The 56,110-nt window shown below is 62.6% G+C and carries 52 protein-coding genes and 1 pseudogene; 24 read left to right on the forward strand and 29 right to left on the reverse strand.

Going from position 1 to position 56,110, the window contains the following annotated elements; genetic code table 11:
- Positions 1-65 precede the first annotated feature (65 nt).
- Positions 66-1,868 carry a DNA mismatch repair endonuclease MutL gene (mutL, locus tag G9X68_RS04800; RefSeq protein WP_171601476.1) on the forward strand — a complete coding sequence of 601 codons (1,803 nt, stop codon included), beginning with the start codon at positions 66-68 and terminating at the stop codon, positions 1,866-1,868.
- A 67-nt stretch (positions 1,869-1,935) separates the two neighbouring features.
- Complete coding sequence (locus tag G9X68_RS04805; protein ID WP_003545832.1) at positions 1,936-2,166, forward strand: DUF2093 domain-containing protein; 231 nt, start codon at positions 1,936-1,938, stop codon at positions 2,164-2,166.
- Between the two features lie 5 nt (positions 2,167-2,171).
- On the opposite strand, the gene lpxK is transcribed toward G9X68_RS04805, so the two are convergent.
- From lpxK to G9X68_RS04835, 6 genes are all read right to left on the reverse strand, one after another.
- Entirely contained in the window at positions 2,172-3,215 is a 1,044-nt protein-coding gene (gene lpxK, locus G9X68_RS04810) for a tetraacyldisaccharide 4'-kinase (protein WP_171601477.1), read from the reverse strand.
- Between the two features lie 77 nt (positions 3,216-3,292).
- On the reverse strand, positions 3,293-4,015 hold the full coding sequence (locus tag G9X68_RS04815; protein WP_171601478.1) for an HAD family hydrolase: 723 nt from the start codon (positions 4,013-4,015) through the stop codon (positions 3,293-3,295).
- 9 nt (positions 4,016-4,024) lie between these two features.
- Positions 4,025-5,344: a lipid IV(A) 3-deoxy-D-manno-octulosonic acid transferase gene (gene waaA, locus G9X68_RS04820; protein WP_129418081.1), complete on the reverse strand. Its 1,320-nt coding sequence runs from the start codon at positions 5,342-5,344 to the stop codon at positions 4,025-4,027.
- 172 nt (positions 5,345-5,516) lie between these two features.
- Positions 5,517-5,765 carry a DUF4170 domain-containing protein gene (locus tag G9X68_RS04825; protein WP_017962996.1) on the reverse strand — a complete coding sequence of 83 codons (249 nt, stop codon included), beginning with the start codon at positions 5,763-5,765 and terminating at the stop codon, positions 5,517-5,519.
- Between the two features lie 61 nt (positions 5,766-5,826).
- A complete protein-coding gene (locus tag G9X68_RS04830) occupies positions 5,827-6,636 on the reverse strand; it encodes a 3'(2'),5'-bisphosphate nucleotidase CysQ (protein ID WP_171601479.1) in 810 nt (269 codons plus the stop codon).
- A gap of 16 nt (positions 6,637-6,652) precedes the next feature.
- The gene (locus G9X68_RS04835) at positions 6,653-7,999 is read right to left on the reverse strand and encodes a TldD/PmbA family protein (protein WP_171601480.1); all 1,347 of its coding nucleotides are present in this window, start codon (positions 7,997-7,999) and stop codon (positions 6,653-6,655) included.
- Positions 8,000-8,118: 119 nt separating this feature from the next.
- Between G9X68_RS04835 and G9X68_RS04840 the strand changes: the two genes are divergently transcribed.
- The 4 genes from G9X68_RS04840 (at position 8,119) to G9X68_RS04855 (ending at position 12,359) form a co-directional block, all read left to right on the forward strand.
- Entirely contained in the window at positions 8,119-9,933 is a 1,815-nt protein-coding gene (locus G9X68_RS04840) for a monovalent cation:proton antiporter-2 (CPA2) family protein (RefSeq protein WP_171601481.1), read from the forward strand.
- A 90-nt stretch (positions 9,934-10,023) separates the two neighbouring features.
- The gene (locus G9X68_RS04845) at positions 10,024-10,431 is read left to right on the forward strand and encodes a hypothetical protein (protein ID WP_171602158.1); all 408 of its coding nucleotides are present in this window, start codon (positions 10,024-10,026) and stop codon (positions 10,429-10,431) included.
- Between the two features lie 89 nt (positions 10,432-10,520).
- Positions 10,521-11,894 (forward strand): PepSY-associated TM helix domain-containing protein, encoded by a 1,374-nt coding sequence (locus G9X68_RS04850; protein ID WP_171601482.1) that lies wholly within the window; start codon positions 10,521-10,523, stop codon positions 11,892-11,894.
- 12 nt (positions 11,895-11,906) lie between these two features.
- Positions 11,907-12,359 (forward strand): copper uptake system-associated protein, encoded by a 453-nt coding sequence (locus tag G9X68_RS04855; protein ID WP_171601483.1) that lies wholly within the window; start codon positions 11,907-11,909, stop codon positions 12,357-12,359.
- 13 nt (positions 12,360-12,372) lie between these two features.
- Here G9X68_RS04855 and G9X68_RS04860 read toward each other — a convergent pair whose 3' ends face one another.
- From G9X68_RS04860 to G9X68_RS04870, 3 genes are read right to left on the reverse strand one after another with little or no spacing between them, the layout of a single operon-like run.
- Positions 12,373-13,254, reverse strand: a complete 882-nt coding sequence (locus G9X68_RS04860) for a patatin-like phospholipase family protein (protein WP_018244977.1) — start codon at positions 13,252-13,254, stop codon at positions 12,373-12,375.
- Positions 13,255-13,266: 12 nt separating this feature from the next.
- Entirely contained in the window at positions 13,267-13,827 is a 561-nt protein-coding gene (gene rsmD / locus G9X68_RS04865) for a 16S rRNA (guanine(966)-N(2))-methyltransferase RsmD (protein WP_171601484.1), read from the reverse strand.
- Complete coding sequence (locus tag G9X68_RS04870) at positions 13,808-15,751, reverse strand: pseudouridine synthase (protein ID WP_171601485.1); 1,944 nt, start codon at positions 15,749-15,751, stop codon at positions 13,808-13,810. The genes rsmD and G9X68_RS04870 overlap by 20 nt, the downstream gene beginning before the upstream one ends.
- Before the next feature lie 90 nt (positions 15,752-15,841).
- Here G9X68_RS04870 and G9X68_RS04875 point away from each other — a divergent pair, with 90 nt between their 5' ends.
- A complete protein-coding gene (locus G9X68_RS04875) occupies positions 15,842-16,279 on the forward strand; it encodes a nucleoside deaminase (RefSeq protein ID WP_041936180.1) in 438 nt (145 codons plus the stop codon).
- Between the two features lie 269 nt (positions 16,280-16,548).
- Here the strand turns inward: G9X68_RS04875 and G9X68_RS04880 are convergent, their stop codons facing one another.
- Entirely contained in the window at positions 16,549-17,178 is a 630-nt protein-coding gene (locus tag G9X68_RS04880; protein ID WP_171601486.1) for a hypothetical protein, read from the reverse strand.
- Between the two features lie 133 nt (positions 17,179-17,311).
- Positions 17,312-20,203, reverse strand: a complete 2,892-nt coding sequence (gene ileS / locus G9X68_RS04885; RefSeq protein WP_171601487.1) for an isoleucine--tRNA ligase — start codon at positions 20,201-20,203, stop codon at positions 17,312-17,314.
- A gap of 354 nt (positions 20,204-20,557) precedes the next feature.
- Between ileS and G9X68_RS04890 the strand changes: the two genes are divergently transcribed.
- Together G9X68_RS04890 and G9X68_RS04895 are read left to right on the forward strand one after the other, a co-directional pair.
- Positions 20,558-20,821 (forward strand): type II toxin-antitoxin system Phd/YefM family antitoxin, encoded by a 264-nt coding sequence (locus tag G9X68_RS04890; protein ID WP_171601488.1) that lies wholly within the window; start codon positions 20,558-20,560, stop codon positions 20,819-20,821.
- On the forward strand, positions 20,818-21,276 hold the full coding sequence (locus G9X68_RS04895; RefSeq protein ID WP_171601489.1) for a PIN domain-containing protein: 459 nt from the start codon (positions 20,818-20,820) through the stop codon (positions 21,274-21,276). The genes G9X68_RS04890 and G9X68_RS04895 overlap by 4 nt, the downstream gene beginning before the upstream one ends.
- 12 nt (positions 21,277-21,288) lie before the next feature.
- On the opposite strand, the gene G9X68_RS04900 is transcribed toward G9X68_RS04895, so the two are convergent.
- Both G9X68_RS04900 and G9X68_RS04905 read right to left on the reverse strand, forming a co-directional pair.
- Positions 21,289-22,272 carry a bifunctional riboflavin kinase/FAD synthetase gene (locus tag G9X68_RS04900; RefSeq protein WP_171602159.1) on the reverse strand — a complete coding sequence of 328 codons (984 nt, stop codon included), beginning with the start codon at positions 22,270-22,272 and terminating at the stop codon, positions 21,289-21,291.
- 31 nt (positions 22,273-22,303) lie between these two features.
- Complete coding sequence (locus G9X68_RS04905; protein WP_171601490.1) at positions 22,304-23,152, reverse strand: TIGR01459 family HAD-type hydrolase; 849 nt, start codon at positions 23,150-23,152, stop codon at positions 22,304-22,306.
- A 395-nt stretch (positions 23,153-23,547) separates the two neighbouring features.
- On the opposite strand from G9X68_RS04905, the gene groES reads away from it, so the two are divergent.
- The 3 genes from groES to G9X68_RS04920 all read left to right on the forward strand — a co-directional run bounded on the left by groES (position 23,548) and on the right by G9X68_RS04920 (position 26,616).
- On the forward strand, positions 23,548-23,844 hold the full coding sequence (gene groES, locus G9X68_RS04910; protein WP_003545797.1) for a co-chaperone GroES: 297 nt from the start codon (positions 23,548-23,550) through the stop codon (positions 23,842-23,844).
- Positions 23,845-23,916: 72 nt separating this feature from the next.
- Complete coding sequence (groL, locus tag G9X68_RS04915) at positions 23,917-25,557, forward strand: chaperonin GroEL (protein WP_018244970.1); 1,641 nt, start codon at positions 23,917-23,919, stop codon at positions 25,555-25,557.
- A 585-nt stretch (positions 25,558-26,142) separates the two neighbouring features.
- Positions 26,143-26,616 (forward strand): hypothetical protein, encoded by a 474-nt coding sequence (locus tag G9X68_RS04920; RefSeq protein ID WP_171601491.1) that lies wholly within the window; start codon positions 26,143-26,145, stop codon positions 26,614-26,616.
- Between the two features lie 351 nt (positions 26,617-26,967).
- Here the strand turns inward: G9X68_RS04920 and G9X68_RS04925 are convergent, their stop codons facing one another.
- Positions 26,968-27,678, reverse strand: a complete 711-nt coding sequence (locus G9X68_RS04925) for a glutathione binding-like protein (RefSeq protein WP_171601492.1) — start codon at positions 27,676-27,678, stop codon at positions 26,968-26,970.
- Positions 27,679-27,889: 211 nt separating this feature from the next.
- On the opposite strand from G9X68_RS04925, the gene G9X68_RS04930 reads away from it, so the two are divergent.
- The gene (locus G9X68_RS04930; protein ID WP_171601493.1) at positions 27,890-28,303 is read left to right on the forward strand and encodes a DoxX family protein; all 414 of its coding nucleotides are present in this window, start codon (positions 27,890-27,892) and stop codon (positions 28,301-28,303) included.
- A gap of 79 nt (positions 28,304-28,382) precedes the next feature.
- Here G9X68_RS04930 and hisG read toward each other — a convergent pair whose 3' ends face one another.
- The 3 genes from hisG to hisS all read right to left on the reverse strand — a co-directional run bounded on the left by hisG (position 28,383) and on the right by hisS (position 31,951).
- A complete protein-coding gene (hisG, locus tag G9X68_RS04935) occupies positions 28,383-29,078 on the reverse strand; it encodes an ATP phosphoribosyltransferase (protein WP_171601494.1) in 696 nt (231 codons plus the stop codon).
- On the reverse strand, positions 29,075-30,196 hold the full coding sequence (locus tag G9X68_RS04940) for an ATP phosphoribosyltransferase regulatory subunit (RefSeq protein WP_171601495.1): 1,122 nt from the start codon (positions 30,194-30,196) through the stop codon (positions 29,075-29,077). The genes hisG and G9X68_RS04940 overlap by 4 nt, the downstream gene beginning before the upstream one ends.
- Positions 30,197-30,427: 231 nt before the next feature.
- Positions 30,428-31,951, reverse strand: coding sequence for a histidine--tRNA ligase (gene hisS, locus G9X68_RS04945; RefSeq protein ID WP_171601496.1), 1,524 nt, complete (start codon positions 31,949-31,951; stop codon positions 30,428-30,430).
- A gap of 129 nt (positions 31,952-32,080) precedes the next feature.
- Here hisS and G9X68_RS04950 point away from each other — a divergent pair, with 129 nt between their 5' ends.
- The gene (locus G9X68_RS04950) at positions 32,081-32,842 is read left to right on the forward strand and encodes a hypothetical protein (RefSeq protein WP_171601497.1); all 762 of its coding nucleotides are present in this window, start codon (positions 32,081-32,083) and stop codon (positions 32,840-32,842) included.
- 157 nt (positions 32,843-32,999) lie between these two features.
- Here the strand turns inward: G9X68_RS04950 and G9X68_RS04955 are convergent, their stop codons facing one another.
- Positions 33,000-34,049, reverse strand: coding sequence for an aldo/keto reductase (locus G9X68_RS04955; protein ID WP_171601498.1), 1,050 nt, complete (start codon positions 34,047-34,049; stop codon positions 33,000-33,002).
- Positions 34,050-34,392: 343 nt separating this feature from the next.
- Between G9X68_RS04955 and G9X68_RS04960 the strand changes: the two genes are divergently transcribed.
- The gene (locus G9X68_RS04960; protein WP_171601499.1) at positions 34,393-35,097 is read left to right on the forward strand and encodes an HAD family hydrolase; all 705 of its coding nucleotides are present in this window, start codon (positions 34,393-34,395) and stop codon (positions 35,095-35,097) included.
- A gap of 121 nt (positions 35,098-35,218) precedes the next feature.
- Here G9X68_RS04960 and G9X68_RS04965 read toward each other — a convergent pair whose 3' ends face one another.
- On the reverse strand, positions 35,219-35,725 hold the full coding sequence (locus tag G9X68_RS04965) for a hypothetical protein (protein ID WP_171601500.1): 507 nt from the start codon (positions 35,723-35,725) through the stop codon (positions 35,219-35,221).
- Complete coding sequence (locus tag G9X68_RS04970) at positions 35,722-36,351, reverse strand: DNA-3-methyladenine glycosylase I (protein ID WP_171601501.1); 630 nt, start codon at positions 36,349-36,351, stop codon at positions 35,722-35,724. The genes G9X68_RS04965 and G9X68_RS04970 overlap by 4 nt, the downstream gene beginning before the upstream one ends.
- Positions 36,352-36,599: 248 nt before the next feature.
- On the opposite strand from G9X68_RS04970, the gene G9X68_RS04975 reads away from it, so the two are divergent.
- From G9X68_RS04975 to G9X68_RS04985, 3 genes are all read left to right on the forward strand, one after another.
- On the forward strand, positions 36,600-37,349 hold the full coding sequence (locus tag G9X68_RS04975; protein WP_171601502.1) for a L,D-transpeptidase: 750 nt from the start codon (positions 36,600-36,602) through the stop codon (positions 37,347-37,349).
- Positions 37,350-37,484: 135 nt separating this feature from the next.
- Positions 37,485-38,177 carry a L,D-transpeptidase gene (locus tag G9X68_RS04980; protein WP_072639547.1) on the forward strand — a complete coding sequence of 231 codons (693 nt, stop codon included), beginning with the start codon at positions 37,485-37,487 and terminating at the stop codon, positions 38,175-38,177.
- 120 nt (positions 38,178-38,297) lie between these two features.
- Positions 38,298-38,972, forward strand: coding sequence for an outer membrane protein (locus tag G9X68_RS04985; RefSeq protein ID WP_017959134.1), 675 nt, complete (start codon positions 38,298-38,300; stop codon positions 38,970-38,972).
- A gap of 121 nt (positions 38,973-39,093) precedes the next feature.
- Here G9X68_RS04985 and G9X68_RS04990 read toward each other — a convergent pair whose 3' ends face one another.
- The 4 genes from G9X68_RS04990 to G9X68_RS05005 all read right to left on the reverse strand — a co-directional run bounded on the left by G9X68_RS04990 (position 39,094) and on the right by G9X68_RS05005 (position 43,796).
- A complete protein-coding gene (locus tag G9X68_RS04990; protein WP_171601503.1) occupies positions 39,094-39,534 on the reverse strand; it encodes a hypothetical protein in 441 nt (146 codons plus the stop codon).
- Between the two features lie 64 nt (positions 39,535-39,598).
- Positions 39,599-40,909: a glycolate oxidase subunit GlcF gene (gene glcF / locus G9X68_RS04995; protein ID WP_171601504.1), complete on the reverse strand. Its 1,311-nt coding sequence runs from the start codon at positions 40,907-40,909 to the stop codon at positions 39,599-39,601.
- 251 nt (positions 40,910-41,160) lie between these two features.
- Positions 41,161-42,360, reverse strand: a complete 1,200-nt coding sequence (locus G9X68_RS05000; protein WP_171601505.1) for an FAD-binding protein — start codon at positions 42,358-42,360, stop codon at positions 41,161-41,163.
- On the reverse strand, positions 42,357-43,796 hold the full coding sequence (locus G9X68_RS05005; RefSeq protein WP_171601506.1) for an FAD-linked oxidase C-terminal domain-containing protein: 1,440 nt from the start codon (positions 43,794-43,796) through the stop codon (positions 42,357-42,359). The genes G9X68_RS05000 and G9X68_RS05005 overlap by 4 nt, the downstream gene beginning before the upstream one ends.
- A gap of 263 nt (positions 43,797-44,059) precedes the next feature.
- Here G9X68_RS05005 and G9X68_RS05010 point away from each other — a divergent pair, with 263 nt between their 5' ends.
- Positions 44,060-44,956, forward strand: coding sequence for a LysR family transcriptional regulator (locus G9X68_RS05010; RefSeq protein ID WP_171601507.1), 897 nt, complete (start codon positions 44,060-44,062; stop codon positions 44,954-44,956).
- A gap of 18 nt (positions 44,957-44,974) precedes the next feature.
- On the opposite strand, the gene G9X68_RS05015 is transcribed toward G9X68_RS05010, so the two are convergent.
- Positions 44,975-46,135: an adenosylhomocysteinase gene (locus G9X68_RS05015; protein ID WP_280526504.1), complete on the reverse strand. Its 1,161-nt coding sequence runs from the start codon at positions 46,133-46,135 to the stop codon at positions 44,975-44,977.
- A 284-nt stretch (positions 46,136-46,419) separates the two neighbouring features.
- Here G9X68_RS05015 and G9X68_RS05020 point away from each other — a divergent pair.
- Positions 46,420-47,391, forward strand: a pseudogene (locus tag G9X68_RS05020) (IS110 family transposase).
- 184 nt (positions 47,392-47,575) lie between these two features.
- Here the strand turns inward: G9X68_RS05020 and G9X68_RS05025 are convergent.
- A complete protein-coding gene (locus G9X68_RS05025; protein ID WP_171601509.1) occupies positions 47,576-48,487 on the reverse strand; it encodes a LysR substrate-binding domain-containing protein in 912 nt (303 codons plus the stop codon).
- A gap of 232 nt (positions 48,488-48,719) precedes the next feature.
- Here G9X68_RS05025 and G9X68_RS05030 point away from each other — a divergent pair, with 232 nt between their 5' ends.
- The 4 genes from G9X68_RS05030 to G9X68_RS05045 all read left to right on the forward strand — a co-directional run bounded on the left by G9X68_RS05030 (position 48,720) and on the right by G9X68_RS05045 (position 53,088).
- On the forward strand, positions 48,720-49,250 hold the full coding sequence (locus tag G9X68_RS05030) for an NUDIX hydrolase (RefSeq protein WP_171601510.1): 531 nt from the start codon (positions 48,720-48,722) through the stop codon (positions 49,248-49,250).
- A 62-nt stretch (positions 49,251-49,312) separates the two neighbouring features.
- Positions 49,313-50,809 carry an inorganic phosphate transporter gene (locus G9X68_RS05035; RefSeq protein WP_171601511.1) on the forward strand — a complete coding sequence of 499 codons (1,497 nt, stop codon included), beginning with the start codon at positions 49,313-49,315 and terminating at the stop codon, positions 50,807-50,809.
- Between the two features lie 20 nt (positions 50,810-50,829).
- Complete coding sequence (locus G9X68_RS05040) at positions 50,830-51,567, forward strand: 16S rRNA (uracil(1498)-N(3))-methyltransferase (protein ID WP_171601512.1); 738 nt, start codon at positions 50,830-50,832, stop codon at positions 51,565-51,567.
- A 147-nt stretch (positions 51,568-51,714) separates the two neighbouring features.
- Entirely contained in the window at positions 51,715-53,088 is a 1,374-nt protein-coding gene (locus G9X68_RS05045; protein ID WP_171601513.1) for a glutamate--cysteine ligase, read from the forward strand.
- A 66-nt stretch (positions 53,089-53,154) separates the two neighbouring features.
- On the opposite strand, the gene G9X68_RS05050 is transcribed toward G9X68_RS05045, so the two are convergent.
- The 3 genes from G9X68_RS05050 to G9X68_RS05060 form a co-directional block, all read right to left on the reverse strand.
- On the reverse strand, positions 53,155-54,039 hold the full coding sequence (locus G9X68_RS05050; RefSeq protein WP_171601514.1) for a hypothetical protein: 885 nt from the start codon (positions 54,037-54,039) through the stop codon (positions 53,155-53,157).
- Positions 54,040-54,106: 67 nt separating this feature from the next.
- Entirely contained in the window at positions 54,107-55,018 is a 912-nt protein-coding gene (gene iolE / locus G9X68_RS05055; RefSeq protein ID WP_129418040.1) for a myo-inosose-2 dehydratase, read from the reverse strand.
- 75 nt (positions 55,019-55,093) lie between these two features.
- Positions 55,094-56,089: a LacI family DNA-binding transcriptional regulator gene (locus G9X68_RS05060; RefSeq protein ID WP_171601515.1), complete on the reverse strand. Its 996-nt coding sequence runs from the start codon at positions 56,087-56,089 to the stop codon at positions 55,094-55,096.
- Positions 56,090-56,110: the final 21 nt, after the last annotated feature.

The following is a 56,110-nucleotide window of genomic DNA, read 5'->3' on the forward strand; positions in this document are numbered from 1 at the left end:
ATCACGTTTCGGGAAAGCCCGTCGAAACCCCTTCCCTCCGGCCCGCGAATCCCCGAAAATAGCCCATGGCCATCAGACAGCTTTCCGAAACGCTCATCAACCAGATCGCCGCCGGCGAAGTCATCGAACGGCCGGCGAGCGCTGCCAAGGAATTGATCGAAAACGCGCTCGACGCGGGCGCGACGCGCATCGAAATCGCCACATCAGGCGGCGGCAAGGCGCTGCTGCGCGTCAGCGACAACGGCTCGGGCATGAATGCGGCCGATCTGGAACTGGCGGTCAGGCGCCACTGCACCTCGAAGATCTCGGAGACGCTCGAGGATATCCGCACGCTCGGCTTCCGCGGAGAGGCACTGCCCTCGATCGGCTCGGTCGCGAGGCTCAGCATCGCAAGCCGCAGGCGCGACAGTGCCGGCGGCCACGAGATTGCCGTTGCCGGCGGCAAGATCACGCATCTGCGCCCGGCCGCCGCCAATCCCGGGACGATCGTCGAAGTGCGCGACCTGTTCTTCGCCACACCGGCCCGGCTCAAATTCCTGAAGACGGAAAAAGCCGAGGCCGGCGCCATCACCGAAATCGTCAAGCGCATGGCGATCGCCTTTCCCGCCGTGCGCTTCGTACTGTCGGGCTCGGACCGCACGACGCTGGAATTTCCGGCGACCGGCGACGACGATCTGGCCCGCATGGCGCAGGTGCTCGGCAAGGAGTTCCGCGACAACGCCATTGCGCTTGACGCCGTGCGCGAAGAGATCGCGCTTACCGGCTTTGCCGGCGTGCCGACCTTCAATCGCGGCAACTCCGCCCATCAATACGCCTTCGTCAACGGCCGGCCGGTGCAGGACAAGCTGATCCTCTCGGCGATCCGCGGCGCCTATGCCGAGACGATCCCCTCCGGACGCCATCCGGTGGCGGTACTGTCGATCACGCTCGATCCCGCTCTCGTCGACGTCAACGTGCATCCGGCAAAATCCGACGTGCGGTTCCGCGACCCGGGCCTGGTGCGCGGCCTGATCGTCGGCGCCATCCGCGAGGCCTTGGCGCGCGACGGCAGCCGGGCGGCGACGACCGGGGCGAGCGACATGCTGCGTTCCTTCCGCCCCGGCTTCCAGCCGTCCGCCCAGCGGCCGCAAACGGCATGGTCGGCCGAGACCTCGCCCTCCCGGCCCTATCAGCCGACAACGGGTCTCAGTGAGCGGCCACAGGCGTCCTTTGACGGACTTTCGATGCCGACGGCGCGGGCCGAGCCGCAGTTTTCGCCGCAGCCGGCAGCCCCTGAACCAACCGCACGGTATCCGCTCGGCGCGGCGCGGGCGCAGATCCACGCAAACTACATCGTCGCCCAGACCGAGGACGGGCTCGTCATCGTCGACCAGCATGCTGCGCATGAGCGGCTGGTCTTCGAGGCGATGCGCAAGGCGCTGCATTCGAAGCGGCTGGCCTCGCAGGTGCTGCTCATCCCCGAGATCATCGATATCCCGGAAGAGGATTGCGACCGGCTGATGCTTCATGCTGCCGAGCTTTCCGAACTCGGCCTTTCGATCGAGCGTTTCGGCCCCGGGGCAATCGCCGTGCGCGAGACGCCGGCCATGCTCGGCGAGGTCGATGCGCATGGGCTGATCCGCCAGCTTGCCGACGAGATCGCCGAATGGGACACGGCGTCCGGCCTGTCGGCTAAGCTCGAATATGTGGCGGCGACCATGGCCTGCCACGGATCGGTGCGCTCCGGACGGCGGCTGCGGCCGGAGGAAATGAACGCGCTGCTGCGGGAAATGGAAGTGACGCCCGGCTCCGGCCAGTGCAATCACGGCCGGCCGACCTACATCGAATTGAAACTCAGCGATATCGAGCGGCTTTTCGGCAGAAGCTAAAAAAGCTGGAAAAGCAGTCCTTTCGAGAGTATGGCAAGGGGATGACAGACTGCAGGGAACGGAGCGCATGAATTTGTTCGAAGGCCATGGAAACCGCGAAGCGAAGATCCGGTATCTCGATGGCGATTTCCAGATTCTCTCGCCCGGCTCCTATGTCGTCTGTGCGATGACGGGAAAACAGATCCCGCTTGACGAATTGCGCTACTGGAGCGTCGCCCGGCAGGAACCCTATGCCGACGTGATCTCGGCCATCGATGCCGACAAACGCGCCGGCGTGCTGCCGAACCAGCGGCGCTAGAGCAATTAGGCCCCAGCCTTCATCTCCCGCAGGCGCCGCTCGCGGCAGGCGGCGATCGCCCGGTCGATGATGAGGCTTGGTGCGCGGTGATCCTCGAAGACCATGTCGACCTCGATCACCCGGCTCTTTTCGGCGAGCCGCGCCGCCTTGCCGTTATGGCCGGAAAGGCGGACGAAATCCTTGGAGGTGGTGACGATCAGGAGACCTTGACGCTCGGCGGTCGTCAGGATGTCGTCGATCTCCTCTTCGGTCAGGTGCTCGTGGTCGCCGAAGCTCTTGGCGACGACGATCTCGGCGCCGCGCGCTTCAACCGTGCGGAAGAATTTGGCGGGATCGGCAATGCCGGCAAAGGCGAGCACCTTGGTGCCGGCCAGCGTGTTGTCGCCGCGGACTTTCAGCGATGCGGTGAAATAGGGCTTTGCCGCGCGCGCCGCCATGCGGACGATCCTGTCGGCCGCATTGCCGCCACCGACCTTCAGCAAAGCGGTCGCAGAACGCAGCTGCTGGCGGATCGGCGCGCGGACCGGACCACCCGGCACGATATGGCCGTTGCCGAGGCCGCGCGTCGCGTCGATGACGAGCAGGGCATAGTCGATCGCCAGCCGGGCACTCTGGAAACCGTCATCCATGATGATGAGATCGGCGCCCTCCGCCACCAGCCGCTGAGCCCCTTCGACGCGCCGGCGGGAAATCACCGTCAGCGCTTCCTGGGCAAGCAGCAAGGGCTCGTCGCCGACGGCAATCGCCCGGTGATGATCGGGGTCGACCACGGTGGTCACATCGAGCGAGCCGCCATAACCCCTGCTGAGAAAACCGGGCTTCAGCCCCTTCGCCTTGGCGGCGCGGGCAATCGTCAACGCCGTCGGCGTCTTGCCGGCGCCGCCGACGGTGAAATTGCCGACGCAGATGACGGGAATAGGAACGGAGGCGCGGCGCGCATGGGCCATGCGGTGGCCGGCGATACGGCCATAGAGAAAAGAAAGCGGCAGCAGCAGCCAGGCCCGCCAATCGGCTTTCCTCCACCAGAACGGTGGCGCTTCAGATATCATCTTGCCGTCCCGCTCCCCTGTCCCTCGACCGGCCGGATTGAGAAGCCAAAATCGATGAAAATGCAAGCCCTTACGGATTAGGCCGGCTGCAGATCCGGCAAGAGCGTCTCGATGGCGGTGATATCGTCGAGCACGTGGTCGGCCGCAGCGGCAAGCGTCTCCCGCGAACCGGTGCCGGTCAGCACCGCGATCCTCAGGCCCGTGCCGGCATTCAGACCCATGTGCAGATCGTGATTGTTGTCGCCGACCATGGCGACTTCCTCAGGCAAAAGACCGGTCGCGGCGCAGAAGCCGAGCACCATGCCCGGCTCCGGCTTGACACCGAAACCGCTGTCATAGCCGGCGATGTAATCGACATAACGGGCAAAACCGAAACGTTCCGCCGTCTGGCGGATCGACCGCTCATTGTCGCTAGAGGCGACACCGAGCTTGAAGCCGCGCCGATGCAGCCGAGCGAAGAAGCCGGCGAGATCGGTAACCGGCACGGAAAATTCGGCGGCGCTGGAAAAGAGATCGTCGAGGCGGATCGTCAGCTCGCCGACATCGACCATCGAGCCCGCGGCAACCAGACCCTCGGCGATCTGGCGGGTATTGCCGGCGGCAAGCAGGCTATCGGGAACGATATGGCCGGTCACCGGATCCATGCCGCAGGCCGACAGCAGCCGGTCGGCGAGAAGCGGATCGCCTTTGGCGGCGATACGGGCAAGCTCGCGGTTGACCGGCAGCCAGCTCTCGTCATAATCGAGCAGCGTGCCGTCCTTGTCGAAGAGGATGCCTTTGATAGTCGCCGCAGCCGACATCATATCTCCTTAGACCTGGGCCACGGCCTTGGGCAGCAGCCGCGCCTTCACCGTCAACGGATTGATATAGGGTTCCAACCCCTTCACCGTCGCCGTCAGTGCGCCGCGCATCTCGTGCACGGCGGTGATGCCGGCCTCGATCATGTTGCGGCGGGCGTCGTCGTTGATCAGCAGGTAATGCACGCCCTTGGCCAGCATTTCGGTATCGCGCACCATGCGGGCGCTGCCGCTGCGGGCAAGCTTCTGATAGGCATCGCGGAAATTCTGCACATGGCCGCCAGAGAGAATGGCGCAGCCGAGCATGGCAGGCTCCAGCGGGTTCTGGCCGCCTTCGGCAAAGAGCGAACGGCCGACGAAGGCGATTTCCGTCAGGCGCAGATAGAGGCCCATTTCGCCGATCGTATCGCCAAGGAAGATATCGACATCGGCGGACAAGACATCGTCGCGGGTGCGGCGAGCGACCTTCAGCCCCTGTTTGACGAGCGCCGCCTCGATCTCGTCGCTGCGCTCGGGATGGCGCGGCACGATGATCGTCAATTGATGGTCGCGCTCCCTGAGCGCCCGATGAACGATGGCGGCGGCATTCTCCTCGCCGTCGAAGGTCGAGATCGCCGCCCAGGTCTTGCGCTCGCCGATCTGCTTCTTGTAACGGGCAAGCACAGCGCTGTCATAAGGCGGCGCGTCGGTATCGACCTTCAGATTGCCGGAAGTGATGACGGGCACGGCGCCGAGATCGCGGAAGCGTTCGGCATCGACATCCGACTGGGCGATGACCAGGGCGAGATTTTCGAACAGGGCTTCGGCGATCGCCGGGCGGCGGCGCCAGCGGGCAAAGGAGCGGTCCGACATGCGGGCATTGATCAGGATCTGCGGAATGCGGCGGCGGCCGAGCTCCAGCACCGTTGCCGGCCAGATCTCGGATTCGGCGATGATGGCGCAATCGGGCTGCCAATAATCGAGGAAGCGGCTGACGGAGGGCTTCAGGTCGAGCGGCACATATTGATGGATCGCTTCCTGGCCGAGGCGCTCGGCGGCAAGCTTGGCCGACGTGATGGTTCCGGTCGTCAGGATGACATGGATGTCGCGGCGGCGGATTTCGCGGATCAGCGGAATGACGGCGTTGGTTTCACCGACGCTTGCGGCATGGAACCAGACGAGCGGCCCCTGCGGCCGGTTTGCGCTCGGATAACCGAAACGTTCCAGGCGGCGGGCTCGGTCTTCCTTGCCCTTGGCCGTGCGGTAGGTGATATAGAGGCCGACGACAGGAGAGGCCACGGTTCCCGCCAGACGGTATGCGTTCAGACCGAACCGCGCCATCCGGGAACTCATCGCGCCAGCCTCCGATCAAAACCGATCGACATCAAACCCATTCCCTAATTATCGTTGCGGCCGCAATGGCCGATTAGTTTGTTCAGAATGCGTCAAACAATCCGGATCGACGGCGCGCGCCATGCACCAAAGCCCGCTCGACGAGCGGCCGGCCGCCGGCACTTGGCTCGGGTCAGTTGCCCTTGGCCTTTTCCTGCGGATCGAGCAAACGATGCATGTGGACGATGAAGTAGCGCATATGCGCATTGTCGACCGTCTGCTGCGCCTTCGCCTTCCAGGCCGTCAGCGCCGTGGCATAATCCGGGAAAATGCCGACAATATCGAGACCCTGCAGGTCACGGAACTGGACGTCATCGAGGCTTTCCAGTTCGCCGCCAAAAACGAGATGCAAAAGTTGCTTCTTGTCACCGGATTCAGTCATTTTTTGTTCTCTTTCTGCCTATTCTCCTCCGCCACCCATCTGCGGGATTTTGACGGAAACGTCAACTGCCTCGTCGCCCCGCAAAGGCCGCGAGGAATTCACTGATGCGGGGCGTTGGCGCCGCACAGAGGACCTTGTGGGTGACTTCGGCGCGATTGTAGACGATCGGCTGGCCCTCGATGTCGACGAGGCCGCCGCCGGCGCAGACAAGGATCAGATCGGCAGCGGCAAGGTCCCAATCATGTGAATTACCCTTGACGAAGGTGCCTTCGAGACGACCGTCCGCCACCATGGCGATGCGATAGGCGAGCGAGGGAATGTATTTCTCGCGCGTCACCCGCTCTTGGAACTCCGGCGGAAAGGTCTTCAGCAGGTCGTCGCCGATCGCAAGGCGGCTCATCTCTTCCGGTCCGGCCGCCGAGACGGTGAAGGGAACGCCGTTCTTCAGCGCCACGCCGCCCTCGACCGCCTCATAGAGCTCCTCGAGCGCCGGGGCATAGAGCACGCCGGCGACCGGCCGGCCGCGATGAACGACCGCGACGCTGACGCACCAGACCTTCTGGCCGCCGAGGAAGGCGCGCGTCCCGTCGATCGGATCGATAATGAACAGCGTCTCGCGCGAGAGACGGTCGGCATCGTCGTCGGTTTCCTCCGACAGCCAGCCATAATCCGGCCGGGCCTTGCGCAGGATAGTCTCGAGCGTCTTGTTTGCGGCGAAATCGGCGGCGCTGACGGGAGAACGGTCCTCGTTCTTCCACCAGACCTCGGGAGACTGGTTGAAGAAGCCGAAAGCGACGGCGCCCGCCTCTTTCGCAGCATCGGCGATCAGCGCGAGATCGCTCTGCCAGCGGGCTTTTTCCCTATCGCTCATCCCGTCAATCCGTTTCTTACTGCCCTGCGAGCGTCATGCCTTCGATGGCGAAGGTGGGGGCCGCGACGCCGAACTTGCGATCGATGTCGTTTGCCGGCGTCAGGCGCATGAACATCTCCTTGAGGTTCGAGGCGATCGTCACCTCGGAAACGGGGAAGGTGAGTTCGCCGTTCTCGATCCAGAAGCCGGTGGCGCCGCGGCTGTATTCTCCGGTGATCATGTTCACGCCGTGGCCGATCAATTCGGTGACATAAAAGCCGTTGCCGACGCTGCGGATCAAATCCTCCGGCGAGATGTCGCCGGGTTCCAGGGCAAGATTGGTGGAGGAAGGCGAGACGGCGGTGCCGCCGCGCACGCCGCGGCCGTTGGTTTCGAGGCCGAGTTCGCGCGCGGTCGAGGTCGAGAGGAACCAGTGCTTCAGGACACCGTCCTCGATCATCACCAGCCGCTCGCCGGACACGCCCTCGCCATCGAAGGGCCGCGAGGAAGGGCCACGCACGATCAGCGGATCGTCGGTGATCGACAGGCCTGACTTCAGCACCTGCTGGCCCATCTTGTCGCGCAGGAAGCTGGATTTGCGGGCGACCGCAGCACCATTGATCGCACCGGCGATATGGCCGACGAAGCCGCGGGCGACACGCGGGTCGAAGATGACGGTGACGTCCTTGCCGGTCGGCACCTGGCGCGGATTGACGCGCTTGATCACCCGTTCGCCGGCGCGCCGGCCGATTTCAGAGGGATCGTCGAGCTCGGCATAATAGAGGCGGCTGTCGAAATCATAATCGCGCTCCATGCCGGTGCCTTCACCGGCGATGACGCTGACGGAATGACCGAAACGCGAGGCCATGTAACTGCCCTCAAAACCGTGCGAGGTGGCAAGCACGAGGCCGCCCATGCCGGCGGAAGCGCCGGCGCCGGAGGAATTGGTGACACCCTTGACCGCAAGCGCGGCGGCCTCAGCTACAAGAGCCGCCTCCCGCAGCATCTCGGAGGAGACCTCGGTGGTATCGAGCAATTGCAGGTCGGGATAGTATCTCGAAAGGCTCGCCTCATCCGCCAGGCAGGCGAAGGGGTCTTCCGGAGAAACCTTGGCCATGGCGACGGCGCGTTCGGCCAGCGCCTGAAGATCGAAACCCGGATTGGCCGAAACGCTGGCGACGCGCTTGCCGATGAAGACACGCAGCGAAAAATCGTCGCTTTCGGAAGACTCCGTGCCCTCGACCTTGCCGAGGCGGACGCTCACCGATTGCGAGCGCGACCGGACGACGACGGCGTCGGCGGCATCGGCCCCTGCCTTCCTTGCCAGATCGATCAATTGACTTGCGCGGGAAAGAAGTGTCGAGGAATCAATTTCAGAGGACATGATTTGGCCTTTCCTTCGGCTTCCATTTATTGTGCACTCTCCCAAGCATCAAGGCCGCCGCCGCCGATTCTTTATCGGGGCTGCCTGCGTGCTCCCTGCCGTTGAAAGAAATTGTCAGCATGTCAGCGTCCAATGCCTTTTTTTCCGAAACGATCCTGCTGCTTGGCGGGGCGGTGGTCGCCGCTCCGATCTTCAAGAAACTCGGGCTCGGCACGGTGCTCGGCTATCTCGCCGCCGGCATCGTCATCGGCCCGGTCTTCCACGGCATCACCGATGGTGAACAGATCCTCGCCGTCGCCGAACTCGGCGTCGTCTTCCTGCTCTTCATCATCGGACTGGAGCTGAAACCCACCCGCCTCTGGCAGATGCGGCGCGACATTTTCGGCCTTGGCACGGCGCAGGTGGTGCTGACGGGCCTGGCGCTGACCGCGCTTGCCTGGTTTTCCCAGGTTCTCGACTGGCGCGGCAGCATCGTTGCCGGATTTGGCCTGGCGCTGTCGTCGACCGCCTTCGCCATGCAGATCCTCGAGGGCGACGGCGACGTCAACACCAGATACGGGCAGCGCTCCTTTTCGATGCTGCTGTTCCAGGACCTGGCGATCGTGCCGCTGCTGGCGCTGATCACCATCCTCGACGGCGGCGACAAGGGCAGCAACGCGCCGCTGTTGGATTTCGCCATCGCCGTCGGCGCGGTTGCGGCGATGATCGTCATGGGGCGCTACCTGCTGACGCCGCTTTTCCAGATCATCGCCCGGACCGGCGCGCGCGAGGCAATGATCGCGGCCGCCCTCTTCGTCGTCATGGGATCGGCGAGCCTGATGCAGCTGGCCGGGCTTTCGATGGCGATGGGCGCCTTCCTATCCGGCGTGATGCTCGCCGAATCCTCCTACCGGCACGAGCTGGAGGCGGATATCGAGCCCTTCCGCGGCGTGCTGCTCGCTATCTTCTTCATCGCCGTCGGCCTGTCGCTGCAGCTCGACGTTCTCTTTGACAACGCGCTCTTCGTCATCGTCGCCGTGCCGATCGTCATGGCCGTCAAGGCGATCGTCATCTACGGGATCTGCCGGATTTCCGGCTCCCCGCACGACGATGCGATCCGCATCGCCTTCCTGCTGCCCCAAGGCGGCGAATTCGGCTTCGTGCTGTTCACCACGGCGGGGGCGGCCGGGCTGATGTCGACGAGCACGGCCTCGCTGCTGGTCGCGATCGTCACGCTGTCCATGGCGCTGACGCCGATCGGGTCGGCCCTTTCGAAGCGGCTGCTGCGCGGCGATGAGCAAGAGGAGCTGGACGAAGATTTCGAGGGAGCCGGCGCCGATGTGCTGATGGTCGGCTTTTCGCGTTTCGGCCAGATCGCCGCCCAGATCCTGCTTGCCGGTGGGCGCAGCGTCACCGTCATCGATTTTTCGGCCGACCGCATCCGCCAGGCCTCCTCCTTCGGCTTCCGCATCTATTTCGGCGACGGCGCCCGCAAGGACGTGCTGCGCTCGGCCGGCATCGACCGGGCGAAGATCGTGCTCGTCTGCACGCAGAAGAAGGAAATCACCGACAAGGTGGTGGAGCTGGTGCAGGCCGACTATCCGCATACACGGCTCTACGTGCGCTCCTACGACCGCATCCATTCGATCGAACTGCGCAACAAGGGCGTCGACTACGAGCTGCGCGAAACGCTGGAATCGGGCCTGCTCTTCGGACGGCGAACGCTGGAGGCGCTCGGCGTTTCCGAGGTCGACGCCTATGAAATCGGCGAGGATATCCGCAAACGCGACGAGGCACGCCTGGTGCTGCAGGTGTCCGAAGGGCTGCAGGCCGGGCGCGACATGCTGTTTTCCCACCCTGTCCGCCCCGAACCGCTGGTCAAGCCGAAGCGCGCCGCCGATCCTTTCGAGGACGATCCGCTGGCCGGAACCGCGGATGCAACGGCGGATGCCTGATCGCCCCGACCTGCTTGCGAAATTGACGCATTGAATATCAAGGGGGCGGCGTTTATCAAACCTCCGATCGGAGCGATCCAAGAGGGAATCTTGATCAGACGGACGAGACAGATCGAACAATGGGCGCTGCGCATCCTGTGCGCGGTCGCACTGGTGTTCGTCGGCTTCGCTCATCAGCTGCCCGCCGCAGCGGCTGGCGAATTTGATCCGGCTGAACTTAACCAATATGTGCTTCCGGACGGGACGCTGCCGACGCTTTGCGTCACCACGACGGACAAATCCGGTCAAGACCAGCACGACAAGGCGCATTCGCACGGTTGCGAAGCCTGCCGGATCAGCGCCTCCATCCTCCTGCCGGCGCCGACGGACATCGCCGGTGCTGCCATACCCTTTACGGCTGCAGTTGAACTGCCGATCCGGACCGAGGCCTTCCATCGCCAGCTTTTCCCGCCTAATACCGGTCCTCGGGCTCCTCCTTCCGATCCGATCCCTGCCTGAATTTCGCGTTGCGGCAGGCGCCGTGATGCGCCTTTCAACGCCGGCCGACCTGCATACGTGCCGTCGGTCGTGGATACGGATCCATTCTCATGTCGACTATTACTGCTGCCGAACCGGCAGAGGACGTCGCAAACGGCGTTTCCCTCTACCGTGCCATCTGGCGCTGGCATTTCTTTGCCGGGCTCCTCGTCATACCCTTTCTGCTCAATCTGGCCGTTACCGGATCGCTCTATCTCTTCAAGGACGAGATCAACAACGCCTTCTTCGGCTACCGCTACAGTGTCCAGCCGGCTGGCGAAACGCTGTCGGCGGAGCGGATCGCAGAGATCGCCGCCTCCGCCGTGCCGGGCTCAACCGTCACATCCTACAAAGACCCGGTCCTGCCCGAGCGATCAGCCATCGTCACTCTCTCCGGCGATGCCGGCTCGATGCTGGTCTTCGTCAACCCCTATGACGGCAAGGTGCTCGATGTGGTCGGATCGACCGACGAGTTCAATTATGTCGTCAAGCGCATCCACAGCCTCGCCTATTTCGGCACCCTGACGAACCGGCTGATCGAAATTGCCGGCGGCTTTGCCATGGTGCTCGTCGTCACCGGCATCTATCTCTGGTGGCCGCGACGCCAGACGGGCGGCGTCATCAGCGTGCGGGGAACGCCCGGCCGCCGCGTTTTCTGGCGCGACCTGCATGCGGTGACCGGAGCCTTGGCCGGTGTCCTGATCTTCTTCCTTGCGATGTCAGGCATGCCATGGTCGGGCTATTGGGGTGCGAACGCCAATGCCTGGTTGACCGAACATGGCCTCGGCTATCCGGTGCAGCTCTGGGACGACGTGCCGAAGTCGCGGAAAGTCACCGAGGATATCCTTCCGAACAGCGGCTGGATCGTCGAGAAGGCGCCCGTTCCGCTTTCCGATATCGCCGCAGCGCAATCAGCAAGGCCAATCGGCCTCGACAAAGCCGTGGAGATCGCCAAACGGCTGGGCATGGCGCCGGGCTTCGACGTGGCGATCCCCTCCGACGAGACGGGCGTCTACACCGCCTCGCTCTTTCCCGACGATCTTGCCGACGAACGCACGCTCCATATCGACCAGTATTCCGGCAAACCACTGGTCGATATCGGCTTCGATCAATATCCGTTCCTCGGCAAAGCGATCGAGTGGGGAATCAATGTCCACCAAGGACAGGAATGGGGGCGTTTCAACCAGCTGCTGATGCTCGCAACATGCCTCGCAATTGTGCTCAGTTGCATGACCGCCGTCGTCATGTGGTGGGAACGGCGCCCGATCGGCCGCCTCGGCGTGCCTCCCATGCCGCCAAAGCCTTCGATCTATTACGGCCTGTGGGTGATTGTCGGGATATTCGCCGTCACCTTCCCGATGAGCGGGCTGGCGATCCTCGTCATGATCGCCTTCGACCAGATCGTCGTGCGGTTCGTACCGTTGCTGAAACGCGTTCTCGCTTGAGGAGGCCATCAGATGAAAAAGATCATCGCTATTGTTGCCGGCGTGCTGCTTGCATCCATGGCATCTGCGGATGACGATCCGCAACAGGCGATCCCGGCAAGGCTGAAGGTGATGTTCGAGGGGCCAGACAAGCCGCTTGATATCGCGCCGGTCGTCGTTCAGGCCGATTGGGCGATCGTCGGTTGGCGGCAGGACGGACGCGGCGGACGGGCCCTGTTGAAGAAGACGTATCATGGCTGGAGCATCTATCTCTGCAGCGGCGACAGTCTGAAGGATACCGGGACGCTGGAGACGATCGGGCTCTCCGCACATGACGCCGCCGCGCTGGCTGCGAAACTGAAGGATGCCGAGGCCGGCCTCGATTCTTCCGCGCTTGCGCTCTTCTCAAGCTTCGAGGGCACGGTGATGATGATGAATGAGACATCGAACGGTGCGGGCAGCGGTCACGAGGGCCACGCCCAATGAGGGAAACGGACCGCTAGCGTTTCAGCCGCGCTTCGATTTCCCGGTCAAGGGCGAATTTCAAGTCGTCCTTGACGCCGACGGACATGGCGAGGACTTCGCGGGCCTTGAGGAAATCCATGACGCCGGTGCGGCCGACCGTCGGGCGCAGGAAGATATGCGGCGGGCGAAGCTTCAGCTTCAGCGAGATCGCCGTCTGCATCATCAGCTGGCCGGAACCGAAGATGCTCTCCATGCGGTTCGGGATATGGGTGCCGTCACCTTCCGGCGCGCCGACGACATCGATGCCGACGACGATGTCGGCAAGATCCATCAGGCATTCATAGGGCACCGGATTGCTGATGCCGCCGTCGATCATCACGCGGTCGCGCAGGCGCACCGGCATGAAGACGGCGGGGATGGCGGAAGAGGCGGCGAGTGCGGGAAACAGCTCGCCCTGTTCGATGATGACTTCGCACTGCCCGTAATAATCAGTGGTGATCACCTTCATCGGGACCAGCAGATCCTCGAAGCGGGCCGGCAGCTCGGAGGGCAGGAAGGCCTTGAGGATTCGCTCCAGATTGAACTGGCCGATGCGGATACCCTTGGCCACCGCGTCGCGCACCGTCGCCGGTCTCAGGCCCCAGATGCGGGCGACGACCGCCGTCTTGTTACCGACGGTCGTCAGCGCATGTTCGCGGATTTCGGCGCCGGACATGCCGGCAGCCATGCCGGCGCCCATGATCGCGCCCATCGACGAGCCCGATACCGCCACCGGGCGGATGCCGAGTTCATCCAGCGTCTCGATGATGTGGATATGGGAAAGCCCGCGCGCGCCGCCGCCGCCGAAAGCGACCGCAACCGTTGGCAGATCGCTGATCGCAGGCAATTTCGGGCTGATGATCTCTGCCTGCTGCACGCCCGCCCCCGCTTATTGCGGCTGATATCGGAAGAAATGCACCCTCGTATCGCCAAAGATGCGGCTTTCGAGGAAAACATAGGAAGGATGCACGGAAACGACAATATCGGCGCGTTCTTCGAGCACCGCGATTGCGCCAGGCTGCAGCCAGCCGCCCTTAGCCGCCGCCGCCATCGCCTTTTCGCCGAGACCCTTGCCATAGGGCGGGTCGGCAAACAGCACGTGGAAGGGTTCGAGATTGCCGACGCTGCCGAGATCGGTCGCATCCCGGCGCAGGATGCGCGTGCGGCCATGCAGGCCGAGCGCGTCGATGTTCTCCCAGAGCAGCGCCCTACCCTCGACGCTGTTTTCGACGAAGAGCGCATGGCGACAGCCGCGTGAAACCGCTTCGAGGCCGACGGCGCCTGTTCCGGCAAAAAGGTCGAGAATCCGGGTGCCATCGACGCATTCCGGATAGGCATGGCTCAATATGTTGAACAGGCTCTCGCGCGTCCGGTCGGCAGTCGGCCGGATCTCGTTGGATTTTGGCACGGCGAGAGGCCGTCCGCGAAACTCACCGCCGACGATCCGCACCGCGCGTCATTCCTTTTCCTTTAGCACCACCTCTGGACGGCCCGCCCGCAGGCCTGTCGCCGCCCGGCCTGTCAGCGCCCGGCTTGGCGCCTTTAGGCTTGCCGGAAAAACTCTTGGCCCCACCAGGCTTGGACCCACCGGGCTTGGCGGCAAAGCCCTTGCCGCGCGGCCTGTCACCCGAAGGTTTGTCGCCGAACGATCTTTCGCCGCGCGGACGTTCGGAACGGCCCTCACCGGCAAAGCTTCTGGCTGCCCGCGGACGTTCGTCACCATCCTCGCGCGGCCTACGATCGCCACGCGGCTTGTCGCCGAAGGGCCGATCTCCACGCGGGGGACGATCACCGAACGGCCGGTCGCCGCGCGGACGTTCCGAACGGCCCTCACCGGCAGAGCTTTTCGCGGCCCGAGGACGCTCGTCACCGTCCGTACGCGGCTTACGATCACCGCGCGGCTTATCGCCGAAGGGCCGATCCCCACGCGAGGGCCGATCACCGAACGGCCGTTCGCCGCGCGCCGGGCGGTCGCCAGAACCGCGGCCTTCGCGGGCGGGGCGATCGCCAAAGCCGCGCTTGCGGCCGAAGCCCTCGCCCTCATCCTTGCGACGGGGCTCCTCGCTCGAACGGATCCACTCGCCATCCTCTTCGCGCACCCGGTTCACCTGGGTGCGCGGGCGATCTTCGATGCGATCGAAACCAGTGCCTTTTGCAGGCGCCAACTCGCCGCGTTTACGTGCGGTCTGCGCATTCTTGGCGGCTTTCGCCGCGGCCTTTTCGCCGAGCGGCCGGGCGCCCGGCGCCATCCAGACATTGGCGCTGCGGCGCTGGCCGAGCGGCTGGGGACGCTTTGGCCTTTCATCGTCACGGCGCCCGCCATCGCGGCGGTCGTCCTCTTTGCGCGCGCCACCGTGGCGGTCGTCGCGCTTTGTGTCGAGGCGGCTCAGCGCCCGTTCGCGCTTGTCCTCGTCACGGCGCGGACGCTCGCGCTTTTCCGGTGCTGCGGGCTCTGCCTCTTCCTCGGCAGCGACCGCCGCCGCATTGTAGATCGGCGCGTCGAAATTCGCCTTGGCTTCTTCGATGAGGCGCGGGCCGAGCTGGTCGCGCAGTGTGCGGCCGCGCACTTCGACGACCTGGCCTTCCGGCAGGTCGCCGAGCTGGAACGGGCCATAGGAAATGCGGATCAGGCGATTGACGTCGAGGCCGAGCGCGCCGAGTACGTTCTTGATTTCGCGGTTCTTGCCTTCGCGAAGCCCCATGGTGATCCAGACATTCGAGCCTTGCGTGCGGTCGAGCGTCGCCTCGATCGAGCCGTAGAGCACGCCGTCGACGGCGATGCCGTCCTTCAGCTTGTCGAGCGCATCCTGATCAATCTCGCCATGGGCGCGGACGCGATAGCGCCGTAGCCAGCCGGTCGCCGGCAGCTCGAGCGCGCGGGCGAGACCGCCGTCATTGGTCAACAGCAGCAGGCCTTCGGTGTTGATGTCGAGGCGGCCGATCGACATGACGCGCGGCAGTTCTTCCGGCAGGTTGTCGAACACGGTCGAGCGGCCTTCCGGATCGGCATTGGTGGTCACCAGGCCCGCGGGCTTATGATAAAGCCACAGTCTGGTGCGCTCTATGCCGCGGATCGGCACGCCGTCGACCTCGATGCGGTCGGCGAGCGTGACATTGACGACGGGGGTTTCGAGAACCCTGCCGTTCAGCGTCACACGGCCGTCCATGATCATGCGTTCGATGTCACGGCGAGAGGCGACGCCGGCACGCGCCATCACCTTGGAAATGCGTTCGGCCTTGGCCTCGCCATCGGTCTCGGCGGCGACCGCAGGCTTTGCCGGCTTCTCGCCGTCCGCCTTCGGGCCGGCTTTCGACCTGATATCCCGCGAAAGGGGCTTTGCGCCCGGGCGTTTTGGCTTGTCTTTGGGTGTCATTTGTTGTTTGCCTGCCTTTTGGGCCTGTCTATCAGGTCACGCATCTGCGGTTAAGTGGAAATTCTTGCGATCGTGAAGACAAATCGTTTCATGGAGATGGCGCTCGAAGAAGCGCGTGCCGCCGGAGAACGCGGCGAGGTGCCAATCGGCGCCGTGGTCGTTGTCGACGATATTGCCGTCTCACGCTCGGGAAACCGGACGCGGGAGCTTAAAGACGTGACTGCACATGCCGAAATCGCCGCGATCCGGCTCGCCTGCGAAGCACTCGGACAGGAACGTCTTGTCGGCGCCGATCTCTATGTGACGCTGGAGCCTTGCACAATGTGCGCGGCAGCCATCTCGTTTGCGCGTATCCGCAGGCTCTATTACGGCGCCGAGGACCCGAAGGGCGGCGCCGTCGACAATGGCGTGCGATTCTATGGGCAGCCGACCTGCCACCACGCCCCGGAGGTCTATTCCGGCTTCAACGAGGTCCAATCCGCCGATCTGCTGCGAAAGTTCTTTTCGCAAAGGAGAGAGGCGCCGTAATTCCGGCGCCGTCATCCCTGCCCGCGCTGCGGCTGTCCGGTTCGTGCGAGTTGCCCCTCACCCTAACCCTCTCCCCGTAAAAACGGGGCGAGGGGACGTGCCCTGCGAGAGATTGGTGAGGAACGGAGAGGTCGCGGCATCTCCCTTCGCCCCGTTTACGGGGAGACGGTGGCGGCAGCCGGATGAGGGCCGCTCTCGACGATCTCCTGCGCCGGTGATTTAGTGTGACGTTGAATCAGCAGACAGCGCCTACGCCCCTGGAAAACCCGCTATTGCAGGAAGTTCCACCACTGCTTACCGGTGTTGGCGACCGCTGCTTCCTTCTTGCGCTTCTTAGCCTTCTTGAGCTCGGGCTCGCCGACATCATCGAGCTTTGCCGGATCGTCGACGGTGCGGTAGCCGGTCGGCGGATCCGATATATAGCGGCGCTGGTCGACGTAGGAGCCCTTCTGCAGGGCACGGGCTTCACGATAGGCCTTGGTCTGGGCTTCCGTCGTGCGCCGGCCGCCTTCGATCGCAGAACTGGCGAGCGGCGAGCGGTAATTCGGATTGTCCGAATTCGCGTCGGCCTCCGAAACGAGACGAGCACGCGTCTCCTCCGGCGATTCAAGCCATTGCGGATTGTCCTTGTTGGCAACCGTCTGCTGCGGCGGGACGAGGGTCTCTTTTTGCGCCTGAGCCGGCAGCACCAGCGTCGGACGCGGCGTGTATTTGACGCCCTTGTTCTTCGGGTCCGGGCCGGTCAACGACACGGACTGGCCGAGATCGTCGGTCAACTGTTCCATGGCGGTCTTGTCGGTGCCGTAGGTCGGGCTGCTGGCGCAACCGGACACCAGGGAACATCCCGCCACTACAACAGACAGGCAGGCGCCCATACGGAACCAATGCGTTGCTAACATGAAAACCCTTCCAGCCCTGCCGGTGCAATCCTCGCCCAACCGGACAACCGTCCCCCTGACGCAAAAATCCGGCCATTTTCAGGCAGCTTTTACCGGATGAACCGTGAAAACGCAATTCACCCGGCAATATTCTTCACTTGAGCGCGGCAAGCTCGCGAAGGGCAGCAGCGTCGCGGGCCGAAACATCGGGATATTCCGGATCGGAACCGACATCCCTGGTGATGCGCCAGGAGCGGGCGCATTTCTCGCCCTCTGCAAGCTTCGGCACGACGCTGACCTCCGGCACCTCCGCCAGGCGGAAGGCATCCACCGGTCCTTCACCGGCCTTGATCTCGATTGCCGAGGTGATGCAGACCTCGGTGAAGTCCTGGCCTTCCAACGCCTTCAGCAATTCCGGATCGGCGATATGAACGATAGGAGCCGCTTCCAGCGAGGAGCCGATGCGCTTGTCCTTGCGCTCGATTTCCAGAGCGCCGGTCACGACCGAACGCACGGCGCGGATCTTCTTCCACTTCTCGGCCAGGGCGTCGTTGCGCCATTCCTTCGCGACCGGGGCAAACTGCTCCAGATGCACGGAAACGGCGGACGGATTGCGCGACAGCCAGGCCTCCTCGGTGGTGAAGGGCAGCATCGGGGCAAGCCACGTCACCATGCAATCGAAGATCTGGCGGATGACGTGCAGGCTGGCGCGCCGGCGCAGGCTCGACGGTGCGTCGCAATAGAGCGCATCCTTGCGGACATCGAAATAGAAGGCCGACAGCTCGACATTGGCGAAATCGATCAGCGCGCGGGCGATCTTCTTGAAGTCGAAGGCATCGTAGTTCTCGCGCACCAGTTCGTCGAGCTCGGCCAACCGGTGCAGCATCAACTGCTCCAGCTCCGGCAGGTCGGCAAGCGCGATCTCCTCACCCTTGTCGTGGGCGAGCGTGCCGAGCATCCAACGGATGGTGTTGCGCAGCTTGCGATAGGCATCGACATTGGTCTGGATGATCGTCTTGCCGACGCGCAGGTCGTCGGCATAATCCGAGGTCATCACCCAGAGGCGCAGGATATCGGCGCCGGCATCCTTCATCACCTCCTGCGGTGCGGTGACGTTGCCCTTCGACTTCGACATCTTCTCGCCCTTCTCGTCCATGGTGAAACCATGGGTGAGGACGGCGTTGTAAGGCGCGCGGCCGCGGGTGGCAGCCGATTCCAGGAGCGACGAATGGAACCAGCCGCGATGCTGGTCGGAGCCTTCGAGATAAAGGTCGGCCGGCCACTTCAGGTCCGGACGGTCTTCCAGCGTGAAGGTATGCGTCGAACCCGAGTCGAACCAGACGTCGAGGATATCCATGACCTGCGTCCACCGGGAATGGTCATGGTCATTGCCGAGGAAGCGCTCCTTGGCGCCTTCGGCGAACCAGGCGTCGGCGCCCTCCTCTTCGAAAGCTTCGAGGATGCGGGCGTTGACGGCGTCATCGACCAGGACCTCGCCCTCATCGTCGGCAAAGACGGCGATCGGCACGCCCCATGCCCTTTGACGGGAAAGAACCCAGTCCGGGCGGCCCTCGATCATGGCGCGCAGGCGGTTCTGGCCGGCGGCGGGCACGAAGCGTGTGTCGTCGATCGCGCTCAGGGCGCGCGAACGCAGCGTCGTGCCGTCGGCAAGGGTCTTGTCCATGTAGACGAACCATTGCGGCGTATTGCGGAAGATGACCGGCTTCTTCGAGCGCCAGGAATGCGGATACTGATGCTTCAGCCGGCCGCGGGCAAAGAGTGCGCCGCGGGCGATCAGTTCCCTGATGACTCGGTCGTTGGCATCGCCCTTCTTGCCGTTATCGTCGATGACGCGGGCGCCCTCGAAGCCGGGGGCGTCCGATGTGTAGAAGCCGCCATCGTCGACCGGAAACGGGATCTTGGTCTCGATGCCGCGCGCTTCGAGCGTGCGGGCAGCCGACATCCAGGCATCGAAGTCTTCGCGACCGTGGCTGGGTGCGGTGTGGACGAAGCCGGTGCCGGCGTCATCGGTGACGTGGTCGCCGTCGAGCAACGGCACACGGAATTCATAGCCGCCGTCGAGACCCTTGAAGGGATGGGCGCAGGTCATCGCCGCGAAGTCGGCCGCAGAGACATCGCTCAAGCGCTTGTACTGCAGCTTGGCCTTGGCGAAGGATTCCTCGGCCAGCTTATCGGCAAAGATCAGCTTTTCGCCGGGACGCGGACCAAAATCGTTCTCGGCGGCCGTCACCTCATAGAGGCCGTAGGAGACACGCGCGGCAAAGGAGACCGCGCGGTTGCCGGGGATCGTCCAGGGCGTGGTCGTCCAGATGACCACGAACGCATCCTTGAGCGCGCCCGGGCCTTCGACGACCGGGAATTTCACCCAGATCGTGTCGCTCTCATAATCCTGATATTCGACCTCGGCCTCGGCCAGCGCCGTGCGCTCGACGACCGACCACATGATCGGCTTGGAGCCGCGATAAAGCTGACCGCTGGCGGCGATCTTCAGGAGTTCGCCGGCGATGCGCGTTTCCGCGTGGAAATTCATCGTCGTATAGGGATTGTCGAAGTCACCCTCGATGCCGAGGCGCTTGAACTCGTCCGCCTGGACCTTGATCCAGCCGGCGGCGAATTCACGGCATTCCCGGCGGAATTCGTTGACCGGAACCTCGTCCTTGTTCTTGCCCTTCTCGCGATACTTTTCCTCGATCTTCCATTCGATCGGCAGGCCGTGGCAATCCCAGCCGGGCACGTAATTGGCGTCGTAGCCGCGCATCTGGAACGAGCGGTTGATGACGTCCTTGAGGATCTTGTTCAGCGCGTGGCCGATATGGATGTTGCCGTTGGCATAGGGCGGGCCGTCGTGAAGCACGAACTTCTCGCGGCCGGCGGCGGAAGCGCGCAGTTTCTTGTAGAGACCCATCTCCTGCCAGCGCTTGACGAGCTCCGGCTCCTTCTGCGGCAGGCCGGCGCGCATCGGGAAATCGGTTTCGGGCAAATAGAGGGTCTTCGAATAATCGATCTTTTCGGCTGTGTCGGTCATATCGGGACAATCGTTTCTGGCGGCCCGGAAAGGGGCGCAACGGGCGTGAAAAAGCTGGTGACGGAAGCGCTCATATCCGAGCGCCAAAAACCCGGACCTCCCGGCCGCTTAGCGCGCGCGGAAGGCCGGGCCGATAATTCGCATCGTGATCGCCAGCCGAAATTTCGTCATAGCGCCGGTTCATAGGCGTTTTTGCCGGGAAAAGGAAGAGAAGAATTCGCGCGCCCGCAATCCTCATCGATGGCTGGAATTACCGCAGATGCATTCTCTCAGGAAAGCAGGAGGGCTGGAAAACGCTTGCAGCATACGGTATGATCTGACTATCTGACCAGTTTCTGTCGCAGGCACAGCCGCATGAAAAAAGTGACGAAGCAAAGCTGGAAGCTCGAGGACGCGAAAGCGCGCTTCAGCGAGGTGGTCCGCCGCGCACATAGCGAAGGGCCACAGCGCGTGACGGTCCGCGGCCGGGACAGTGTCGTCGTCATCAGCGCCGAAGAACTCGATAAACTGACCAAAGCCGAACCGAAGAAGCCCTTCGTCGCCTTCATGGAGAGCCTCGATCTCAAGGAGCTCGACCTCGAGCGAGAGGCAGATTACGGACGGGATGCCGAGCTGTGATCGGCTGGCTGCTCGACACCAACGTCATTGCCGCGCTGATCAACCCGAACGGTGCACCCTCGGTCAAATCCTGGGCTGCGGCTCAAGACGAGGAGAGAATATTCATCAGCATCCTCACACTGGCGGAATATGACAAAGGCATCGAAAACCTGCCGGACGACGACCAAAACCGCTATCGTTATGCCGCCTCCCGCGATGCGCTGGAGGAAAGGTTTTCGCAACGCGTTCTTTCGCTGAGCGACACAGCCGTCAGACACTGGGGTGTCATTTCGAGGCGGGTGAAACTCAAGACCGGACATGCGCCGCCGGTTGTCGACACGATGCTCGCGGCCACCGCAATCGAGCACAATCTCTATCTGGTGACGCGCAACGTCAGGGATACGCGCTTCTCCGGCGCGGCGATCTTCGATCCGTGGACCAGCGACCCCGGTCAGTTTCCGCTGAGTCGGAGATAGCTCAAGGCGACCTCAGGAAAAGCAGAGTTTCTGATCAAGCGTGCCGAGCGGCTTAACACCCGCAAGCAGTGCCCTCGCCTCCTCCTCATCGCGCTTGATCTGGGCGACCAGCGGATCGAGGCCGTCGAATTTCAGCTCGGGGCGGAGATAGCCGAAGAAGGAGACGGAGCAGAGCTGGCCGTAAAGATCGCCGCTGAAATCGAAAAGATAGGTTTCGAGCAACGGTGCGCCGTTTTCCGTCACCGTCGGGCGGCGACCATAGCTTGCGACAGCATCGTGGAGCGTGCCGTCCTGACGGCGGAAGCGGACGGCGTAGATGCCGGCGGCAAGATCGACCTCCGGTGGCAGGCGCATGTTGGCCGTCGGGAAACCAAGTTGGCGGCCGAGCTTTTCGCCGTCGATCACCTCGGCTTCCACCGTATAGCGATAACCGAGCATGCCGGCGACTTCGCTGACATTGCCCTCCTTCAGCAGCGCGCGGATATGGCTTGAGGAGACGACATCGGCGTTTTCGTCGCGAAAGGCATCGATCAGGGTGACGCCGAAGCCGTAGGTCTGGCCGGCATTCATCAAGAAGGCCGGACCGCCCTCGCGGCCGCGGCCAAAATGGAAATCAAAGCCGGTGACGACTTCGGAGGCGCCGAGCCAATCCTTCAGGATCGAATGGATGAAATCGTCGGCCGAGCGCTGTGAAAATTCATAGTCGAACGGATATTCGATGACCGCGTTGAAACCAAGCGTTTCCAGGATGCGGGCCTTGAGCGGCGCGGGCGTCAGCCGGAAGACTGGCGTCTGAGGCTGGAAGACCGTTCGAGGATGCGGCTCGAAGGTCAGCACCAAGGCGGGAATGCCGCGCGCCTTCGAGATCTCCAACGCCCGGCTCAGCACCGATTGATGGCCGCGGTGCACGCCATCGAAATTGCCGATGGCAATGACGCCGCCCTTCAGATGGGCGGGTAGGGGTTCCCGGGTTTCATTGCGGTGGAAGACGGTCATCGGCTGGCTTCTCTTCATGCAAGGCGTATCTTCATGCAAGGCGGGGCATCCACCACTTCGGCGCGGCGTTTTCCCGTTCGAGATAGGCGTTGAGGATCGCCTCGTCGGTCTCGCCGTTGAGTGTGTATTCCTTGGCGTGGATACCGCCGCTGATGTAGAGGAGGTCGAGGCCGTAATTCAAGGCGCCGCGCACATCGGTCGGCATGCCGTCGCCGATCGCCAGCACGCGCTCGACCGGGAAATCGCCGCGAAGCTCGCGGGCAGCCGCAAGCGTCGCCTCATAGATCGGCCGGTGCGGCTTGCCGGCGATGCGGGTTTTTCCGCCAAGCTGCTCGTAATAGGCGGCCATGGCGCCGGCGCAGGGGATGATGCGATGGCCACGCTCGACGACCAGGTCGGGATTGGCGCAGATCATCGGCACGTCGCGGGCTTTGAAATCGAGAAGCATGTCGGTGTAATCCTCCGGCTTCTCCGTCTCGTCGTCGAAAAAGCCGGTGCAGACCAGCGATTGCGCTTCGCCCGCCGGCCGGCGCTCGACGCCAATGCCTTCGAGAAGCGCCTTGTCGCGCTCGGGGCCGAGCAGAAAGACGGTCTTCGGCCCCTCTGCGATCAATCCGCGCGTGACGTCGCCCGAGGTGACGATCCTGTCATAGGCGCTGTCGGGAACGCCGATCTGGCGCAGCTGCTCGACCACCTGCCAGGAAAGGCGCGGCGAATTGGTGATGAGGACGACGGCGAGGCCGCTGTCGCGTGCCGCTTCAAGGGCTGCGGCCGCCTTCGGGAACGGATCGACGCCGTTATGAACGACGCCCCAGACATCGCAGAGCACCACATCATAGTGACCTGATATCTCCGAGAAGTTTTCTATCCGCTTGGCCATTCCGATTTCCCGATTTGCTTCAGTCACCGGTGACATTGCAAAGGCGCGAGGCGATGGCAAGGCATTTTCTTCGCCGCCGGGCCAATGCGAGAAACTCGAACGGCGATCCGGCGGAGCGGAAGGGCAAAGGGTTTTGATGATTATCGCGAAGCGGCAGATCGCCGGCGGCGGACGAGTTCGGCAAAGTTCGGCTGCGCCCCGAGTTTCGGCCGCAATCTCCGACTATTCTCCGGCCTCTTCACAATTCCGGCACAAAAATTCGTGATTGCTCTCATTGACTCCTCTCGGAGCCATCCCTAAATGCTCGTCGCTAGCACTCACCGCAAGGGAGTGCTAACATTTATCCATGTGGGCCACTCCGGTCCGCGAATGTCATTCGATCGAGGGATTAGACAATGGCAAGCACCAACTTCCGCCCCCTTCACGACCGCGTCGTTGTTCGCCGCGTTGAGTCCGAAGCCAAGACCAAGGGCGGCATCATCATTCCCGATACCGCCAAGGAAAAGCCGCAGGAAGGCGAAATCGTCGCCGTCGGCTCCGGCGCGCGCGATGAGTCCGGCAAGGTCGTCGCACTCGACGTCAAGGCTGGCGACCGCATCCTGTTCGGCAAGTGGTCCGGCACCGAAGTCAAGATCGACGGCGAAGACCTTCTGATCATGAAGGAAGCCGACATCATGGGCATCATCGGCTGATCGGCCGACCTGCTTTCCCGAAATGGCTGACGGGCCTTTTGCCCGAACAACTCGAATTCAGGAGTTAAGAATATGGCATCTAAAGAAATCAAGTTTGGCCGCACCGCGCGCGAAAAGATGCTGCGCGGCGTCGACATTCTCGCCGATGCAGTGAAGGTCACGCTCGGCCCGAAGGGTCGTAACGTCATCATCGACAAGTCCTTCGGCGCGCCGCGCATCACCAAGGACGGCGTTTCGGTCGCCAAGGAAATCGAACTCGAAGACAAGTTCGAAAACATGGGCGCCCAGATGGTCCGCGAAGTTGCTTCGAAGACCAACGACATCGCCGGCGACGGCACCACGACGGCTACCGTTCTTGCCCAGGCGATCGTTCGCGAAGGCAACAAGGCCGTTGCAGCCGGCATGAACCCGATGGACCTGAAGCGCGGCATCGACCTCGCTGTTGCTGACGTCGTGAAGGATCTCCAGGCCAAGGCCAAGAAGATCTCGACTTCGGAAGAAGTTGCACAGGTCGGCACGATTTCGGCAAATGGCGACAAGCAGGTCGGTCTCGACATTGCTGAAGCCATGCAGAAGGTCGGCAACGAAGGCGTCATCACGGTTGAAGAAGCCAAGACCGCCGAAACCGAACTCGAAGTCGTCGAAGGCATGCAGTTCGACCGCGGCTATTTGAGCCCTTACTTCGTGACCAACCCGGAAAAGATGATCGCCGACCTCGAAGACGTCTTCATTCTCCTTCACGAGAAGAAGCTCTCGAACCTGCAGTCGATGCTCCCGGTTCTCGAAGCCGTCGTTCAGACCGGCAAGCCGCTCCTCATCGTCGCTGAAGACGTCGAAGGCGAAGCCCTCGCAACGCTCGTCGTCAACAAGCTGCGCGGCGGCCTGAAGATCGCTGCCGTCAAGGCTCCTGGCTTCGGCGACCGCCGCAAGGCCATGCTCGAAGACATCGCCATCCTGACCGGCGGCACTGTCATCTCCGAAGACCTCGGCATCAAGCTCGAATCCGTCACGCTCGACATGCTCGGCCGTGCCAAGAAGGTTTCGATCTCCAAGGAAAACACCACGATCGTCGACGGTTCGGGCGCCAAGACCGACATCGAAGGCCGTGTTGCCCAGATCAAGGCCCAGATCGAAGAAACCACCTCCGACTACGACCGCGAGAAGCTGCAGGAACGTCTTGCCAAGCTCGCTGGCGGCGTTGCCGTCATCCGCGTCGGCGGCTCGACGGAAGTCGAAGTGAAGGAAAAGAAGGACCGCATCGACGACGCGCTCAACGCGACCCGCGCTGCCGTTCAGGAAGGCATCGTCCCCGGCGGCGGTATCGCTCTGCTCCGCTCCTCCACGAAGATCACCGTCAAGGGTGCAAACGACGACCAGGAAGCCGGCATCAACATCGTTCGCCGCGCCCTGCAGTCGCTCGTTCGTCAGATCGCTGAAAACGCAGGCGACGAAGCCTCGATCGTTGTCGGCAAGGTCCTCGACAAGAACGAAGACAACTTCGGCTACAACGCCCAGACATCCGAATATGGCGACATGATCGCCATGGGTATCGTCGACCCGCTCAAGGTCGTTCGCACGGCGCTGCAGAACGCTGCTTCTGTCGCATCGCTGCTGATCACCACGGAAGCCATGATCGCCGAACTGCCGAAGAAGGATGCCCCTGCTGGCATGCCGGGCGGCATGGGCGGCATGGGCGGAATGGACATGATGTGATAGGCCAACGGCCTTCACGGACTATCTTTCCGGCATCCGGAACAGGAAGGGCGGCCCTCGGGTCGCCCTTTTCTTTTGTCCAAAGCGATTCGACGTGCGGCAGGCCTGATTGGCATAGCCGACGAAACATTTACCCAGCTCCCTCTTGCGGGCCCTGGGCACGAAGCTTGCGCCAAACTTGCGCTGCCTGCGTATTTATCAGCCTGCCGACATGCGAGAGATCACAGTGCTGCTGCAAGATTTCCGGCCTGACGTGGAGTGAAAACGTTTGCAATGCTCTCAAAGATTATCTTCCCATGCCAATTCTCGCGAAATAGGCCGAAGATGCAGACATCCTAAGAAAAGAGGCCGATCCGAAGACCCCTTAAAAAGCCGTTGCCGTTTGTCCAAAAGCCCCTATAAATCCGCGCTGCACCTCAACCGCGCCCGGCGATAGTTCTCGCCAATAGACGAGGCCGGAGCGCGGAAGGCGATAGGTGAACGTTCGGCTACGAGGGCTCCGGTTACGGAGGCCAGATGGCCGTGGCAATAATCGCCGGATGAAGCGCGGGTATCATGCCCGCTGCTGCGTGATCCTGTTTCTTTGTGTTTGCCGAGCGTGCGGCGGGAGCCGCATCCGAACGGGGGAACGCCAATGCAGCCGTACCTTTGACGCCCGGCTCGTTTGATGGTGCCAATCAAAATCACGAGATGTTGGCGCAGTTTTCCGTTTCCGAAGCCTGGACTGGAGATTTTTCGAGCGGCATGCTCCGTCTCGGCGAGTGGAGCGCGATGCTGCACGGCCTCGCCGCACAGGAATGCGGATTGCTGAGCCTGATCCGCTGCTATGATGCCAAGGACCGCAGCCACATATTGGAGCTGTTCGAGCAGGCGGCGACGCTCTGCTCCTCTTTCTGTTTCTCGACGACGATCATCATGCCGAACGGCTTTCGCCAGCCGCTCTTCTGCATGGGCGAGTCCAACGGTCTGGAAGAAAAATTCAGCGGCAGCATGGTCGGCGTCTTCGTCTTTCCGCGCTTCAAGCTGGAAGGCGCAAAGCAGATCACAAGCCGGCGATAGGGTGGAATGGCTGCCCCTCACCCTGTGTAAGGCCGATGAGAACGGAAAGGTCGCGGCATATCCTCTTCTCCCCAGCGGGGAGAAGGTGCCGGCAGGCGGATGAGGGGGCCACACGGCACCATCCTTCACGTAAAACCTATTCCGCCATGCCCACGGTAACACCGTGCCCCAACGAAGCTAGCACAATCGAAGCCTACATAATCATCGTCGAAAGACCGGCTTCGCCGGCCCCCTCATCCGCCCTACGGGCACCTTCTCCCCGCTGGGGAGAAGAGGGAATCGGAATCGAGACGTCGCAGCAGTCTGAAGCGGCCTCGAGGGCGACCTTTCTACTTTCCAGCGATCTGTTCGTTACTCCGGCTTGACCGGGATGTTGAGGCCCCTGGCACTTGCCGGACGGGCGATGCAGCGCTCCAGCCAATCCGAGACGGCGGGGAATTTCGCATATTCGAGCACCTCGCGGCCGCCATAAAAGATATCGGCGCCGCGAACCCAGGTGAAGGTGGTGATGTCGGCGATCGTATACTGATCGCCCATGATCCACTGACGGCCCTTCAACCGGTCTTCGAGCACGCCGAGCAGCCGTTTGGATTCATCGCGATAACGCTCGACCGGGTAGGAATTGTTGGCGACCTTATCGGCGGCAAATTTGTAGAAATGGCCGAACTGGCCGAACATCGGGCCGATGCCCGCCATCTGGAAAAACACCCACTGGATGGTTTCGTAGCGGCCGGCGGCATCGGCAGGGATGAGCTTGCCGGTTTTTTCGACGAGATAAAGCAGGATGGCGCCGGATTCAAAAAGGCCGATCGGCTTTCCATCCGGACCGTTCGGATCGATGATCGCCGGAATGCGGCCGTTCGGGTTGAGAGATTCGAATTCCGTCGACTTCTGCTCGTTGGCGGCGAAGGAAACATAGTGCGGCTCATAGGCGAGGCCGAGCTCTTCGAGAGCGACGGAGACCTTCACCCCATTCGGCGTCTGCAGGGAATAGAGCTGGATGATATCGGGATTTTTCGCCGGCCAGCGCGTCGTAATCGGAAATGCGGAAAGATCTGCCATCGGATTCTCCATGTTGGACGCCGACCATAAGAGAACGGGTTTGTGAAAAGCAAGCAACGGCGGCAGGGCATCGTTCCATATTATTGAACGAACTGTCCGCTTCCGTTTATCTTTCCATAGAACAAGAAAAAGGCGACATAGGAGACATCCGAGGTCCATCCGGTGCCGGGGCACCCAGATCTCCAGAGTCCTTCAAACGGAGACAACATCCATGTCGAACGTCATCATCTTGATTGCCCGCATTCTTCTGTCTTTCATGTTCATACTTTCCGGCTTCACGAAGCTCGCCGATCCTGCCGGTACTGCGGGCATGATCGCCGGTGCCGGCCTGCCGGCAGCAACCCTGTTGGCCTATGCCGCAGGCCTTTTCGAACTGCTGGCCGGCCTTGCTGTTCTCACAGGCTTCCAGGTCCGCATTGCCGGCTGGCTGCTCGCCGCATTCTGTGTCTTCACGGGCATTGCCTTCCACCTGCCCTACGCAAGCGGCACTGAACTCGTGAACATTCTCAACCAGATCATGGTCATGAAGAACATCACGCTGGCCGGCGCGTACATCCTGCTCGCCACCGTCGGTGCCGGTGCCTATTCGATCGACGCACGCCGCGGCGCCTACGCAGCCGCCTGATACCAGCAGACATCCTCCCATAAATGCGAAAACCCGCCGTCACCCGACGGCGGGTTTTCTTGTGCCTTGATGACGGGGATCAGAGGGCGGCGCGCACCGCGTCGATGATCGCCTGGACTGCCGGTTCGTCCGCATGGCTCTCCTTGCGGGCGCGCACGAGGCAGGCCTGCGAATGCAGGATGACACCGTCCTGGAGCACCTTCAGGTGGTTGGCGCGCAGCGTCGAGCCGGTGGAGGTAATATCGACGATGATATCGGCCGAGCCGGAGGCGGGAGCGCCCTCGGTGGCGCCCAGGCTTTCGACGATGCGATAAAGCTGGATGCCGTGCTGGCTCGAAAAGAACTGCTGGGTCAGCCGCCAGTATTTGGTGGCGATGGCAAGGCGCCGTCCGTGGCGGGCACGAAAATCGGCGGCAACATCCACGAGATCGGCCATGGTGTCGACATCGAGCCAGATCTCCGGCACGGCAACGACGACATCGGCATGGCCGAAGCCGAGGCGGGCGCAGAATTCGACGCGCTTGTCGACCTCGGCGAAACCTTCCTGCATCAGATCCTCGCCGGTGACGCCGAAATCGACGGTGCCGTTGCCGATTTCGCGGGAGATTTCAGAAGCCGAGAGGAAGGCGATTTCCACATCGTCCCAGCCTTCGACGCGGCCGCGATAGGAGCGGTCGTTACCAACAGCCGAGATCGTCATGCCGGCCCGTTCGAAGATCGCCGAAGCGTCTTCCTTCATCCGGCCCTTGGAGGGAAGCGCGATGGTGATGGTCATGCGGCTGCCCTTTCGGTTTCGATGCGGTCGAGCCAGAAGGAGAAGCCGACGGCCGGGATGCGGTCCGTCGCACCGAGGAAGGTCAGGAGCCGGTCGAAGCGGCCGCCGCCGGCGAGCACCGCGGTCGAGCCTTCCACCGTCACCTCGAAGACGAGGCCGGTGTAGTAGTCGAGCGGCCGTCCGAAGGCGGCACGATAGTCGAGGCAGGAAAGATCGACGCCGGCATTGGAAAGTGCTGCAACGCGGCCATTGAAGCGCGCGAGCGCATTGCCGAGTTTCAGGCCGGCAGCATCGGCGAAACCGGAAAGGGCCGCGGAAGCATTCACCAGCGGCACGTCGAGCGACAGGAACTCTTCCAGCACGTGGAAGGCCGCATCGTCGAGGCGCGTTTCGGACAGGATGAGCTTTTCCTTGAGCCGTCGGGCGATTTCCAGAGGCGAGCGGCCGGCATTCGTCGAATAGCCGGTCTTCTGCATCTCCCGCTCGAGATGGGCGACCAGCGCCTGCTCGTCGCCTGATGCGACAAGCCTGGCGATATCGTCGTCCAGCCCGGTGACGAATTGCGGGCTGACGAGACTGGCAAGCAGCGCCTCCAGCTGCGTCATATTGCCGAAGGCGTGGATCAGGCGCTTCTGCCAGCCTAGCGGCAGGCCGAGCGCCTGGACGACGGCCTCGAACACTGCCTGGTCGCCTAATGTAACGGCTAAGCGCCGGCCCGGCAGCAGGCGGGCGAGAATGCCGGTGGCATCGCCGATGGCGCGGGCGTCGGCGTTTGAAAGGTCGATATCGCCAAGATCCTCGATGCCGGCCTGATAGAATTCATTGGCGCCGTCGCGGCGCTGGCGGAAAACCTCGCCGAGATAGGCATAACGCTTCGGCGTGCCGGTCGCCGTCTCGATGTGGCGCAGACAGACGGGAATGGTGAATTCGGGACGCAGGCAAAGGCTGGCGCCGGTTTCGCTTTCCGTCATGAAGATGCGGCGGCGCAGATCTTCGCCTGCGATATCCAGGAAAGGTTCGGCCGGCTGAATCACAGGCGTATCGATGCGCTCGGCGTTGCGCGCGACGAATTCGGTGATGAGGTCGTTGGCGAATTCGGGGAGGTTGATCAGGGGCATGTGGCGCTCCGAATAATAGGCGACGGGCGTGCCGGAAAATACCCCCCTCTACCCTGCCGGGCATCTCCCCCACAAGGGGGGAGATCAGCTGGGCGCCCCAGCTTCCCCAAATATTGAGCGTGCGCCAAGTGGCTTCGGCCCCCAAAGGTGTTTGATTGGGGCAAGAGGCCACTCCTATCCGATCTCCCCCCTTGTGGGGGAGATGCCCGGCAGGGCAGAGGGGGGTATGCCTCAGACATCACCGCCCGCCCTCTTCCGATCCTCTGCCTGCGCGGCAAGGATCTCCTTCACCTTGGCGACGAGGTCGGCTTCCGGCGCCGTTTCCTGCGCCACGCGCGCTTCGCGCCAGCTGGCATTGTCCTCGATCTCGCCGGAGAGCCGTTTGCCTTCGATCAGATCCTTGATCTGCACAACGCCTCCGGCGCGCTCGTCGCCGCCCTGGATGATGGCGACGGGGCAGCCGCGGCGATCGGCATATTTCAGCTGGTTGCCGAACTTCTTCCAGTTGCCCTGGAACATCTCGGCGCGGATCCCGGCGGCGCGCAGTTCCTGCGTCATCCGCTGATAGCGGCCCATCGCCTCGACATCGCCGTCCATGACGGTCACAAGCACCGGCTCGATGACCTCGCTGGCGCCGAGCTTGCCGAGGTTCTTCAGCGCCGTCATCAGCCTGGAAACGCCGATCGAGAAGCCTGTCGCCGGAACCGGCTGACCCATGAAGCGGGAGACGAGGCCGTCATAACGGCCGCCGCCGCCGACCGAACCGAAGACGACCTTCTCGCCCTTCTCGTTGGTAACGTCGAAGGTCAGTTCGGCCTCATAGACCGGGCCTGTATAATATTCGAGGCCACGGACGACGGAGGGGTCGATTTTGATGCGGTCAGGGCCATAGCCGGCGCTGGTGACGAGTGCACCGATGAAATTCAGCTCGTCGACGCCTTCGCCACCTCTGGAGGTTCCTGCAACGAGCTCGGCAAGCCGGGCAGCGCTTTCGGCATAGTCCTTGATGCCGACGAAGAACAGCACCTTGTCGATCTGCGGCTGATCGAGACCGGCGCCCTTGGTGAAGTCGCCGGATTCATCCTTGCGGCCGGGACCGAGCAGCAGGGCCACGCCTTCCGGGCCGAACTTGTCGAGCTTGTCGATGGCGCGCAGGACGTTGAGCCGCTGGCCGGCCTTGTCGTCGCCGCCGAGGCCGATCGCCTCGAGCACGCCATCCAGAACCTTGCGGTTGTTGACGCGGATGACGTAATCGCCGCGCTTGATGCCGAGGGCTTCCAGCGTATCGGCCATCATCATGCACATTTCAGCATCGGCCTGAACACCCGGCGCGCCGACGGTATCGGCATCGAACTGCATGAACTGGCGGAAGCGGCCCGGGCCTGGCTTCTCGTTGCGGAAGACGTAACCGGCGCGATAGGTGCGATAAGGCAGCTGGATCTCGTTGAAATTCTCGGCGACATGACGGGCGAGCGGCGCCGTCAGATCGTAACGCAGCGACATCCATTGCTCGTCATCGTCCTGCAGCGAGAAGACGCCCTCGTTCGGCCGATCGCTGTCGGGCAGGAACTTGCCAAGCGCATCGGTATATTCGAACAGCGGCGTTTCGAGCGGATCGAAACCATAATGCTCATAGACTTCCCGGATCTTTGCCGTCATCTCGTTGACGGCGCGCATATCGCCGGCCGTCCGGTCGACGAAGCCGCGCGGCAGGCGGGCCTTGAGCTTTTGCGGTTTCTTCTGCTTGTCGTTCATTTCCGGGAATTCCACTGACTGTGACAGTGGCGGTTTCCTAACCGATCGCGCGGGGAGCGGCAAGGGCGAAGGGTCTTGATGTGGCTGCGAGAATCGATTGAACGAAGGAGCTCCATCAGAAATGCGGATATGTTCATGATCACCGAGGCGCTTCTCTATGCCGCGACCTTGCCGCTGACCGGCAAGCCGCATCGAAAGTTCATCCGCTATTCCGTCAATCTCTGGTCCCGGGCCGGGCGCTGCGCGGCGGATTGGGCCGAACATGAGGAGATGAGCCGGAAGGCGATCCTCGCGGCAGCGGCCGACCTCAGGCAGAAGCGGACCGCGGTCGTCCTCGGCTCCGGCCTGTTGCGTGATGTGCCGATCGAAGCGCTGGCGCGAGATTTCGACACCGTGGTGCTGGTCGATCTCGTTCATCTCGCCTCGGTGCGCCTGTGGCTGCCGGCCAAATTCTATCGCAATGTCCGGCTGATCGAGCGCGATCTTTCCGGCTACGACGAACTCGCCGCCGGTCGCGAGCCCGAACCGCTCGGCTTCCTGCGCGGCGTGCCCTATCTCGATTTCGTGGTTTCCGCCAACCTCTTGTCGCAGATCGGTCGCGGTGTGAAGCGGCGCCACGAGGCCGAGGCCGACCGGATGCCTGAAGGCACGGTGGAAAGGCTGATCGCGGCACATCTTGCCGGGCTTTCGGGCCTTCCCTGCCGCAGCTGCCTGGTGACCGACATTGCCTATGCCGTCATCGACCGCAACGGTAAAACGCATGAGGAAGCCGACCTGCTGCATGGCGTTTTGCCGCCGCCGGCAAAAGCCACCTGGACATGGCCGGTCGCTCCGCTCGGCGAAGAAAGCAAGGATTATAGGATCGAGCACAAGGTCATTGCCGGCTGGTGATCCGGATGTGACCGCCGGCAGTATTGGGTTGCAGCCGACATTCACAGCGAGCCGAGATCGCCGGATGAACGCCTGGCTCAAGGCCCACGGCAAGTAGCCGATCGTTGATGAAAAGGGGAACGCCGGAGGTTCGGCGTTCCCCAAGACTTATGAGATCTCAATCCTTCGGCTCGAAATCGGCCGGCCGGCGGCCGGCGGCCTGTCGCGCCAGCATCCAGCCCGGATATTCGGGCGCAAGCGCGCTCACCTCGTCGAGCTTCTTGATATCGTCTTCATCGAGCTTCAGCTTGACGGCGGCAAGGTTCTGGTCGAGCTGGTCGACACGCTTGGCGCCGATGATGACTGTGGTGACGAAAGGTTTGGCGAGGATATAGGCGAGCGCCACGGTGGCGACGCTGACGCCGTGTTTTTCGGCGACTTCGCGCATGACGGCGACGCAGGCCCAGGCCTTGTCCTTGTCGACGGGCGGGAAATCGAAACTGGCGCGGCGGCCTTCACCATTGCCGGGCGCGCCGGGACCGTACTTGCCGGAGAGCAGACCGCCGGCGAGCGGCGACCAGACCATCAGGCCAAGCTTTTCCTCCTGCATCATCGGCACGATGTCGCGTTCGAGATCGCGACCGGCGATGGAATAATAGGCCTGCACGGTTTCAAAACGGGCAAAACCCCGGCGTTCGGAGAGGCCGAGCGCCTTGGAAATGCGCCAGGCTTGCCAGTTGGAGACGCCGATATAACGCACGAGGCCGCGGGAAACGAGATCGTCGAGAGCGCGCAGCGTCTCCTCGATCGGCGTCACCGTATCGGTCGCGTGGATCTGATAGAGGTCGATATGATCGGTCTGCAGGCGCTTGAGGCTCGCCTCGACCGAATCCATGATGTGACCGCGCGAGGCGCCGCGGTCGTTCGGCTTGTCGCCCATGACGCCGTAGACCTTGGTGGCGATGACGACGTCCTTGCGGGGCACGTCGAGGTTCTTCAGCGCCTGGCCGAGCAACCTTTCGGACTCGCCGGATGAATAGACGTCGGCCGTGTCGATGAAATTGACGCCAGAGCCGAGCGAACGCTCGACGATGCGGTCGGCGGCATCCTGGTCGACATCGGCGATGGCGCCCCACAGACTGCCCTGTTTGGCTTCGCCGAAGGTCATGGTGCCCAGGCAGATTTCCGAGACGAAAAGTCCCGTATTTCCGAGTTGATTGTAACGCATGGTCGAAAAAATCCTTTGTGTCTGCCGCAAGAGGCTTGCGAACCGCTGAACTTCATTTTTTGATTATTGGCCTGCGCGTGACAGGCACAGCCGTGGCTGGCTGCAGGGTGAGGCAGGTTCGATGTAGTGCGGCGCCGGAGCTTTTCAACGCCGTCCTGCCGCGAAGGCGATGCCCTTGTCTCGACACAGGCGGCCGATAGATTACCGGCCTTATTTCGGGAACAGGATGATTTTAGGCCGGGTCGGCCTAAAATCTGAATCCTGTTCCAAGTTAAATAGTGAGAGCATGATGTCGTCCGAAAACCGCTCACACTTTTCGGCATCATGCTCTAGAGGTACGCATATGGCGACGCGACCACTGACCACGATCGGCTTCGATGCCGATGATACACTCTGGCAGAACGAACAATATTATCGACTGACGGAAGCGCATTTCACCGGGCTTCTTGCCGATTTCGCCGAAGGACCGAAAATTTCCGAACGGCTGCTGGAGGCCGAAAAACGCAACCTTCGCCATTACGGCTTCGGCATCAAGGGCTTCACACTGTCGATGGTCGAAACCGCGATCGAGATCACCGAGGGCAAGGTTCCGGCGAGCGTCATCGCCAAGATCCTCGACACCGGCCGCGATCTTCTCAACCATCCGGTCGAGACCATGCCGCATGTGCGCGACACGCTGGAGGCGCTTGCCGGCAAATACCTGCTGGTGATGATCACCAAGGGCGATCTCTTCGACCAGGAGCGCAAGCTTGCCCAATCCGGGCTCGGCGACTTCTTCGATGCCGTCGAGATTGTCTCCGAGAAGACGGCGGTCACCTATCGCCGCATCTTCGCCAAGGTCGGCGATGGGCCGGAACGGGCGATGATGGTCGGCAATTCGCTGAAATCGGACATCGTGCCGGCAATCGCCGCCGGCAGCTACGGCGTTTTCGTGCCGCATGAACTGACCTGGGTGCTGGAACATGTGGACGAGCCGAAAGAGGCGCCGCGTTTCCGCAAGATCGACCATCTCGGCGAGTTGCGCGACCTGATCGACCGGCTCGGCTAGAGTGGTTCAGCTTTTAACGGAAACGCAGGACCGCTCTAGCCTTTTGTTTTTACGCAATTCCGGACGGAAAACCGCTTCGCACTTTTCCTGGAATTGCTCTAAGCCGAGCGCTACCTCTGCCTCATTGCGGCTTCGGCGGGGCCTTCGGGAACAGCGAGGGGCGCTCCGGCTCGGCCGGCGGTTTCGGCTGCGGCGGGGCAGCCGCCAGCGGCTCGATCAGGATGCTGAAGGGAGCGCCGAGGCCGCGGCGCGGCGAGACCTTGGAATAATAGGGACGCAGCAGCCAGGTGGCGTTTTCCTTGACCGTCGTCTCGAAGCTCATGCCGTCCTCGTCGGTGCCGAAGAAGGCCTCGTCATCCGGCTTCGACAGGTCGAAGATCGCCAGGAAGGCAAATTTGCTTTTCGTCGAAAAGCTGATCTTCAGGTGCTGGCCGGCCCGCACCGGCAGCGTATAGACATGGCCATTGCCGAACTTCGTCCAGCCCGTCAACTGCATGGTAACGGCCGGGAATTGCAGCTTCTCCAGCTTCTCGCCGGGATCGAGCTGCGGCGTCTGCGCCATGGCGGAGACGGTCAAGAGGAAAAGGGCAGCGGCGGCGATCAGAGTTCTCACGGAATGATCTTTCATGGGCGAACCAGAGCGGTGCGCATCGCCTCGACCTCGGGCCGGCAGAAGCAGCCTTCCAGATGATCGTTGACGAGACCCATCGCCTGCATGAAAGCATAAACTGTGGTCGGGCCGACAAAGGTCCAGCCGCGTTTCTTCAGATCCTTCGAAATGACCACCGATGTCGGCGTCGTTGGATTGGCGATGATATGCTCGCGGTCGACCACCGCCGGCCGCTCGTTATGGCCGGGCTCGTAGCGCCAGAAATAACGGGCGAGCGAGCCGAATTCGTTCTTGAGTTCGATTGCGCGTTTGGCATTGTTGATGGTCGAGACGATCTTGCCGCGATGGCGGATGATGCCGGCATCGGCAAGGCAGCGAGCGACATCCCCTTCGCCGAAGAGAGCGACCTTGTCGAAATCGAAACCCGAAAAGGCGGCGCGGAAATTCTCCCGTTTGCGCAGGATCGTCAGCCAGGAAAGACCGGACTGGAAGCCTTCGAGACAGATCTTCTCGAAGAGGCGGATATCATCGGTGACAGGGCGGCCCCATTCCTCGTCATGGTATCGGAGATAATCGGGCAGATTGGCGTGCCAGTGGCAGCGGCTCCTGCCGTCCTCGCCGATGATGATGCCTGTCGCGCTCATGATCCTTCATTCCGCGGGGATCCGCTTCGTTCTCTGCTACTGATTCCGGCTTTACCATTTGCAAACCGTCTTTCCAAACCGAACGGTAACCCTGACGAAAAGTTTATCCGGTCGGTCGGCTTTTCATGAATCGATCTTTACCATTCGCTGGCGGATCAGGTGGCAGCGTCTTTGCCGGGCGGAACATCTCCGCCCGGGCGGACATATCCCGCCAGCGCATTTTCGGTCATTTGTAGAGAGTTCGTCCGATGATGAAACAGCTTGTCCTTGCCGCAGCCCTCTTCGGCATTTTCTCCACGGCCGCCATTGCAGACGACCGCTACGCCACCCGTCCGCCCGTCGTGCTCAGCCCCGATCTGACCGCGCCCTGGATCAACCAGCTCGGCGGCGGCAGGGTTCGTCCCGTCGTCTATCAGCGGCCGGTCGTCCGCCAGCAGCAGCGCGGCCTTTTCCAGCGCCGCGTGCTGCGCCAGGCGCTGCAGGCCGCACCGCAGACCGTCTCGGCGATCAATCCCGGCATCCCGTCGATCCGCCGTCCGATCGAGCCGCAATATCTGCCGCAGATGGTCGATTACGACACCACGGAGAAGCCCGGCACGATCGTCATCGATACCAACAACCGCTTCCTCTATCTGGTGATGCAAGGCGGCAAGGCGCGGCGCTATGGCGTCGGCGTCGGCAAGCCCGGCTTCGAATGGGCAGGCGTCCACAAGATCACCCGCAAGACCGAATGGCCGGATTGGACGCCGCCTTCCGAGATGATCAGCCGCGAAGCCGCCAAGGGCCATTATCTGCCGGCGCGCATGGACGGCGGGGCGGAAAACCCGCTCGGCGCCCGCGCCATGTATCTCGGATCGACGCTCTACCGTATCCATGGCACCAATGCGCCCTGGTCGATCGGCAGCGCCGTTTCTTCGGGCTGCATTCGACTGCGCAACGAAGACGTCGTCGACCTCTACGACCGCGTCAATGTCGGGACCCGCGTCATCGTCATGTAACGGCACACCTAATATTCAGGGAGCCGCAAGAACAAGCGGTTCCCTTCTCTAAAAATGCTTTATCCGGCCACACCGATCTTGAATCGGGCAGAAGTTCATGTAGCTTCGAGCGGATTTGCTTGAGGGGAATCGATCATGATCAAACTAATGCCGGGTCTGGCTGCTGCCGGACTTGTCCTGTCCTTGATGTCCACATCCGCCTTTGCTGCACCCGCCGGCTCCGCGTCCGACAATGCACGGCGCCCGGCGCAGATCGTGCGCGTGGCGCAGATGCCGAAATATGTGAAGCCGCAGTTCAAGCGCAAGAAAGTGCGGCTGGTAACGACGGAAGCCGCCGGCACCGTCATCATAGATACCAACAACAAGTATCTCTACCTCGTCGAAGGCAACAATCGCGCCACCCGCTACGGCATCGGCGTCGGCCGCGACGGCTTCGGCTGGTCGGGGGTCGTCAAGATCGGCCGCAAGGCCGAATGGCCGAGCTGGACGCCGCCGGCCGAGATGCGCCGCCGCGAAGCCGCCAAAGGGCACATCATTCCCGCTTTCCAGGAAGGCGGCGAGGACAATCCTCTCGGCGCCCGCGCCATGTATCTCTACCAGGGCGGCCGCGACACGATCTTTCGCATCCACGGCACCAACCAGCCTTGGACGATCGGCCTCAACATGTCTTCCGGCTGCATCCGCATGATGAACGCCGACGTCATGCACCTTTACGATCGCGCCTCCGTCGGCACCAAGGTGATCGTCATCGGCCCCGGCAACAGGCAGGGCAAGGTGGCGTTCGAGGACAGGGGCATCGACGTGCTGCGCACGATGTTCGGCGGCTGAGCAACACTTACCAAAAAAACGAAAGGCGCAGTTTGACGCGCCTTTTGTTTTGCTTAGACTTTGCGGCGAAAAGCTGGCACACGTGCCTAAGAGTCGACATATTTATTTCGGGGCTATTCAATGACATCTGCGCTGCGTTCCTCCGCTTCCCTGTTTGCGGGCATCGCGTTTTTTACCATCTGTTCGGCAGTTTCCGCCTCGGCGGAAGACCTGCAATTCTCCATTTACGGCGGCTACCAGACCGCCCCGCATAGCGGCGTCGACGTTTCGGACGGCACGAGTTTCACCGCCGGCTGGGAAGGCAAGTCCTTCGGCAGCCCGCCTTATTACGGCGCCCGCGTCACCTGGTGGCTCGAGGACTTCAACAAGCCGAACTGGGGGATCTCGCTCGATTTTACCCATGACAAGGTCTATGCCGACGACGACACGCTCGCCAAGGCCGGCTGGTCGCATTTCGAGTTCACCGACGGCCTGAACCTGCTCACCGTGAACGGTCTCTACCGCTTTCAGGATCCGGCCCGCCGCTGGACGCCCTATCTCGGCGCCGGCATCGGCGTAAACATTCCGCATGTCGAAGTGATTCGCCCCGAGGGCAAGACCTGGGCTTATGAATTCGGCGGCGTGACGCTGCAGGCCCAGGCCGGCGTCGACTTCAAGGTGACCGAGCGCTGGTCGACCTTCGTCGAATACAAGGGCACCTATTCGCGCGTCGACGTTCCGATCGACAGCGGCGACCGGCTGAAGACCAACATCTTCACCAATGCCGTCAATGTCGGCGTATCATTCCATTGGTAACAAATTTGAGCTGCGGTGCTAGAGCGGTTCAGCTTTTTCATGAAAGCGCGTAACCGCTCTAACCTTTCGTTCTCACGCAATTCCGGACGGAAAACCGCTTCGCACTTTTCCTGAAATTGCTCTATTTCGTGCCGCAGCTGACCTTGCCCTCGACGGCATAGGGTTTTTCACCGCCTTCGATCGTCAGGGAATAGCTGCCGCTGAAATTTGCTGCCGGCTTGCCGCGCTCGCCGGCGACAACCACCAGGTCCAGCGTTGCTCCACCGGTGTCATCTTCGCCGCCGTCGAAGACTTCCATGAGCAGTTCGCCGTTACGCGACCAATGGTTGGTCAGGTGCTGCGATTCGAAAACACGTTTTCCGAATACGGCCTCTTGGGCCGGATCCTTGACGATCAGCGCGCCGCGGAAATGGTTGAGCTTATGGCCGGCGGCGCTTTCGAAACCGCTTTCCAGCGTGAAGCGCGCTTCCTTGTCGTCGGCGGAACAGAAAAAACGACTATTCGCCTGGGCAGTGCCTGCCGCACCGAGCAGTCCCGCAAATACGATCATTCCACGCCACATCGCTAACCTCCCAAGACAGCGTCCTTTGCGGCTCTCGATAAGATGCGCGGCGCTGTCATAGGTCTCAGCCTAACGGCAAACCTGTTAATTTTTCCGGCACAGCGCCGCCATAGGCCCAATCGAGAAGCTCGACCGTATGCAGGATCGGCATGCCGGTGCCGGTGGCGATCTGGGTGATGCAGCCGATATTGCCGGTGGCGATGATATCGGCCTTGGTGGCCTCGATGTTCTTGACCTTGCGCGCCTTCAGCGCAGCCGAGATCTCCGGCTGCATGATGTTGTAGGTGCCGGCGGAGCCGCAGCAGAGATGGCCTTCGGCCGGATCGCGCACCGTAAAGCCCGCCGCTTTCAGCAATTGCTTCGGCGCCAACGTGATGCGCTGGCCGTGCTGCATGGAACAGGCGGAATGGTAGGCGACGGTGATGCCCTTTGGCATGTGCGCCGGCAGGTCGAGGGTTGCGAGATATTCGGTGACGTCCTTGGCTAACGCCGAAACCCTGGCCGCCTTTGCGGCATAGGCGGGATCGAGGCGCAGCATGTGGCCGTAATCCTTGATCGTCGTGCCGCAGCCCGAAGCGGTGATGATGATCGCGTCGAGGCCCTGCCCGTCGATCTCGCGCGTCCAGATATCGACATTGGCACGGGCGCTTTCGAGCGCCTGTTCGGCGCGGCCCATGTGATGAACCAGCGAGCCGCAGCAGACCTCGCCTTCCGGCATCACGACCTCGACGCCGAACCGCGTCAGCAAGCGGATCGCCGCCGCGTTGATGCCGGGATCGAGCACCGGCTGCGCACAGCCGGAAAGGATCGCCACCCGGCCGCGCCGTTCCGTCTCGGGCAGATAGCTGCCAGGCTTTGCGAAGTCCGAAGCGGCCGGGATGCGGCGCGGCGCAAGCGCCAGCATGGCTGCAAAGGGTTTCAACGCGCCACCCCGCATCAGACCGGCGAAGGGCCGGCCGAGACGGGCGAGATTGAGCGCCAGACGGAAACGGCCGGGATAGGGCAGCACGGCGGCAAGGATGGCGCGCGTCAGCCGGTTCATGAACGGGCGTTTGTAGGTCTTTTCGATATGGGCACGGGCGTGGTCGACCAGATGCATGTAATCGACGCCGGAGGGACAGGTGGTGACGCAGGCAAGGCAGGAGAGACAGCGGTCGATATGGGTGACGACCTCGGCATCGGCGGGCCGGCCGTTTTCCAGCATATCCTTGATCAGGTAGATGCGGCCGCGCGGGCTGTCCAGCTCATTGCCGAGCGTCACATAGGTGGGACAGGTGGCGGTGCAGAATCCGCAATGAACACATTTGCGCAGAATCTGCTCGGATTCGGCGACATCGGGATCGAGGAGCTGGGTCAGGGTGAAGTTGGTTTGCATCTAGCGGGATCTCCGCTTTGGGAGAATCTCGGGCGTAGCGCTTGGAATACCCCCCTCTGTCCTGCCGGACATCTCCCCCACAAGGGGGGAGATCGGCAAGAGGTTGGACCACCGCTCCCTATCTGCCGTGTTGGAGTCACAATGCCTGAGTTGTTTGGGGAAACCGTCAACCCCATCCGATCTCCCCCCTTGTGGGGGAGATGTCCGGCAGGACAGAGGGGGGTAACCCAGACGCAGACCCATCTTATCCCTCATCCCATCTTCCCCGGATTGAATATGCCGGCCGGATCGAATTTCTCCTTCACCCGCCGCGACAGCATCGCCACTGCCTCGGGCTCGGGATGAAAGGCTGATGTACCCGCCCTCGCCTCAGCCGATGCACGGATCAGCGTCGCATGGCCGCCGCCGAGCGCTTTGATGTAGCGACGGACCAGCTCGGCTTCGGGACCTGCTTCCATGCGCATCCAGACGAGGCCACCCTGCCAGTCGTAGAAGGCGTCGACGCCTGCTTCCAGGCGGAGTGCTGCGACCAGTTGATGGCCGGTGCCGGGGGCGACCGAGACTCGCCAGACCGGCCGCGCGGTGCCGTCGGCATAGGGCAGCACGTCACGGATTTCCTGCCAGAGCCTGGAGCTGTCCGGCTGTTCCAGCTGCGTGACCGTAGCGAAGCTCGACATTACCGCGGCAAGCTTTTCGATGCGCACGTTGACCGAGCCCGGCAGGCCTTCGATGCGCAGAACGGTCGCCTCGCCTTCGGGCAATTTGCCGGCGAGGAATTTCCACGTCACCGTCAAGGGCAGGTGGGCGGCGCCCGAGACTTCGACCGGCAGCGCCATCGCCGCCGCCATGGCGTTTGCCGCCTCGGCGTCGTTGAGACCCGACAGCACCACCGTCCGCTCCGTCTTCGGGCGCGGCGGCACACGGAAGGTGACTTCGGTGAGGAAACCCAGCGTGCCATGCGAGCCGGCAATCAGCTTGGCGAGGTCGAGGCCGGTGACATTCTTCATCACCCGGCCTCCGGCCTTGATGATCTCGCCCCTGCCGTTGACGAAGCGCACGCCGAGCAGGCTGTCGCGGGCGGCACCCGCGATCAGCCGGCGTGGACCGGAGACATTGGCGGCAAAGACGCCGCCGATGGTCGGCTCGCCCGATGTGCCCATCACAGGGCGATGATCCATCGGCTCGAAGGCGAGCATCTGGCCGCTCTGCGAAAGAGCCGCTTCGACCTCGGCAAATGGCGTGCCGGATCGGACGGTCATGACCATCTCACCCGGATTATAGGCGAAGATGCCGGAGATTTCGGTCGAGCGCAGCCGGTCTTCGGCGGCAACCGTATTACCAAAGCCCGAGCGGCTATCGCCGCCGCAGATTGCGAGCGGCCGGCCGCTTTCCGCATGGGCGCGAACGATCGCGGCCGCCTCGTCCTCGCTCGTCGGCATCAAATCGATCATGCGGCGGGGCGTCCTTCCAGCGGGAAGACCTTCGACGGGTTGAGCAGCCAGCCGGGATCGAAGGCGGCGCGCACCGCCATCTGCTGGGCGAGATCGGCCTCGGAATATTGGTGCCGCATCAGATCGCGCTTCTCGATGCCGACGCCATGTTCGCCGGTGAGGCAGCCGCCGGCATCGACGCAGAGCCTCAGGATATCGTTGCCGGCTGCCTCGGCACGGGCGGCATCCTCGGGATCGTTGGCATTGAAGAGGATCAGCGGGTGCATATTGCCATCGCCGGCATGGAAGACGTTGGCGACGCGCAGGCCGTAATGATCGACGATCTCGGCAGTCCTCTTCAGCACATGGGAGAGCTGGCTGAGTGGCACGGTGCCATCCATGCAGATATAGTCGGCGATGCGGCCGGTAGCGCCGAAGGCGGATTTACGGCCCTTCCAGATCAGCGCCGCCTCGGTCGCCGACTGGCATTCGCGCACGGTTTTCACAGCGTGCCGGCGGGCGATCTCGACGATGTCCTTCAGCGCGGCGTCCATTTCCGCTTCCGACCCCTCGACCTCGACGATCAGCAACGCGCCGACATCGAGCGGGTAACCGGCATGGGCGAAGGCCTCGCAGATCTCGATCGCCGGCTTGTCCATGAATTCGATCGCAACCGGGATGATGCCTGCGGCAATGACATCGGCAACGCAGGCGCCGGCCTCCTCCGAGCTTTCGAAGCCGAAGAGCACGGGGCGCGCGCCTTCCGGCTTGGCGATCAACCGCACCGTCGCCTCGGTAACGATGCCGAGCTGACCTTCATGGCCGCAGACGAGGCCGACCAGGTCATAGCCTGCCGCATCCAGCGCCTTGCCGCCAAGCTCGATCACCGTGCCGTCGACCAGCACCATCCTGACGCCGAGCAGATTGTTGGTGGTGACGCCGTATTTCAGGCAGTGGGCGCCGCCGGAATTCATGCCGATATTGCCGCCAATGGTGCAGGCAAGCTGCGAGCTCGGGTCAGGCGCATAGAAAAAGCCGTCCGCGGAGACGGATTCGGAAATGTTGAGATTGGTGACGCCGGCCTGGACCACGGCGACGCGGTTCGGCAGATCGATTTCGAGGATGCTGTTCATCTTCGACAGGCCGAGCACGACGGCATCTTCCTGGGGAATGGCGCCGCCGGAGAGCGAGGTGCCGGCGCCGCGCGGCACGACGGGAATGCCGTAGCGGTTGCAATAACGCATGATGGCCGAAACCTCGGCCGTGGTGCGCGGCAGGGCGACGGCGAGCGGCAGGCGGCGGTAGGACACGAAGGCGTCGGTTTCGAACGGCACCAGCTCGCGCGCCTCATGCACCAGGCATTCCGGCGGCAGAAGATCGGTCAGATCGGCGACGATCTGGGCGCGGCGCGCCAGCACGTCAGCGCGCGGCTCGAGAAACGAAATGGCGTCGGACATAGCGTTCTCCCTGGCCCTGACGACGGGGAATGACAGCGGGAAGATGGTAGAGGAAACCGGCCGCGAACCTCCCTGCCGCCGCTAAACCGGCTTAGAGCGGTTCAGCTTTTCATGGAAGCGCAGAACCGTTCTAATTTTTTGTTTTTACGCAATTCCGGACGGAAAACCGCTCCGCACTTTTCCTGGAATTGCTCTAGCACTTTCCCGAAAGTGGCGCAAATGCTAAGCACTTATGCCAAAAGGGGAAAAAGTCGCAAAACCTTATGACCAATCTGGGTGATCTCGAAATCTTTGCCAAGGTCGTTTCGACCGGAAGCATGTCGCTCGCCGGGCGGGCGCTGGGCTTTTCGCCGGCCGTCGTCTCCAAACGGATCAAGCGGCTGGAGGACCGGCTCGGCACCCGGCTTCTGCAGCGCACGACGCGGCAGATCTCGCTGACGGAGGCCGGACAGGGCTTCTACGACCGCGTCCTCGGCATTCTCGCCGGGCTCGAAGAGGCGGAATTCTATATTTCCGGCCGCTCGGCGCAGATGCACGGCACGCTGAAGATTTCAGCGCCGACCTCCTTCGGGCGCATGCATATAGCACCGCATCTGAAGGATTTCATGGAGGCGCATCCGGAGCTTGCGATCAACCTGGTGCTGACCGACGAATTCAGCGACATCGTCGGCGGCGGTTTCGATCTGGCGATCCGCATCGCCGAACTCACCGATTCGAGCCTCGTGGCCCGAAGGCTGGCGCCGGTGCGCCGGCTGCTCTGCGCCTCGCCGGACTATCTTGCAACGCATGGCGAGCCGAAGCACATCGACGAGTTGAAACACCACCGCTGCCTGCCGGCGCACAATAACGACACCTGGCGGCTGAAGGGGCCGGACGGGGCGCTCAGCATCAGGCCGGAAGGCTTGCTCATCACCAATTCCAGCGAGGTGATCCGCGAGGCGGTGATCGCCGGCCTCGGGATCGCGCTCCGCTCCACCTGGGATATCGGCGAAGAGCTCAAAGCCGGCCGCCTGGTGCAGGTGCTGCCGGCCTATGAAAGCTCGCACAATGTCGCGCTGTCGGCCGTCTATCCCAGCCGGCAGTTCCTGCCGGCCAAGGTGCGGCTGTTCATCGACTATCTGGCAGAGCTTTATGGGCCTGTCCCCTATTGGGAGCGTTGAGGCCGCTTCGACGCCGATTCAGCGCGCCAGATCGAGGTAGGCGCTCGCCACCATCGCATCGATATCGCGGGGCACCGGCACGAGGCAGGATTGGGGACCGGCTTCGCCCCTGGCAATGCGTTCCAGGCAGCGGGCCTGAAGGGTGAAGCCGAGATCCATCGATTCGACGGTATTGCCGAGCGGCCGCGGGCCGGCGAGATTGGCCATGTGGCCGTCGCCGAGCACGTGGAAGGAGCGGCCGTCGCCGAGATGGAAGGTCTCGATGTGATCGGCCTCATAGCGGTCGATGCCGATGACATCGGGATGGCGGCGGAAGGCTTCGACATCGATCTCATGCGGGAAATGGCCGCCATTCATCAGGATCGCGCCGTCCTTGACGAGCGGCAGGTCGGCTGCCGTCACGATGCCGGCAAAACCGGTGACGGTGACGATGATATCGGCCGAGCGGATCGCCTGGTCGCGCAGCGGTGTGGTGAAACCATCGAGATGGGCTTCGAGCGTCGTCACCGGATCGATATCGACGACGCTGACCGTGGAAAAAGCATTGCGGAAACAGGCAGCCGTGCCCTTGCCGCAGGCGCCGTAGCCAAAGACCGTCACGCGTTTGCCGTTGGTGGAGCGGTTGGTGAAGCGTAGGTAGCTTTCGAACAGGCTCTGGCCGACGGCATGCCTGTTTTCGGCGAACTGCTTGATCGGGCTGTCGTTGATGACGAGGATCGGCATCTTCAGCCGCTCGCGCAACGGCAGCAGACGGGTGCGGCCCGAGGTGGTCTCCTCGGTGCCGCCGCGGAGATTGGCGTAGGGTTTTTCCGCCGCGATGGCGAAGAGATCGCCGCCATTGTCGAGCAGTAGGTCCGGCTTTTCCGCGATCACTGCTTCGAGGCTCTGATGATGAGCGACGGGATCGGTCGTCTGCGTGGCAAAAACCGTGATGCCTTGGGAACGCAGGAACGCGACCGTCGAAGGCTGGGTGCTGTTGAGATTGCCGGTGCAGACGAGACGCGCGCCGCCGGCACGAAGCGTCATCAGCAGCGCCACCGTCTTCGGCTCCAGATGAATGCCGGTGCCGATCGACAGGCCCTCGAAAGGACGCGTCCGCTCGAATTCGGCGGCCGACGCCTTGAGCAGCCGGCAGCTGTTGCCGATCCAGTCGATGCGGGTTGCGCTCTTTTCCATCATCTCTTTCCTATTTGCGTGTTGGTGCTGTTTAGCGGAGCAACAGGGCTGCGAATATGGAAGTAATTCTGGCCAAGGGGCAGAAAATCTGCCCTTTCGGGTTGGAAGCAGCCCCTTGCATGTTCAATTAGCGCTGATTGTTGGATGATCGGTGCGCACTCCGGCGGATGGCCATCCGCCGGAGTGCGGACGGCCGGGACCGCAGGCCCCTTGGCTTGAACCGGGGATGAGATTGGTCCGGCCGTCCTCGCGTTTGTCCTGAACAGATGATGGGGAGCAAGTCCCGCATGCAAGGCAAGGTTTCGTTCCAAGAAGACGCGATGCCGGTAGTTTATGCCGGTGTGGACGTGAGTAAAGAGTGGCTTGATGTTCATCTGCATCCGCTGGGTGAAAGCCGGCGGTTTAGCAATGACAAGACCGGCATCCGCCAGCTGAAACGGCTGCTGGCCAGGCATCGGCCCAAGAGCATCGTGATGGAGGCAACCGGCAAGTTCCATCGCCCCGCCCATCGCTCGCTTTGGCTCGATGGCTTTGGCGTCGCCGTGGTCGATCCGCTGCGCGCGCGCATGTTTGCCCGCGCCTGCGGCTATCTCGCCAAGACCGACCGTCTCGATGCCCGTTTCCTGGCGCTCCTGGCCGAGAGCCTGCGCCCGCCGGCCGACACGCCGCCAAGTCCTCACATCGAGGCCTTGCAGGAGCTGGTCAATGCACGATCGGCAGCCAAATGCGACATCACCGCCCTGCAGAACCGCAGCAAGACTGCCACCACCGCCCTTCTGCGCGGCGAACTCAACCGCCTCGTGCGTCGGCTGGAACAGCATGTCGAACGTCTCGACAAAGAGATCGAACGATGTGTCGGCGAGGATCCGCAGCTCTGCCGCAAGGCCGAGATCCTCACCTCCATTCCCGGCATCGGCCGCGTCACGGCCCTGGCATTGATGGCCGGCATGGACGAGTTGGGCAGTTGTTCGGGCAAGCAGGCCGCCATGCTGGCAGGGCTTGCCCCAATCGCTAACGACAGCGGTGCCCGAACCGGACGTCGTTCCATCCGCGCCGGCAGGCCCGCACCCCGGCGCGCGCTCTACATGGCCGCATTATCGGCCTGACGATACAATCCCGCCCTTGCTCGTTTCGCAGACACGCTCAAAGCCGCAGGAAAACCAGCCAAGGTCATCCTTGTCGCCATCATGCGCAAGCTGCTCGTCTTGGCAAACTGCCTCCTAGCTAACGATCGCCTCTGGACACCAAATCCGCCTTGACAACCAACACAGATTCTCATCCGGCTGCCGCCACCTTCTCCCCGTAAACGGGGCGAAGGGGATATGCCGCAACCTCTCCGTCCCTCGCAGCCTCTCGCAGGGCACGTCCCCTCGCCCCGTTTTTACGGGGAGAGGGTTAGGGTGAGGGGCAGCCATTTAGCGCGAACCTCACAGCCACGCCCCTTCAAGCCGACGTCCCGCAGCGAAGCAGCCAGGCGGATAAACTTGCAAAGGCCGGCCGTTTCGCATCCGGCGTTCGGCAGCAGAGGCTATAGCCCGATGGCCGGGAGATGAAACCGTAGGGCGCGACCAGATGCCCGCGCTGAAGATCGTCCTCGATCGAAGCGCGTGGCGCAAGCGCGACGCCCAGCCCGGAACGGGCAGCAGCCAGCGCCAGGAGCAGATCCTCGAATTCTTGGGCGCGGGGAAAGACGACCGGCGCCGTGCCGCTTTCGGCAAACCATTCGTCCCAGAGCTTCGGAACGCTGCGGCTGATAAGCATCGTCAGCGTGGCCATCGATGCAGGGTCGCTCGATAGTGTCGCGGCAAGCGCCGGCGTGGCGACCGGGCCGAACTCGTCCTCCATGAACCGCAGGGCGGTGATGCCCGTGGCTGGACGGTATTCTCCGCCCATGATCACAGCGTCCAATTCCGGGTGCATCTGCAGCGGCTCGACCACCGCCATCGGCACGATATCGACCGCGATATCGCCGAGGCTTGCCTGCATGCCTGCCACGCGCGGCATCAGCCACCAGACCGCGAAGGCGGAGGGCACGCCAAGGCGGATGCGGGCCGGCGCGGCGCCTTCGAGTTCCGAAGCGGCGCGCTGCAGAATGTCGAGAGCCGCACTCGAAGCCTCGGCGAAAGCGCTGGCCTGCGGGGTCGGGACCAGCCTGCGGCCGTCACGCGTGAAGAGCTTGCGGCCGAAGTGATTCTCCAGCGTGTCGATCTGCTGGCGTACAGCGCCCCGCACCACGTTCAGCTCTTCGGCAGCCTTCAGAATACTGCCGTGACGGCAGACGGCCTCGAAGGCGCGGATGGCATTGAGCGGTGGAAGACGCATGAGGACGACATTCACAAAATCATAGTGGATCACTAGATCTCGCCATTGAACGAAAGGCAAGATCACGCCATATTGTACAGCTGTGCAAAGTGACGGATTCGAGACAGGGTGTGACGGATTTTCCGACCTGTTCCACCTCGATTTCCCCTATGAACGGCGATCAAATCGCGCTTCGAATCGTCATGCCTATTTTGGATTGAGTAAGCTTTCCGTGATATACGTATATGAGTGATTCCTAACGACGACTGCGAAGGTGACCCGACCATTGACTCTTTTCGCCCGACTGGCTTCCGATGTGCAACTGATGTTCCGGCGTCCGCCGCGACAGCAATATGGTGCGCTCTGCTATCGGGTAAAGAAGAAGAGCGGCGAGGTCGAGGTACTGTTGATGACCAGCCGCGACACCGGCCGCTGGGTCATTCCCAAGGGCTGGCCGATGACGCGCAAATGCGCCCATGAGGTCGCGATGCAGGAAGCCTTCGAGGAAGCCGGCGTACGCGGCATGGTCGAAACGGAGACGCTTGGCGCCTACACCTATTCGAAGGTGCTGCGTGACGGGGTGCAGGTGATCTGCAAGGTGCAGGTCTATGCACTTGAAGTCACCGACATGGCGAAGAACTTCAAGGAAAAGGGCGAGCGCCGCATCGAATGGGTCTCGTTCGACGAGGCGGCCGGGCGCGTGCGCGAACCGGAGCTCCGCCACCTTTTCCTCGCCTTCAAACAAAGGATGGCCGACAGGCTTTCGGCTAAGGCGGCAAAGCAAAGTCCGGCAATGAAACAAATTCCGGCAGAATGAATCCTGCCATCTTGCGCTGCTAGGAAAGCAGCGTAGAAGCAGATTCATCCTCAGGAAAAAGAATGCCGCCACGTCCCGCAGTCCTCACGAAACGCACGCTCGACAAGGACCTCGACAAGATCACCCATGCCGAGGACGCGGCGAAGCATGTTTTGCGGCGGCTGGTGACACCTGGTCTCGGGTTGATCTTTGTCGGTCTGGCCATGCTCTTTGCCGGTGTTTATGTGTTCGACCAGCCGGGGGCAGTGCTCGTCGTGGCGGCGGCAGCCCTTGCCGGCTACATGGCGATGAACATCGGCGCCAATGACGTGACCAACAATGTCGGCGCCGCCGTCGGCGCGCGCGCCATGACGATGGGCCAGGCACTCATCATCGCTGCGATTTTCGAAATCCTTGGCGCCACGATCGCCGGCGGCGAGGTCGTCAAGACAATTTCCGCAAACATCGTCGATGCCGTCCAGGTGCCGCCAGCCATACTCGGCTGGATCATGATGGCGGCGCTGACGGCCGCCGCCCTCTGGATCAACCTCGCAACCTGGATGAACGCGCCGGTTTCCACCACCCATGCGATCGTCGGAGCGGTGATCGGCGCCGGCATCTCAGCCGTCGGGCCGGAGCCGGTGAACTGGCGGGTGATGCTGGAGATCACCGCGAGCTGGATCACCTCGCCGCTGATCGGCGGGCTGATTGCCGCCGGGCTGCTTTATCTTGTGAAGACCCTGATCGTCTATCGCGACGACAAGGTCGCGGCCGCGCGGCACTGGGTGCCGGTGCTGGTCGCAGTGATGGCCGGCGGCTTCATGGCCTATATGGTGCTGCAGCTGTCGCCCACGGGGAAATATCAGTCTTTCACCATCATCCTTATCGGGATCGGCATCGGGCTGGTGAGCTGGCTTGCCGTCCGGCCGCTCGTTCTCGCCCAAGCGCGGGATCTCGAAAACCGCAACAGCTCGCTGCGTGTGCTGTTTAAGCTGCCATTGATCGGCTCCGCAGCACTGCTATCCTTCGCGCATGGCGCCAACGATGTTTCGAACGCGGTCGGGCCGCTTTCGGCGATCGTCCATTCGGTCGGCATCGGCGGTGACGCCATCGGGCACCCGCCGCTCTGGGTGATGCTGATCGGCGCCTTCGGCATCTCCGTCGGCCTGTTGCTCTTCGGGCCGCGCCTCATCCGCCTCGTCGGCGAGGAGATCACCAAGCTCAATCCGATGCGGGCCTATTGCGTCGCGTTGTCGACCGCCTTCACCGTCATCGTCGCCTCTTGGCTCGGCCTGCCGGTCAGCACCACGCATATCGCCGTGGGCTCCGTGTTCGGCGTCGGCTTCTTCCGCGAATGGTACACGCGCCATTCGAAGGCCCGCATCGCCTATATCCGGCGCAAGGCCGAAAGCTTCGACATCGACGAGCCGGAAGAGCCGAATATCCACGAGACCCGGCGGCGCTATCTCGTGCGCCGTTCGCATTTCATGACGATCGTCGCCGCCTGGATCGTCACCGTGCCGGTTTCGGGAGTGCTTGCGGCTATGATTTATTGGGTTATGTTCGCGCTCTTCATCTGAAACCCCGAGTTTTTTTTCGAATGCGCGCCAATTTCCGTATGCAACGGCTTTTCGTCGACGCGCCGCTTTCCCGCGGCGCCGTCATCGAGGCGAATGCCGATCAGTTCAACTATCTCGGCAATGTGCTGAGGATGGAGGAAGGTGCGGAGATCCTGCTCTTCAACGGCCGCGACGGCGAGTGGAAAGCGACCCTTACCTTCCCCACGCGCAAACGCATCCTTTTGACGGCAACCGAAGAGACGCGGCCGCAGCCGCTGCCTTGCGACCTGCACTATCTCTTTGCGCCGCTCAAGGTCGGCCGCATGGACTACCTTGTGCAGAAGGCGGTCGAAATGGGAGCCGGCCTGCTGCAGCCGGTCATGACCCAGCACGTCCAGGGCAAGATCACCAATCTCGACAAGCTGCGCGCCAATGTCGTCGAGGCGGCGGAGCAATGCGGCATCCTCGGCATCCCCGATGTGGCCGAGCCGGTGAAGCTTCTCGACCTGCTCGACCGCTGGCCGAAAGAGCGCCGCATCATCTATTGCGACGAGGGCGATGCCGGGCAGAACCCGCTGCCGGTGCTGTCGGCGATCAGGGAAAGACATCTCGCTCTGCTCGTCGGGCCGGAAGGCGGCTTTTCGGAAGAGGAACGCGCGCGGCTTCGAAGCCTTGATTTCGTCACCGCCATTCCGCTCGGACCGCGCATCCTGAGGGCCGATACGGCAGCTGTCGCGGCCCTGGCGGTGGTGCAGGCGGCGATCGGCGACTGGAACTGACCACAGAAACGGGTTGACATGGAAATCGCTGCTATTTTTTTGATGCGTCGTTGAAACAATTTCACTTGCAACATGGGTGGCTTGGGTCCAAATCACCCTTCCAATTGCCCGGCCCCCTGGGCGCCTTTTCGAATACAGGTATCCCGCATGGCCCGCGACACCACCGACCAGACACCGCTCTCTTCGGTCCAGGATCTGACCGATTATATCGCCGCGGGCAACAAGCCGCGGGAGCGCTTCCGGATCGGCACCGAACACGAGAAATTCGCCTTCTTCCGCGCCGACAACAGCCCGGTTCCCTATTTCGGCAATGCCAGTATTTCGGCCCTCTTGACCGGCCTGCAGAAAAAAAGCGGCTGGGAGCCGATCACCGACGGCGGCAACATCATCGGTCTTGCCGAGCGGCACGGCATGGGCGCGATTTCGATCGAGCCCGGCGGCCAATTCGAACTCTCCGGCGCGCCGCTGGAGACGATCCACGAGACCTGCAAGGAATCGAACCAGCATCTGGCGACGCTGCGCGAAATTGCCGAACCGATGGGCATCCGCTTCCTCGGCATCGGCGGCAGTCCGAAATGGACCTATGCGGAAACCCCGCAGATGCCGAAATCACGCTACGAGATCATGACCCGCTATATGCCGAAGGTCGGCACCCAGGGTCTCGACATGATGTACCGCACCTGCACGATCCAGGTGAATCTCGACTTCTCCTCGGAAGCCGACATGCGCAAGAAGATGCGCGTCTCGATGAAGCTGCAATCGCTGGCGACCGCGCTTTTCGCATCCTCGCCCTTCACCGAGGGCAAGCCGAACGGGCTGCTCTCCTGGCGTGGCGATATCTGGCGCGATGTCGACAATCGGCGCGCCGGTCTGCTCGATTTCACCTTCCGCGACGATTTCGGCTTCCGCGACTATGCCGAATGGGCGCTCGACGCGCCGATGTATTTCATCGTCCGCGACGGCCGCTACCACGACTGCACCCATGTCACCTTCCGCCAGTTCATGAACGGCGCATTGAAGGGCGAGGTCGCCGATCCGGCGCCGACGATGGGGGACTGGACGAACCATCTTTCGACACTTTTCCCCGACGTGCGGCTGAAACGTTTCCTCGAAATGCGCGGCGCCGACGGCGGCCCGTGGCGGCGCATCTGTGCGCTGCCGGCCTTCTGGGTCGGCCTGCTCTACGACGATGCGGCCCTCGAAGCCGCCGACGAACTGACCAAGGATTGGAGCTTTGCCGAGATCGGTGCGCTGCGCAATGCCGTTCCCGCCGAAGGGCTGAGGGCGCAATTCCGTGGGCATACGCTCTTCGACATGGCGCGCGAGGTGATCGGCATATCAAGAGCCGGCCTCAAGGCGCGCGGCAAGCTCAACCGGGAAGGCCAGGACGAGAGCATCTTCCTGGCGCCGCTCGAAGAAGTGCTCGCCAAGAAGGCGGCGCTCGCCGAGGATCTGCTGTCGCTCTATCACGGCCGCTGGCAGGGCTCCGTGGAACCGGTCTTCGAGGACTATCAGTACTGAACCTGAGCCATTGGATAGTTCCCTAAATCGGAACTGATTCAAAGAATATACAGTGGCAAGCTGTGGTCACGGCGCCGTCGCGCGCTTCCTGGCTTCGCGCGATCTTGCCGTGCGGCGGGCAGGCCTCAGTTCCTCGATCGTCGGCAGCCACCACTCGGCGTCCTGAGCTGGTGGCATCTTCGCAGGCCAAGTGCGGACGAGTTCTTCCAATGTGGGCACCCGCCAATATCCCCAGACGTGATCCTCGGTCACGCCGGGATAGAAGTCCGTCACGACGTTCGGGTCGACCAGTTCACCTGAGATTTCGGTAAAGACGACGATTCCATAAGCGGTGACCACAGGACGGTCTATCGGCGGCAAGTCGTCGCTCTGAAGCGGGTAGCGATGACGCTTTCGTTCTGCAGAGCGGAGCTTGCTGCGCCTGTCCTGTTCGGTCCCCTTCCGCTCCTCGGCTCGACGCCGTCTCTCCTCCGGCTCGTTTCTGCGCGCCGCCGCCTCGATATTAGGCCACCGGCGTCGGAGTTCCCCATAGGACCGGAAGGGCACGTGCCATATCCTGAGATCGCCGTCCCATCGCGAGAATGGCACCTCGCGCAGTTCGTCGACGACGGTCTTCGAATAGGGCGTGCGGATTCGGAAGCCTGCCTTGCCGAGTTCGAGATATGGACTGTCGATGGGATCGAAGACGAAGGCGTCGCGTCCCTTCGCATCCGCATGGGCGTCGGCCTCGGCCTCCATCTCGGCAAGCCATCGTCCGATGCGGCGGGACGCCGTCCGGCCGGGAACGAACCAAGCCTTGCGGGCATCGCTCCAGCGGGCACGGGGGAAGCGTCTTCGGAATTGCTCGACGGTCATCCTGTCATAGGGAAAGGAAATATCCGCGCCCGGCTTTGCACCGTCTCCGCTAGGCGGCGCCTCGTCGTGATCAGCGGTGGATTTCGTTTCGGCCATGGAAGGAGAACGCCGGCGCGCAGGGATCGGTTTCCGGTGAGGATATCATGCCGCCGAAGAAGTCGGCTCAGCTCCGGAAATTTGCCTGCACATGCTTAAATGCCCGCTCGACGGCGGGGCGTGGTTCAGCGACGGCGGGGTCCTGCTCGGCTTCGACGACCAGCCATCCGCGATAGCCGCTGTCCCTGACGAAACGGGCAAGCGGCTTGAAATCGATGATGCCGTCGCCGGGGACGGTGAACATGCCCCGGCGCACGCCGGCATTGAAGCTCATGTCACCCGCACGCACCTCGTCGATAACAGGACCGCGAATGTCTTTCAGATGAATGTGCACGACGCGATCGCCGAACCGATCGATCAGCCTGGCATAGTCGAAGCCGCCGGCGACGGCATGGCCGGTATCGAGAAGCAGTCCCGCCGCCGAGCCTGTCTTGTCAAAGATTGCCGATATCTCGTCGAACGTTTCGGCGACCATCATCAGGTGATGGTGGTAGGCAAGCGTCAGACCATATTCCGCCGCCAGGCGTCCGGCGAAATCGGTCAGGCGCCCGGCATATCCCGCCACTTCGGCCGCCGGCATGCGTAGCCGCTGCGACATCGGTGCATCCAGCGGCGATCCAGGCGTCATCATCGCGACTTCGCCATAGACCATCACCTTGCAATCCATCGCTCGCAGCAGCGCGGCGTGCCCGGCAACGGCCTTCATCTCGTCGTCGACACTGCGCTCGGCCAATTCGCCGGAATGCCATCCGGATGCGAGAGCAAGCCGATGGCTGTCCAGCAGCGAGCGGAGCGCTCCTGCCTCGCGCGGGAATTTCCGCCCGAGCTCGATCCCCTCATAGCCGCTCTCGGCAGCGTCCCGGAGGCAGGTTTCCAGCGATATGTCGGCGCCGAGGTCTTCCAGAACGTCGTTGGCCCATGACAGTGGACTGACCGCCAGACGCACGCCAACGGGCAAGGCAGTGATATGTCCAGTCATCGATATTTCCTCCGAGATATGTCTTGAGAGTGCCGCTTGGTGGCCGCGAAAAGGAGCGCCCCATGTGGAATTGGCCTATGTGGATGTGCGCACGACCAGCTTGCCGGGAAGGGTTACGGTTTCCGGCTCCAGCCGGCCCTTGATCATGCCGATGACCGCCTGCACCATCTCGATCCTCGGCTGCTCATAGGTCGTCAGGCCATAGCAGGAGGCGCCGCCGAGCTCGTAATTGTCGAAGCCGACGACGGCGATGTCATCAGGTATCCGCAGTCCGAAATTGCCGCGGATCTCGTCCATCGCTCCGAGGGCGAGGATATCATTTTCGCACATGAGGACGTCGACCCTTTCGGCCGGGTCGATGTCGTTCAGATAGTGACGGACGGATCCTGCCCCAGCTTCGGCACTGTATCTGTCGGCGGACAGAATGGCGATCTCGTCCATCCCCTTCCCCTTCCAGAAATCGATGAAATGCTGCCGGCGCCGCAGCGCCGTCGATAGCGCCGGCGCACCGGTCATGAAACCGGGACGCCGGTATCCCCTTTCATAGAGGTGGTCGACAATGTCGCGCAGCGCCAGTTCGGCGTCGCACACGACGGCCGGCACGCCGTCGATCTGGCTGTCACGCGCCAGGACGAACATCGGCGGCATGCCCCTGCCCAATTGCCGGTCGCTCAGCGTTTCGTTGCGAAAGGCGGTGCCGAAGAGGATGACGGCGTCGACCTGACGCTGATCGGCGTTCAGCAGCGCATGGACGTGATCGAAGTGATTGTTGATATTGATCAGCACCGCGACCAGGCCTTCCGCCTGCAAACGTTCGGTCAGGGTTTCCAGGAACGGCAGCTTCTGGGGATTGGCGAAGTCGTCGACGAAGACCGCGACCTGATGCGTCAGATTGGTCGCGAGACTACGGGCGAGCAGATTGGGCGTGTAGTTAAGCACGGCCGCCGCCTCGAGAACCCTACGCTTGCTTTCCTCGGTGATCGAGGCGCCCGGCGTAAATGCCCGGATGACCGTCCACTTCGAGACGCCTGCCGCATCCGCGACCTCTTTGGCCGTTGCTCTTTTTCGCAATGATGCCTCCCCGCAAAAATG

This window comes from Rhizobium changzhiense (assembly GCF_013087625.1).
GTDB classification, from domain to species: domain Bacteria; phylum Pseudomonadota; class Alphaproteobacteria; order Rhizobiales; family Rhizobiaceae; genus Rhizobium; species Rhizobium sophorae.

What these genes read in the sequence shown, in the direction of transcription:
- G9X68_RS04905 (WP_171601490.1), bottom strand. Translation starts at nt 23,152, where the DNA reads ATGGCCAAGCGGATAGAAAACTTCTCGGAGATATCAGGTCACTATGAT.
- G9X68_RS04830 (WP_171601479.1), bottom strand. Translation starts at nt 6,636, where the DNA reads ATGAGCGATAGGGAAAAAGCCCGCTGGCAGAGCGATCTCGCGCTGATC.
- ileS (WP_171601487.1), bottom strand. Translation starts at nt 20,203, where the DNA reads ATGACCGACACAGCCGAAAAGATCGATTATTCGAAGACCCTCTATTTG.
- G9X68_RS04805 (WP_003545832.1), top strand. Translation starts at nt 1,936, where the DNA reads ATGAATTTGTTCGAAGGCCATGGAAACCGCGAAGCGAAGATCCGGTAT.
- hisS (WP_171601496.1), bottom strand. Translation starts at nt 31,951, where the DNA reads ATGAACGACAAGCAGAAGAAACCGCAAAAGCTCAAGGCCCGCCTGCCG.
- G9X68_RS04875 (WP_041936180.1), top strand. Translation starts at nt 15,842, where the DNA reads ATGGAGATGGCGCTCGAAGAAGCGCGTGCCGCCGGAGAACGCGGCGAG.
- G9X68_RS04975 (WP_171601502.1), top strand. Translation starts at nt 36,600, where the DNA reads ATGATGAAACAGCTTGTCCTTGCCGCAGCCCTCTTCGGCATTTTCTCC.
- G9X68_RS05015 (WP_280526504.1), bottom strand. Translation starts at nt 46,135, where the DNA reads ATGATGGAAAAGAGCGCAACCCGCATCGACTGGATCGGCAACAGCTGC.
- G9X68_RS05005 (WP_171601506.1), bottom strand. Translation starts at nt 43,796, where the DNA reads ATGTCCGACGCCATTTCGTTTCTCGAGCCGCGCGCTGACGTGCTGGCG.
- G9X68_RS05040 (WP_171601512.1), top strand. Translation starts at nt 50,830, where the DNA reads ATGCGCGCCAATTTCCGTATGCAACGGCTTTTCGTCGACGCGCCGCTT.
- G9X68_RS05050 (WP_171601514.1), bottom strand. Translation starts at nt 54,039, where the DNA reads ATGGCCGAAACGAAATCCACCGCTGATCACGACGAGGCGCCGCCTAGC.
- groL (WP_018244970.1), top strand. Translation starts at nt 23,917, where the DNA reads ATGGCATCTAAAGAAATCAAGTTTGGCCGCACCGCGCGCGAAAAGATG.
- G9X68_RS05010 (WP_171601507.1), top strand. Translation starts at nt 44,060, where the DNA reads ATGACCAATCTGGGTGATCTCGAAATCTTTGCCAAGGTCGTTTCGACC.
- G9X68_RS04880 (WP_171601486.1), bottom strand. Translation starts at nt 17,178, where the DNA reads ATGTTAGCAACGCATTGGTTCCGTATGGGCGCCTGCCTGTCTGTTGTA.
- G9X68_RS05035 (WP_171601511.1), top strand. Translation starts at nt 49,313, where the DNA reads ATGCCGCCACGTCCCGCAGTCCTCACGAAACGCACGCTCGACAAGGAC.
- G9X68_RS04955 (WP_171601498.1), bottom strand. Translation starts at nt 34,049, where the DNA reads ATGCGTTACAATCAACTCGGAAATACGGGACTTTTCGTCTCGGAAATC.
- G9X68_RS04825 (WP_017962996.1), bottom strand. Translation starts at nt 5,765, where the DNA reads ATGACTGAATCCGGTGACAAGAAGCAACTTTTGCATCTCGTTTTTGGC.
- G9X68_RS04900 (WP_171602159.1), bottom strand. Translation starts at nt 22,272, where the DNA reads ATGACCGTCTTCCACCGCAATGAAACCCGGGAACCCCTACCCGCCCAT.
- G9X68_RS04960 (WP_171601499.1), top strand. Translation starts at nt 34,393, where the DNA reads ATGGCGACGCGACCACTGACCACGATCGGCTTCGATGCCGATGATACA.
- G9X68_RS04965 (WP_171601500.1), bottom strand. Translation starts at nt 35,725, where the DNA reads ATGAAAGATCATTCCGTGAGAACTCTGATCGCCGCCGCTGCCCTTTTC.
- G9X68_RS04855 (WP_171601483.1), top strand. Translation starts at nt 11,907, where the DNA reads ATGAAAAAGATCATCGCTATTGTTGCCGGCGTGCTGCTTGCATCCATG.
- G9X68_RS04970 (WP_171601501.1), bottom strand. Translation starts at nt 36,351, where the DNA reads ATGAGCGCGACAGGCATCATCATCGGCGAGGACGGCAGGAGCCGCTGC.
- glcF (WP_171601504.1), bottom strand. Translation starts at nt 40,909, where the DNA reads ATGCAAACCAACTTCACCCTGACCCAGCTCCTCGATCCCGATGTCGCC.
- G9X68_RS05000 (WP_171601505.1), bottom strand. Translation starts at nt 42,360, where the DNA reads ATGATCGATTTGATGCCGACGAGCGAGGACGAGGCGGCCGCGATCGTT.
- G9X68_RS05045 (WP_171601513.1), top strand. Translation starts at nt 51,715, where the DNA reads ATGGCCCGCGACACCACCGACCAGACACCGCTCTCTTCGGTCCAGGAT.
- G9X68_RS04990 (WP_171601503.1), bottom strand. Translation starts at nt 39,534, where the DNA reads ATGTGGCGTGGAATGATCGTATTTGCGGGACTGCTCGGTGCGGCAGGC.
- G9X68_RS04835 (WP_171601480.1), bottom strand. Translation starts at nt 7,999, where the DNA reads ATGTCCTCTGAAATTGATTCCTCGACACTTCTTTCCCGCGCAAGTCAA.
- waaA (WP_129418081.1), bottom strand. Translation starts at nt 5,344, where the DNA reads ATGAGTTCCCGGATGGCGCGGTTCGGTCTGAACGCATACCGTCTGGCG.
- G9X68_RS04940 (WP_171601495.1), bottom strand. Translation starts at nt 30,196, where the DNA reads ATGCCCCTGATCAACCTCCCCGAATTCGCCAACGACCTCATCACCGAA.
- G9X68_RS04980 (WP_072639547.1), top strand. Translation starts at nt 37,485, where the DNA reads ATGATCAAACTAATGCCGGGTCTGGCTGCTGCCGGACTTGTCCTGTCC.
- G9X68_RS04985 (WP_017959134.1), top strand. Translation starts at nt 38,298, where the DNA reads ATGACATCTGCGCTGCGTTCCTCCGCTTCCCTGTTTGCGGGCATCGCG.
- hisG (WP_171601494.1), bottom strand. Translation starts at nt 29,078, where the DNA reads ATGACCATCACCATCGCGCTTCCCTCCAAGGGCCGGATGAAGGAAGAC.
- G9X68_RS04850 (WP_171601482.1), top strand. Translation starts at nt 10,521, where the DNA reads ATGTCGACTATTACTGCTGCCGAACCGGCAGAGGACGTCGCAAACGGC.
- mutL (WP_171601476.1), top strand. Translation starts at nt 66, where the DNA reads ATGGCCATCAGACAGCTTTCCGAAACGCTCATCAACCAGATCGCCGCC.
- G9X68_RS04925 (WP_171601492.1), bottom strand. Translation starts at nt 27,678, where the DNA reads ATGGCAGATCTTTCCGCATTTCCGATTACGACGCGCTGGCCGGCGAAA.
- G9X68_RS04815 (WP_171601478.1), bottom strand. Translation starts at nt 4,015, where the DNA reads ATGTCGGCTGCGGCGACTATCAAAGGCATCCTCTTCGACAAGGACGGC.
- G9X68_RS04870 (WP_171601485.1), bottom strand. Translation starts at nt 15,751, where the DNA reads ATGACACCCAAAGACAAGCCAAAACGCCCGGGCGCAAAGCCCCTTTCG.
- iolE (WP_129418040.1), bottom strand. Translation starts at nt 55,018, where the DNA reads ATGACTGGACATATCACTGCCTTGCCCGTTGGCGTGCGTCTGGCGGTC.
- G9X68_RS04890 (WP_171601488.1), top strand. Translation starts at nt 20,558, where the DNA reads ATGAAAAAAGTGACGAAGCAAAGCTGGAAGCTCGAGGACGCGAAAGCG.
- G9X68_RS04840 (WP_171601481.1), top strand. Translation starts at nt 8,119, where the DNA reads ATGTCAGCGTCCAATGCCTTTTTTTCCGAAACGATCCTGCTGCTTGGC.
- G9X68_RS04930 (WP_171601493.1), top strand. Translation starts at nt 27,890, where the DNA reads ATGTCGAACGTCATCATCTTGATTGCCCGCATTCTTCTGTCTTTCATG.
- lpxK (WP_171601477.1), bottom strand. Translation starts at nt 3,215, where the DNA reads ATGATATCTGAAGCGCCACCGTTCTGGTGGAGGAAAGCCGATTGGCGG.
- groES (WP_003545797.1), top strand. Translation starts at nt 23,548, where the DNA reads ATGGCAAGCACCAACTTCCGCCCCCTTCACGACCGCGTCGTTGTTCGC.
- G9X68_RS04950 (WP_171601497.1), top strand. Translation starts at nt 32,081, where the DNA reads ATGTTCATGATCACCGAGGCGCTTCTCTATGCCGCGACCTTGCCGCTG.